47 protein-coding genes, 1 tRNA gene and 3 pseudogenes (1 of these 51 only partly in view) are annotated in these 57,671 nt (G+C 56.9%); 31 read left to right on the top strand and 20 right to left on the bottom strand.

All coding sequences use genetic code 11. The features are described from left to right. Nucleotides 1–177: 177 nt before the first annotated feature. Nucleotides 178–1,527 (top strand): LLM class flavin-dependent oxidoreductase, encoded by a 1,350-nt coding sequence (locus HWX89_RS04390; RefSeq protein ID WP_138793596.1) that lies wholly within the window; start codon nt 178–180, stop codon nt 1,525–1,527. 59 nt (nt 1,528–1,586) lie between these two features. On the opposite strand, the gene HWX89_RS04385 is transcribed toward HWX89_RS04390, so the two are convergent. Beyond that, nucleotides 1,587–2,639: a threonine aldolase family protein gene (locus HWX89_RS04385; RefSeq protein WP_138793597.1), complete on the bottom strand. Its 1,053-nt coding sequence runs from the start codon at nt 2,637–2,639 to the stop codon at nt 1,587–1,589. 370 nt (nt 2,640–3,009) lie between these two features. Here HWX89_RS04385 and gltB point away from each other — a divergent pair, with 370 nt between their 5' ends. The 3 genes from gltB to HWX89_RS04370 are packed head-to-tail and all read left to right on the top strand — an operon-like array spanning nt 3,010 to nt 9,392. Continuing rightward, on the top strand, nt 3,010–7,755 hold the full coding sequence (gene gltB, locus HWX89_RS04380; RefSeq protein ID WP_138793598.1) for a glutamate synthase large subunit: 4,746 nt from the start codon (nt 3,010–3,012) through the stop codon (nt 7,753–7,755). A gap of 8 nt (nt 7,756–7,763) precedes the next feature. Then, a complete protein-coding gene (locus tag HWX89_RS04375) occupies nt 7,764–7,922 on the top strand; it encodes a hypothetical protein (RefSeq protein ID WP_178340616.1) in 159 nt (52 codons plus the stop codon). Nucleotides 7,923–7,937: 15 nt separating this feature from the next. Then, entirely contained in the window at nt 7,938–9,392 is a 1,455-nt protein-coding gene (locus HWX89_RS04370; RefSeq protein ID WP_138793599.1) for a glutamate synthase subunit beta, read from the top strand. A gap of 61 nt (nt 9,393–9,453) precedes the next feature. Here the strand turns inward: HWX89_RS04370 and HWX89_RS04365 are convergent, their stop codons facing one another. The 3 genes from HWX89_RS04365 to HWX89_RS04355 all read right to left on the bottom strand — a co-directional run bounded on the left by HWX89_RS04365 (nt 9,454) and on the right by HWX89_RS04355 (nt 12,284). Then, on the bottom strand, nt 9,454–9,630 hold the full coding sequence (locus HWX89_RS04365) for a hypothetical protein (RefSeq protein WP_178340620.1): 177 nt from the start codon (nt 9,628–9,630) through the stop codon (nt 9,454–9,456). Between the two features lie 136 nt (nt 9,631–9,766). Further along, entirely contained in the window at nt 9,767–10,993 is a 1,227-nt protein-coding gene (locus HWX89_RS04360) for an SGNH/GDSL hydrolase family protein (protein WP_138793600.1), read from the bottom strand. 67 nt (nt 10,994–11,060) lie between these two features. Further along, complete coding sequence (locus HWX89_RS04355) at nt 11,061–12,284, bottom strand: lytic murein transglycosylase (RefSeq protein ID WP_138793601.1); 1,224 nt, start codon at nt 12,282–12,284, stop codon at nt 11,061–11,063. Between the two features lie 196 nt (nt 12,285–12,480). Between HWX89_RS04355 and galU the strand changes: the two genes are divergently transcribed. Next, entirely contained in the window at nt 12,481–13,368 is an 888-nt protein-coding gene (galU, locus tag HWX89_RS04350) for a UTP--glucose-1-phosphate uridylyltransferase GalU (RefSeq protein ID WP_138793602.1), read from the top strand. Between the two features lie 78 nt (nt 13,369–13,446). Here galU and HWX89_RS04345 read toward each other — a convergent pair whose 3' ends face one another. Beyond that, nucleotides 13,447–14,919 carry an outer membrane beta-barrel protein gene (locus HWX89_RS04345; RefSeq protein WP_138793688.1) on the bottom strand — a complete coding sequence of 491 codons (1,473 nt, stop codon included), beginning with the start codon at nt 14,917–14,919 and terminating at the stop codon, nt 13,447–13,449. A gap of 413 nt (nt 14,920–15,332) precedes the next feature. Between HWX89_RS04345 and HWX89_RS04340 the strand changes: the two genes are divergently transcribed. Both HWX89_RS04340 and HWX89_RS04335 read left to right on the top strand, forming a co-directional pair. Next, entirely contained in the window at nt 15,333–15,698 is a 366-nt protein-coding gene (locus tag HWX89_RS04340) for a PAS domain-containing protein (RefSeq protein WP_138793603.1), read from the top strand. Between the two features lie 79 nt (nt 15,699–15,777). After that, nucleotides 15,778–16,773, top strand: a complete 996-nt coding sequence (locus HWX89_RS04335) for a KpsF/GutQ family sugar-phosphate isomerase (RefSeq protein WP_138793604.1) — start codon at nt 15,778–15,780, stop codon at nt 16,771–16,773. Nucleotides 16,774–16,784: 11 nt separating this feature from the next. Here the strand turns inward: HWX89_RS04335 and HWX89_RS04330 are convergent, their stop codons facing one another. From HWX89_RS04330 to HWX89_RS04305, 6 genes are all read right to left on the bottom strand, one after another. Further along, nucleotides 16,785–17,249 carry an NfeD family protein gene (locus HWX89_RS04330; RefSeq protein ID WP_138793605.1) on the bottom strand — a complete coding sequence of 155 codons (465 nt, stop codon included), beginning with the start codon at nt 17,247–17,249 and terminating at the stop codon, nt 16,785–16,787. 1 nt (nt 17,250) lies between these two features. Further along, nucleotides 17,251–18,303 carry an SPFH domain-containing protein gene (locus HWX89_RS04325; protein ID WP_138793606.1) on the bottom strand — a complete coding sequence of 351 codons (1,053 nt, stop codon included), beginning with the start codon at nt 18,301–18,303 and terminating at the stop codon, nt 17,251–17,253. Between the two features lie 60 nt (nt 18,304–18,363). Then, nucleotides 18,364–19,398, bottom strand: coding sequence for a ferrochelatase (gene hemH, locus HWX89_RS04320; protein WP_138793607.1), 1,035 nt, complete (start codon nt 19,396–19,398; stop codon nt 18,364–18,366). A gap of 252 nt (nt 19,399–19,650) precedes the next feature. Beyond that, entirely contained in the window at nt 19,651–21,552 is a 1,902-nt protein-coding gene (locus HWX89_RS04315; RefSeq protein WP_138793608.1) for a 5'-nucleotidase C-terminal domain-containing protein, read from the bottom strand. A 213-nt stretch (nt 21,553–21,765) separates the two neighbouring features. Further along, nucleotides 21,766–22,140 carry an outer membrane lipoprotein Omp10 gene (gene omp10, locus HWX89_RS04310; RefSeq protein ID WP_138793609.1) on the bottom strand — a complete coding sequence of 125 codons (375 nt, stop codon included), beginning with the start codon at nt 22,138–22,140 and terminating at the stop codon, nt 21,766–21,768. Nucleotides 22,141–22,287: 147 nt separating this feature from the next. Further along, on the bottom strand, nt 22,288–23,733 hold the full coding sequence (locus HWX89_RS04305; protein ID WP_138793610.1) for a homospermidine synthase: 1,446 nt from the start codon (nt 23,731–23,733) through the stop codon (nt 22,288–22,290). 244 nt (nt 23,734–23,977) lie between these two features. Between HWX89_RS04305 and HWX89_RS04300 the strand changes: the two genes are divergently transcribed. Then, the gene (locus HWX89_RS04300; protein ID WP_138793611.1) at nt 23,978–24,886 is read left to right on the top strand and encodes a sensor domain-containing diguanylate cyclase; all 909 of its coding nucleotides are present in this window, start codon (nt 23,978–23,980) and stop codon (nt 24,884–24,886) included. 29 nt (nt 24,887–24,915) lie between these two features. Here HWX89_RS04300 and HWX89_RS04295 read toward each other — a convergent pair whose 3' ends face one another. Together HWX89_RS04295 and HWX89_RS04290 are read right to left on the bottom strand one after the other, a co-directional pair. Further along, the gene (locus HWX89_RS04295; protein WP_138793612.1) at nt 24,916–25,551 is read right to left on the bottom strand and encodes an aminotransferase class IV family protein; all 636 of its coding nucleotides are present in this window, start codon (nt 25,549–25,551) and stop codon (nt 24,916–24,918) included. Nucleotides 25,552–25,648: 97 nt separating this feature from the next. After that, a complete protein-coding gene (locus HWX89_RS04290) occupies nt 25,649–27,496 on the bottom strand; it encodes a M3 family oligoendopeptidase (RefSeq protein WP_138793613.1) in 1,848 nt (615 codons plus the stop codon). A gap of 170 nt (nt 27,497–27,666) precedes the next feature. Here HWX89_RS04290 and HWX89_RS04285 point away from each other — a divergent pair. From HWX89_RS04285 to HWX89_RS04235, 12 genes and pseudogenes are all read left to right on the top strand, one after another. After that, nucleotides 27,667–28,855 (top strand): annotated as a pseudogene (locus tag HWX89_RS04285) (sigma-54-dependent transcriptional regulator); the annotation flags it as partial. Nucleotides 28,856–29,046: 191 nt separating this feature from the next. After that, a pseudogene (locus tag HWX89_RS26630) lies at nt 29,047–29,223 on the top strand (helix-turn-helix domain-containing protein); the annotation flags it as partial. A 176-nt stretch (nt 29,224–29,399) separates the two neighbouring features. Then, nucleotides 29,400–31,292 (top strand): peptidoglycan L,D-endopeptidase MepK, encoded by a 1,893-nt coding sequence (locus HWX89_RS04280; RefSeq protein WP_178340619.1) that lies wholly within the window; start codon nt 29,400–29,402, stop codon nt 31,290–31,292. Between the two features lie 118 nt (nt 31,293–31,410). Further along, a pseudogene (locus HWX89_RS04275) lies at nt 31,411–31,860 on the top strand (glycerophosphodiester phosphodiesterase); the annotation flags it as partial. Continuing rightward, nucleotides 31,860–33,392, top strand: a complete 1,533-nt coding sequence (locus HWX89_RS04270) for a metallophosphoesterase family protein (protein ID WP_138793615.1) — start codon at nt 31,860–31,862, stop codon at nt 33,390–33,392. The pseudogene HWX89_RS04275 and the gene HWX89_RS04270, both read left to right, overlap by 1 nt. 297 nt (nt 33,393–33,689) lie before the next feature. Beyond that, nucleotides 33,690–35,336, top strand: a complete 1,647-nt coding sequence (locus tag HWX89_RS04265) for a putative bifunctional diguanylate cyclase/phosphodiesterase (RefSeq protein ID WP_138793616.1) — start codon at nt 33,690–33,692, stop codon at nt 35,334–35,336. A 72-nt stretch (nt 35,337–35,408) separates the two neighbouring features. Then, nucleotides 35,409–35,912, top strand: coding sequence for a hypothetical protein (locus tag HWX89_RS04260; protein WP_138793617.1), 504 nt, complete (start codon nt 35,409–35,411; stop codon nt 35,910–35,912). A 56-nt stretch (nt 35,913–35,968) separates the two neighbouring features. Next, nucleotides 35,969–37,069 (top strand): class I SAM-dependent methyltransferase, encoded by a 1,101-nt coding sequence (locus tag HWX89_RS04255; protein ID WP_138793690.1) that lies wholly within the window; start codon nt 35,969–35,971, stop codon nt 37,067–37,069. Beyond that, on the top strand, nt 37,069–39,423 hold the full coding sequence (locus HWX89_RS04250) for a SpoIIE family protein phosphatase (protein ID WP_502707576.1): 2,355 nt from the start codon (nt 37,069–37,071) through the stop codon (nt 39,421–39,423). The genes HWX89_RS04255 and HWX89_RS04250 overlap by 1 nt, the downstream gene beginning before the upstream one ends. A 3-nt stretch (nt 39,424–39,426) precedes the next feature. Further along, nucleotides 39,427–39,987 carry a slr1658 superfamily regulator gene (locus HWX89_RS04245; protein ID WP_138793619.1) on the top strand — a complete coding sequence of 187 codons (561 nt, stop codon included), beginning with the start codon at nt 39,427–39,429 and terminating at the stop codon, nt 39,985–39,987. An 8-nt stretch (nt 39,988–39,995) separates the two neighbouring features. Further along, nucleotides 39,996–40,334, top strand: coding sequence for a slr1659 superfamily regulator (locus tag HWX89_RS04240; RefSeq protein WP_138793620.1), 339 nt, complete (start codon nt 39,996–39,998; stop codon nt 40,332–40,334). 251 nt (nt 40,335–40,585) lie between these two features. Beyond that, the gene (locus HWX89_RS04235; RefSeq protein WP_178340618.1) at nt 40,586–40,942 is read left to right on the top strand and encodes a hypothetical protein; all 357 of its coding nucleotides are present in this window, start codon (nt 40,586–40,588) and stop codon (nt 40,940–40,942) included. 499 nt (nt 40,943–41,441) lie between these two features. Here the strand turns inward: HWX89_RS04235 and HWX89_RS26415 are convergent, their stop codons facing one another. Further along, nucleotides 41,442–41,573 carry a hypothetical protein gene (locus HWX89_RS26415; RefSeq protein ID WP_262527250.1) on the bottom strand — a complete coding sequence of 44 codons (132 nt, stop codon included), beginning with the start codon at nt 41,571–41,573 and terminating at the stop codon, nt 41,442–41,444. 36 nt (nt 41,574–41,609) lie between these two features. On the opposite strand from HWX89_RS26415, the gene HWX89_RS04230 reads away from it, so the two are divergent. Beyond that, entirely contained in the window at nt 41,610–41,900 is a 291-nt protein-coding gene (locus tag HWX89_RS04230) for a hypothetical protein (protein ID WP_138793621.1), read from the top strand. Nucleotides 41,901–42,101: 201 nt separating this feature from the next. Here the strand turns inward: HWX89_RS04230 and HWX89_RS04225 are convergent. Together HWX89_RS04225 and HWX89_RS04220 are read right to left on the bottom strand one after the other, a co-directional pair. After that, nucleotides 42,102–42,177 (bottom strand) — tRNA-Ala (locus HWX89_RS04225). 153 nt (nt 42,178–42,330) lie between these two features. Next, the gene (locus HWX89_RS04220) at nt 42,331–42,717 is read right to left on the bottom strand and encodes a TIGR02300 family protein (protein ID WP_138793622.1); all 387 of its coding nucleotides are present in this window, start codon (nt 42,715–42,717) and stop codon (nt 42,331–42,333) included. A 227-nt stretch (nt 42,718–42,944) separates the two neighbouring features. Here HWX89_RS04220 and cmk point away from each other — a divergent pair, with 227 nt between their 5' ends. Further along, on the top strand, nt 42,945–43,577 hold the full coding sequence (cmk, locus tag HWX89_RS04215) for a (d)CMP kinase (RefSeq protein ID WP_138793623.1): 633 nt from the start codon (nt 42,945–42,947) through the stop codon (nt 43,575–43,577). Nucleotides 43,578–43,744: 167 nt separating this feature from the next. Beyond that, the gene (rpsA, locus tag HWX89_RS04210; RefSeq protein ID WP_138793624.1) at nt 43,745–45,445 is read left to right on the top strand and encodes a 30S ribosomal protein S1; all 1,701 of its coding nucleotides are present in this window, start codon (nt 43,745–43,747) and stop codon (nt 45,443–45,445) included. An 83-nt stretch (nt 45,446–45,528) separates the two neighbouring features. Here rpsA and HWX89_RS04205 read toward each other — a convergent pair whose 3' ends face one another. The 4 genes from HWX89_RS04205 to HWX89_RS04190 form a co-directional block, all read right to left on the bottom strand. Beyond that, entirely contained in the window at nt 45,529–47,094 is a 1,566-nt protein-coding gene (locus HWX89_RS04205; RefSeq protein ID WP_138793625.1) for a hypothetical protein, read from the bottom strand. A 242-nt stretch (nt 47,095–47,336) separates the two neighbouring features. Then, nucleotides 47,337–47,645 (bottom strand): hypothetical protein, encoded by a 309-nt coding sequence (locus HWX89_RS04200; RefSeq protein ID WP_138793626.1) that lies wholly within the window; start codon nt 47,643–47,645, stop codon nt 47,337–47,339. 48 nt (nt 47,646–47,693) lie between these two features. Then, nucleotides 47,694–48,935 carry a hypothetical protein gene (locus HWX89_RS04195; protein WP_138793627.1) on the bottom strand — a complete coding sequence of 414 codons (1,242 nt, stop codon included), beginning with the start codon at nt 48,933–48,935 and terminating at the stop codon, nt 47,694–47,696. A gap of 81 nt (nt 48,936–49,016) precedes the next feature. Beyond that, nucleotides 49,017–49,643 (bottom strand): ribonuclease D, encoded by a 627-nt coding sequence (locus HWX89_RS04190; RefSeq protein WP_138793628.1) that lies wholly within the window; start codon nt 49,641–49,643, stop codon nt 49,017–49,019. A gap of 161 nt (nt 49,644–49,804) precedes the next feature. On the opposite strand from HWX89_RS04190, the gene HWX89_RS04185 reads away from it, so the two are divergent. From HWX89_RS04185 to HWX89_RS04150, 8 genes are all read left to right on the top strand, one after another. Next, on the top strand, nt 49,805–50,419 hold the full coding sequence (locus HWX89_RS04185; RefSeq protein ID WP_138793629.1) for a nucleoside 2-deoxyribosyltransferase: 615 nt from the start codon (nt 49,805–49,807) through the stop codon (nt 50,417–50,419). Beyond that, the gene (locus HWX89_RS04180; protein WP_138793630.1) at nt 50,416–51,165 is read left to right on the top strand and encodes an SDR family oxidoreductase; all 750 of its coding nucleotides are present in this window, start codon (nt 50,416–50,418) and stop codon (nt 51,163–51,165) included. The genes HWX89_RS04185 and HWX89_RS04180 overlap by 4 nt, the downstream gene beginning before the upstream one ends. A gap of 585 nt (nt 51,166–51,750) precedes the next feature. Further along, a complete protein-coding gene (locus HWX89_RS04175; RefSeq protein ID WP_138793631.1) occupies nt 51,751–52,938 on the top strand; it encodes a M24 family metallopeptidase in 1,188 nt (395 codons plus the stop codon). Nucleotides 52,939–53,056: 118 nt separating this feature from the next. After that, the gene (locus tag HWX89_RS04170; protein ID WP_138793632.1) at nt 53,057–54,661 is read left to right on the top strand and encodes an ABC transporter substrate-binding protein; all 1,605 of its coding nucleotides are present in this window, start codon (nt 53,057–53,059) and stop codon (nt 54,659–54,661) included. 63 nt (nt 54,662–54,724) lie between these two features. After that, complete coding sequence (locus HWX89_RS04165) at nt 54,725–55,732, top strand: ABC transporter permease subunit (protein ID WP_138793633.1); 1,008 nt, start codon at nt 54,725–54,727, stop codon at nt 55,730–55,732. Then, nucleotides 55,729–56,643: an ABC transporter permease subunit gene (locus tag HWX89_RS04160; RefSeq protein WP_138793634.1), complete on the top strand. Its 915-nt coding sequence runs from the start codon at nt 55,729–55,731 to the stop codon at nt 56,641–56,643. Before HWX89_RS04165 ends, HWX89_RS04160 begins: the two co-directional genes overlap by 4 nt. Nucleotides 56,644–56,646: 3 nt before the next feature. Beyond that, nucleotides 56,647–57,486, top strand: a complete 840-nt coding sequence (locus tag HWX89_RS04155) for an ABC transporter ATP-binding protein (RefSeq protein WP_138793635.1) — start codon at nt 56,647–56,649, stop codon at nt 57,484–57,486. Continuing rightward, nucleotides 57,483–57,671, top strand: partial view of an ATP-binding cassette domain-containing protein gene (locus HWX89_RS04150; protein WP_138793636.1) — the 5' end (the start) only. It continues 657 nt past the right edge of the window; the window shows 189 of its 846 coding nt (coding positions 1–189); its start codon is at nt 57,483–57,485; its stop codon lies off the right edge, out of view. The genes HWX89_RS04155 and HWX89_RS04150 overlap by 4 nt, the downstream gene beginning before the upstream one ends.

Here is a 57,671-nt window from a genome sequence, read left to right as displayed (position 1 = left end):
TGCTCTTGCGATCATCGAGGACTGGTATTTCCGCCCGGCCGTTCCATATAGCTAAAGGAGCCGGTTCTGACGCGAGATGCGTCACTGTTTTCAGGTCCGGTTCCACCGCTACGTCATGACCAAGGTCAGCAGCGGTCTGTTTTGCGATCATGTATTTCAGGACGAAAGGAATCCTTGATGGGAGTTGAACGCAAACTGCACCTCGGTGCATTCATGCGACCCGTAAGCCTTCACACCGGTGCCTGGCGTTATCCGGGCGCATGGCCGGATGCCAATTTCAATTTTGCCCATCTCACCCGTTTTGCCCAACAGCTTGAGGCTGCCAAGTTCGACGCCTTTTTCATGGCCGATCACCTTGCGGTCCTCAACATGCCGGTCGAGGCTTTGCGACGAAGCCATACGGTCACATCGTTCGAGCCATTCACCCTGCTATCGGCGCTTGCGGCTGTCACCAGCCGCATCGGACTGGTGGCAACAGCCTCGACAACATTCGACGAGCCCTATCACGTTGCACGGCGTTTCGCCTCGCTCGACCATTTGAGCGGTGGAAGGGCGGGATGGAATATCGTGACCACGGCCAACCCGGATGCAGCATTGAATTTCGGACGCGAAACGCAGCCCGACCATTCGCAGCGATATTCGCGGGCACGCGAGTTTTATGACGTCGTCACCGGTCTCTGGGACTCCTTTGCCGATGACGCTTTTATTCGTGATACCGAAAGCGGAATTTTCTTCGATCCTGACCGGATGCATGCGCTGCATCACAAGGGCCGTGAGTTCTCCGTGCAGGGTCCGCTCAATATCGCGCGTCCCGTTCAGGGATGGCCTGTCATTGTGCAGGCTGGCGCGTCCGAGCCTGGTCGCCAACTGGCGGCGGAAACGGCTGAAGTTGTGTTCGCAGCCCCTGCCCATCTTGCTGCCGGCAAGTCCTTCTATAAAGACGTCAAGGATCGCGCCGTTGCGGCGGGCCGCTCTTACGATGATATCGTCATTCTGCCGGGCGCATTCGTCGTCGTTGGCGACTCTCTCGAAGAGGCGCGCGCGAAGCGTGCGAGGCTGGACAGTCTCGTCCACTACGATAGCGCTATCGCCTCGCTCTCCATAGCACTCGGCCATGATGCCTCGACATTCGATCCAGATGGGCCGTTGCCGGACATCCCTGAGACAAACGCCAGCAAATCAAGTCGGGAAAGGGTGATTGAACTGGCCCGGACCGAGGGGCTTACGGTGCGCCAACTGGCCCAGCGTCTTGGCGGTTATGCGGGGCTGGCTTTCGTCGGCACGCCGGCGACGATCGCCGATGATATGGAGCGCTGGCTCCATGAGGAAGGCTCGGACGGGTTCAACGTCTCGTTTCCCTTCCTGCCGGCCGGACTGGATGATTTCACCAGACTGGTGGTACCGGAGTTGCAAAGACGTAACTTGTTCCGCACCGAATATGACGGCACGACACTGCGCGACCATCTCGGTCTTCGCCGTCCCGCCAATCGCTTCTTTCCGTCTTCCGATGAGGGCGAGGCAAATTAAAGCCTTCGGCCGTCATTCCGTGCAAAACGCGCGAATGACGGCTGAGAGGTTTGGTGATGTCAGGCTGCGCCGCAGATCGACAGGAACTCGTCGACGTCGGCCTCTGTCGTTGCAAAGCTCGTCACCATGCGGATCAGCATTTCGTCGTCTGCGACTTTTTCCGGCATGTCGCGCGGAACAAGCCAGTCGTAGAACTTTGCGCCTTTTTCAGTCGCGGCATCTGCCGATGCCTTGGGAAGAATGGCGAAGACCTCGTTGGCCGATGTCGGCCATGCCAGACGCGCGCTGTTGAGCGAGCCAAAGCCGGCGCGCAGCCGGTCGGCCATGGCGTTGGCGTGGCTGGCGAGACCGAGCCAGAGATCGTCCTGCAAATAGGCGTCGAACTGGGCGGCAATAAAGCGCGACTTGGAGAAAAGCTGGGCAGTCCGTTTGCGCAGAAACGCGAAGTCTTTTGCAAGCGTCGGATCAAAGAACACGATTGCCTCTGCGCACCAGCAGCCGTTTTTCGTGCCACCGAATGACAGTACGTCCACGCCGCGTTTCCAGGTCATTTCTGCGGGTGTTGTTCCCAACGAAACGAGAGCGTTTGCAAAGCGAGCCCCATCCATGTGCAATGGCAGGCCGTTGTCTTTGGCGATCTTGGAAATGGCGTCGATTTCATCCAGCGTGTAGACGGTCCCCACCTCGGTTGCCTGCGTCATGCTGACGGCAGCTGCGCGTCCGTGATGGATGGCGTCCTGTGGATAGCGCGCGATGCGCTCGACAAGATTCTCCGGCAGCATTTTACCGTTCGGGCCCTCGACGGCGACCATGCGCATGCCGCTGAAGAAATCCGGTGCGCCGCATTCGTCTTCAATGATGTGGGCTTCCGAGTGACAGAAGGTCAGACCGCCCGGGCGTGCAATGCTGGCGAGGGAAAGAGAATTTGCCGCAGTGCCTGTGGCAACAAAGAAGACGGCCACCTCACGTTCGAACAACTCGTTGAAGCGGCTTTCGATAGAGCGGTCCAATTCGCTCGTGCCGTAGGCTGCGGCAAAACGGGTGGACTCCTTCGAGAGCCGGTCGTTGATGGCGGGATGGGCACCAGCCCAATTGTCTGAAGCAAAAAACATTTTTGGGGCTTTCCGATGGATGGGCTCAGTTTGTACGGGCAGTCTGCGGGATGACTCGCAAAGTTTTATGACCTCACTTCGCAAATGGCAAATAGGGTAATGAAAGCAACAGTGAGGGGCTGTTTCTCAAAAGAAAATTTCGCGGGATAGACGTCTCTGGAAACTTCGCTGCAAAAGTCCGGTTTTATAAATTGAACATGCGCCTTGCTAAACGAGCCCGTTTCTGCCAAAATTCTTGAGAATTGAGACAGTCATGCTGTCCTAAATTTTAACGAGCCGGAATGACGGCGGGTTTCATGTTCAGTGAAAATCCGCGTCGAACCGGTTCTTTGTGCGAGACCGTGCAAGTGCTTTGCAGGAGGGACGAACAATGACGAACAAGACGCTGGCGGATAACGCTGCCGCCATCATGACCACTGACTGTCCCACCGCGGCCGGGGCCGCTTCCGTTGCAGTGACGAAGGTCACTCCGCGTGGTCTGCCGGAAAAGCAGGGTCTCTACGACCCGGCGAATGAGCACGATGCCTGTGGCGTCGGTTTTGTCGCGCATATGAAGGGGCAGAAATCCCATCAGATCGTCAAGGACGGCCTGTTTATCCTCGAAAACCTCACCCATCGCGGCGCTGTCGGCGCCGATCCGCTGATGGGCGATGGTGCCGGTATTTTGGTGCAGATCCCCGACCGCTTTTTCCGTGAAGAAATGGCCAAGCAGGGCGTCACCCTGCCAAAGGCGGGTGAATACGCCGTCGGTCATATCTTCATGCCGCGCGACCCATCGCGTATCGAACACTACAAGAAAGTCATCATCGACGTCATCGGTGAGGAAGGCCAGCAGTTCATCGGTTTCCGCGATGTCCCGGTCGACAATTCCTCGCTTTCCAAGGCGCCCGATATCGCTGCGACCGAACCGCATCACGTTCAGGTCTTCATCGGCGCTGGCCGCGACGCTGCGACGAACGCAGAGTTCGAACGCCAGCTCTTCCTGATCCGCAAGGTCATTTCCAACCGCATCTATGATGAGGGCGGTGGCAAGGAAGCGCAGGACTTCTACCCTGTATCGCTGTCGTCTTCGACGATCGTCTACAAGGGCATGTTCCTGGCCTATCAGGTTGGCGCCTATTACAAGGATCTTTCGGACCCGCGTTTCGAATCCGCGGTGGCGCTCGTCCATCAGCGTTTCTCGACCAACACCTTCCCGTCGTGGAAGCTGGCTCACCCGTATCGCATGGTCGCCCATAACGGCGAAATCAACACGCTGCGCGGTAACGTCAACTGGATGGCTGCGCGTCAGGCGTCGGTTTCCTCCGTTCTGTTCGGCGACGACATCTCCAAGCTCTGGCCGATCTCTTATGAAGGCCAGTCGGACACCGCCTGCTTCGACAACGCGCTCGAGTTCCTCGTGCGTGGCGGCTATTCCATGGCGCATGCCGTGATGATGCTGATACCGGAAGCATGGGCGGGCAACCAGTCCATGTCGGCTGAACGCAAGGCATTCTACGAATATCATGCCGCTCTGATGGAGCCATGGGATGGCCCGGCCGCCGTCGCCTTTACGGATGGCAAGCAGATCGGCGCGACGCTTGACCGTAACGGCCTGCGTCCAGCCCGTTATCTCGTGACCGATGACGACCGCATCATCATGGCTTCGGAAGCTGGCACCTTGCCGGTTCCGGAAGAGCGCATCGTCAAGAAATGGCGCCTGCAGCCCGGCAAGATGCTGCTGATCGATATGGAAAAGGGCTCTATCATTTCCGACGAGGAAGTGAAGCACGAGCTGGCTGCCAAGCATCCTTACCGCACCTGGCTGGATCGCACGCAGCTCATTCTGGAAGAGCTGAAGCCGGTAGAGCCGCGCGCGCTGCGCCGCGACGTATCGCTTCTCGACCGTCAGCAGGCCTTTGGTTACACCAGCGAAGACACCAAGCTCCTGATGTCGCCGATGGCAACAACCGGTCAGGAAGCGATCGGTTCGATGGGTACGGACACGCCGATTTCGGCAATGTCGGAAAAGTCGAAGCTGCTTTACACCTATTTCAAGCAGAACTTCGCACAGGTCACCAACCCGCCGATCGATCCGATCCGCGAGGAGCTGGTGATGAGCCTCGTGTCCTTCATCGGTCCGCGCCCGAACATCCTTGATCACGAAGGCGCAGCCCGCGCCAAGCGTCTCGAGGTTCGCCAGCCGATCCTGACCAATGGCGATCTGGAAAAGATCCGCTCCATCGGTCATACGGAAGACCGTTTCGATACCAAGACACTCGACTTCACCTATGACGTGGAGCGTGGCGCCGAAGGCATGCCTGACATGCTGGACCGCCTGTGCGAGCGTGCCGAATCTGCCGTGCGTGGCGGCTACAACATCATCGTGCTGTCGGATCGTCAGCTTGGACCGGATCGCATTGCTATCCCGGCTCTGCTTGCAACCGCTGCCGTGCACCATCACCTGATCCGCAAGGGCCTTCGTACCTCGGTCGGTCTCGTTGTCGAAACCGGCGAGCCACGCGAAATCCATCACTTCTGTCTGCTGGCAGGTTACGGTGCGGAAGCGATCAACCCGTATCTCGCCTTCGACACGCTGCTTGATATGCACAAGCACAACGCCTTCCCGAAGGAAGTGTCGGAAGACGAAGTTGTCTACCGTTACATCAAGGCCGTCGGTAAGGGCATCCTCAAGGTCATGTCCAAGATGGGCATTTCCACCTACCAGTCCTATTGCGGCGCGCAGATTTTTGACGCCATCGGCCTGTCGTCGGAATTCGTCGCACAGTATTTCTTCGGTACAGCGACCTCCATCGAAGGTGTCGGTTTGACGGAAATCGCCGAGGAAACCGTGACCCGTCACACGGCGGCTTTCGGCAAGGACCCGATCCTCGCCAACACGCTCGATATCGGCGGCGAGTACGCCTATCGTATGCGCGGCGAAAGCCACGCCTGGACGCCTGACGCCGTAGCCTCTCTGCAGCACGCGGTTCGTGGCAACAGCCAGGATCGCTACCGCGAGTTTGCCGGCATGGTGAACGACACCGCGCTGCGCATGAACACCATCCGTGGCCTGTTCAAGATCAAGGGTGCTGAAGCGCTCGGCCGCAAGCCTGTTTCTGTGGATGATGTCGAGCCCGCTGCTGAAATCGTCAAACGTTTCTCGACAGGTGCGATGTCGTTCGGCTCCATCAGCCGCGAAGCGCATACAACGCTGGCAATCGCCATGAACCGGATCGGCGGCAAGTCGAACACCGGTGAAGGCGGCGAAGAATCCGACCGTTACATGCCGCTTCTGAACGGCCAGCCGAACCCGGAAAGGTCTGCAATCAAGCAGATTGCCTCCGGCCGCTTTGGTGTGACGACGGAATATCTCGTTAATGCTGACATGCTGCAGATCAAGGTCGCGCAGGGCGCCAAGCCCGGTGAAGGTGGTCAGCTGCCCGGTCACAAGGTCGATGCGACGGTTGCCAAGACCCGCCATTCGACCCCGGGTGTCGGTCTCATCTCGCCGCCGCCGCATCACGACATCTATTCGATCGAAGATCTGGCGCAGCTCATCTACGACCTGAAGAACGTCAACCCGGAAGCCGATGTTTCCGTGAAGCTCGTTTCCGAAGTCGGCGTCGGCACGGTTGCTGCCGGTGTTGCCAAGGCACGCGCCGACCACATTACCGTTGCCGGTTTCGATGGCGGCACAGGTGCGTCGCCCTTGACCTCGCTCAAGCATGCCGGTTCTCCGTGGGAAATCGGCCTTGCCGAGACACAGCAGACGCTGGTGCTGAACGGCCTTCGCTCACGCGTTGCGCTGCAGGTCGATGGTGGTCTGAAGACTGGCCGCGACGTCATTATCGGCGCACTGCTCGGTGCGGACGAGTTCGGCTTTGCGACCGCGCCGCTGATCGCTGCCGGTTGCATCATGATGCGCAAGTGCCACCTGAACACCTGCCCGGTCGGCGTTGCCACGCAGGACCCTGTTCTGCGCAAGCGCTTCAAGGGCACGCCTGAACACGTCATCAACTACTTCTTCTTCGTTGCCGAGGAAGTCCGCGAAATTCTTGCTTCGCTTGGCGTGACAAAGCTGGACGAGATCATCGGTGCTTCCGAACTGCTCGAAAAGGAAGAAATGCTGGCGCACTGGAAGGCCAAGGGTCTCGATTTCAGCCGTATCTTCCACAAGGTCGATGCGCCGAAGGAAGCAACTTTCTGGACCCAGCGGCAGCACCATCCGATCGAAGACGTTCTCGACCGCAAGCTGATCGAAAAGTCGATGCCGTCGCTTGAAAACCGCGAACCGGTTGTCTTTGAAGTTCCGATCAAGAACGTCGACCGTTCGGCAGGCGCGATGCTGTCGGGTGCGCTCGCCAAGCGTTGGGGCCACAAGGGCCTGAAGGACGATACGATCCACGTGACGCTGCGCGGAACGGCCGGTCAGTCTTTCGGCGCGTTCCTAGCACGCGGTATCACCTTCGATCTGGTGGGTGACGGTAACGACTATGTCGGCAAGGGTCTTTCGGGTGGCCGCATCATCGTGCGTCCGCCGGAGAACACCCGCATCGTCGCGGAAAACTCGATCATCGTCGGCAACACGGTGCTTTACGGCGCCATTACCGGTGAGTGCTACTTCCGCGGCGTTGCAGGCGAACGTTTCGCCGTGCGCAACTCCGGTGCTGTTGCCGTCGTCGAAGGCGTGGGTGACCATGGCTGCGAATACATGACGGGAGGCATCGTCGTCGTTCTCGGTGAAACCGGCCGTAACTTCGCAGCCGGCATGTCCGGTGGTGTGGCCTACGTTCTCGATGAACAGGGTGACTTCGCCAAGCGCTGCAACATGGCCATGGTCGAGCTCGAGCCGGTCCCAGAAGAAGACGACATGCTCGAAAAGCTGCATCATCACGGCGGTGACCTCATGCACAAGGGACGCGTGGACGTTTCCGAAGACATGACGCGCCATGATGAAGAGCGCCTCTACCAGATGATTTCGAACCACTTCCACTACACCAACTCGTCCCGTGCCAAGGACATCCTTGATCGCTGGAGTGAGTTCCGTCCGAAATTCCGCAAGGTCATGCCGGTCGAATACCGTCGTGCGCTTGAGGAAATGGAACGGATGCGCATGGGTGTGGCGGCGGAGTAATCCGCCGCGTGGGGAAATTTCATCGACTGATCTCGCTGATCGTCGCAATCGCCGTTCCAACGGCGGTTTACTGCGCAAACGGCGAGATCGGGTTTGAGTTCATCGTGCTGGGGGCGGTTTTTGGTTTCGCCTACTGGTACTGGGGCCCGACCGGCGCTCCGCTTTGATATGAGGATATAAACGTGGGTAAGGTAACAGGTTTTCTGGAGATCGACCGGCAAGTTGGCAAGTACCAGCCCGCCTCCGACCGTATCCGTCACTTCCGGGAATTCACCATTCCCATGTCGGATGCCGAAGTGCAGAAGCAGGCGGCACGCTGCATGGACTGTGGCATTCCTTACTGTCATGGTCCGACGGGCTGTCCCGTCCATAACCAGATCCCCGACTGGAACGATCTGGTTTATAACGGCGGCTGGGAACAGGCGATCAGCAATCTTCACTCCACCAACAACTTCCCGGAATTTACCGGTCGCGTCTGTCCCGCGCCTTGCGAGGAGGCTTGCACGCTGAACCTTGAGGATACGCCGGTTGCGATCAAGACGGTCGAACAGGCAATTGCCGACAAGGCCTACGAACTGGGCTTCATCGTGCCAAAGCCGGCCACGGTTCACACAGGCAAGAAGGTCGCGATCATCGGGTCCGGTCCGTCCGGTCTCGCCGCTGCCCAGCAGCTCGGCCGCGCCGGTCACGAGGTTCACGTCTATGAGCGTGAATCCAAGGCAGGCGGCCTGTTGCGTTACGGCATTCCGGACTTCAAGATGGAGAAGAACTTCATTGATCGTCGTGTCGAGCAGATCAAGGGTGAAGGTGTCACTTTCCATTATGGCGTCAACGTCGGTGTCGACATTTCTGCTGAGAAGCTGATCGCCGACCACGATGCGGTTCTTTATTGCGGTGGCTCCGAAACGCCGCGTCCGGCAGGTATCGGCGGCGCGGATTTCCACGGCGTTTATGATGCCATGCCTTACCTCGTTCAGCAGAACCGCCGCGTCGGTCGTGAAAACATCGACAGCGTTGGCTGGCCTGCCGATCCGATCCTGGCCGGTGGCAAGCACGTTGTTGTCGTCGGCGGTGGTGACACGGCATCGGATTGCGTCGGCACTGCATTCCGTCAGGGTGCCGTGAAGGTCACGCAGCTCGACATTCGTCCGATGCCGCCGGAAAAGGAAGACAAGCTCGCAGTCTGGCCATTCTGGGCAACCAAGATGCGCACCTCCTCTTCGCAGGCCGAAGGCGCTGTGCGCGAGTTCCAGGTTGCGACGCTGGAATTTGTCGGAGAAGACGGCGTTCTGACCGGTGTGAAGTGCTGCCAGGTGGATGAGAAGCGCAAGCCGATCGCCGGCACGGAATTTATCATCAAGGCTGACCTTGCTTTCATCGCGATCGGTTTCTCCGGCCCGTTCACCGACAGCGTCCTGAAGGACCTGGAAGGTAAGCTGGAGCTCAACACCGACCGCCGTGGTTCGACCAACGTTGTTGCCAACGACCAGGACTACAAGACCTCGGTCGACAAGCTCTGGACTGCTGGCGACGTTCGTCGTGGTCAGTCTCTGGTTGTCTGGGCTATCCGCGAGGGTCGTCAGGCTGCACGCGCCATCGACGAAGCTTTGATGGGCAGTTCGGTGCTGCCACGCTAATCACTGAAAAGGCGGCCATCTGGTCGCCTTTTTTGTTCCGGACCTGAGGTAAAACAGCGCGTTAGTGTTTGTTTTTATGGCCCTGTTGGCCACCCTTCATCGACTTATCCCGCGTGGTGTCCTTCATGGGGGCCTTGTTTTCCATCGATGACGCGCTGCGGGTTTTGTCGTTGCCGCCCTTGCCGGATTTTTGACCGGGCTTCATATGCGGGTCGTGTGTACCACCTTGGTGGGGCATGATGTTTACTCCTCATATCATCGTTTTTAGCGGATGCGTTCCTGCTCCGCACTCGCGTTAACCACCAAGGTCGAAGCGCGTTCCGACTTTAACATATCGTGATGATGAGGGTGCTCGAACGAGCGTCATGAGAAGGCTACTTCGTTGCCGTTTCGTCCGGCGTGGACACGCGATAATCATCGACGCGTCCCCGTGGTGCGTCGCTCATTTCACCGCGTTTTGTCAGCCGTTCACGCGGTGTTTCGACGACAGATGTTCTGACAGGCTGGTCGCCCAGCAGTCTTTCGCCGCCATCGAGATCGGGATCTGTAAGGCTGATAGGCTGCGTTCGGACCTGGCCGGCGTCGATACCAAGTGCCGGCAGCGAGGTCAGTGAAGGCAGATTGCTACCGTCCAGATTCACCAGATCGGGGCCGGCGCTGTCGAGATGCCGGCGCACGAATTTTTCGACGTAAAATGCGAGTTTTCGCTTGCCGGCCTGCGTCATGCCGATGCCATCGGCTTCGCGAAGGCGGGCTTGCTGACCGTTCATGTCGTAACCGGTGATAACGAACTTGCCTGCTTCATCGACGAAGCCGTCCCAGACATCGACGAACTCACCACCGTGCTTTTCGACGTGGCTGCGGTAAAGGCGGTTGAAGCCAGCAAGATCGGCCGTCAGTGACGGAGATTGAAATGCGGGTACGCCGACCCACAATAGTGGAACCTTCTGGCGTTCCGCGATGGCCAAGAGTGCATCGATCCGACGCTCATACTCCTTGTACCAGACATCTGTACCGAACTTTTCCTTGATATCGCCGATCTGCATCTGCTGGCGGTCATTGGACCCCATCATGATGACGATTGTTGCGGGGCTCGTCTCCTTGATGAATTCGGGAAGTGTTGCAAACCAATCGTAGTAGTCTGTGCGCACCAGGCCCGACGAGCCATTTGCACGCACGTCGACGGTGATGGCCGGGGAACTGGCGAAAGCGTTGACAAGTTCTTCCCCCATGCCTCCGGCCAGAAAGTCGCCGACGACGAGAACGCGCCGCGCATTTTCGAGTTTTGCGGCCGGTTCCGGTTTTGTGGTACGCATCTGGACAACGGATGGTGTCTTGCGCGCCGGTTGCGGTCTGCTGACTGATCGGTTGCGCGACGAGGGCGCTGAGGGGAAATCGCGTCGGTTGCGCGGCTGATATTCACGGTCAGCCGGTGCTTCTCTACCAACAGGTCTGCCGAACAACATTTCGAACAGAGTCCGACGCTGCTCCTGCGCAATGGCGCCAGATGGGGCGAGTGGCACGCAGATCGCAACGGACAGAATGACGGCGCAGATGCGCCGTCCGATGATTCCGTTTTGCGATGCGGGCTTCTTACTCATGACATCGACCTTTCCGGGCGGTCCGCCGGCAGTCTTCGAGACTGCCTGAACCGACCGGCACATCTTATCAGTTACGCAAGGCTCTCAGCAGTCTCTGCGATGGTTCGCCATCGTTTTCCATTCCCATACGGGACTGGATTGCGCTGATTGCGGCTTTCGAGCCGGAGCCGAAGTTACCATCGATTTCGCCATCATAATAACCGAGCTCTTTCATCCGGGTCTGGAGCTCGAATTTTTCCTTGATGTCCAGCGTACCGTCAGGACGCGGCCACTTCTGCTGCATCCCACCGTAACCGGCGATCTCGTCTGCCAGCAGACCAACGGCCAGCGCATAGCTGTCTGATGCGTTGTATTTCTTGATGGTGAAGAAGTTTTTCATCATCAGGAAACCCGGACCATTGGCGCCACCCTGCAATTTCAGCATGGCGCGGTCAGAACCACGGGTGAAATTCTTGCCGTTCGGACGGGTGAAGCCGAGCTTTGCCCATTCCGCAATGGTCTTTGTTTGACCTTCATATCGGGCGCCGCCGCGCGGAACCGCGGTTTCGTAACCCCAGGTCCGGCCGGGTTCCCAGCCATTCTTTGCCAGCAGGTTGGCGGCCGTTGCCAGTGCGTCCGGCACAGAGTGCCAGATGTCGCGCTTGCCGTTGCCATCCGCGTCGACGGCGTAGAGCAGATAGCTGGTCGGAATGAATTGCGTGTGGCCCATGGCGCCCGCCCAGGACCCGGTGAGCTGTTTCGGCGTCACGTCACCCGACTGAAGGATCTTCAGGGCGGCAATCAATTGCGTACGGGCGAACTTTCCACGCTTTGGATCAGAATAGGCAAGGGTTGCCAGAGCCTGCGGGATATTATGCAGGCGCTCCGGTTTTTCGAGTACCGCACCATAGTTCGATTCCATCGACCAGATGGCGAGGATGATATGCTTGTCGACGTTGAAGTTGCGCTCGATCCAGTTCAGGGTCGTGGCGTGGCGTGCCTTCATTTCACGGCCGATCCTAACCGTGTACGGATTGACACGCGAGTCGATGTAGTCCCAGACCTGTGTCGTGAATTCCGGCTGATAGGTGGCCTTGCGCAGCGCGTCAGGATCGGGCTCGGTCACGCCGGCGAACGCTTTCTGGTAGGTCGCCTTGCTGATGCCTTCTTTGGCGGCTGTTGAGTAAAACTGGTTGATCCACTGTCTGAAGCCAGCATCGGCATGTGCCGAGAATGGCGTCAGGGTGATTGCCAAACCTGCAAACACCATGCAGCCGAATTTGCGGACATCTGAAAGGATCATCTTTGTCATCGTCGGTCTTTCGTTCTCTCGAATGTCATTTCGATAGCGAGATACGCATCGGGCTTCACGATGGATACCAAAAGAACGTCAACAAATTCTTTACCATTAATAGATGGTAGCGTCGACCTTTACAAAACGTTGTTGTTTTTGAAATAACAACTGCGTGAGGGAATGGGACCCAGTTGTTATCTCTCAGGAGGGATATGTGGTAGAACAGAAGAAAATTCGGAAAGCCGTATTTCCGGTTGCAGGCCTCGGCACACGTTTCCTGCCCGCTACTAAGGCGGTTCCGAAAGAAATGCTCACTGTCGTAGACAAGCCGGTCATTCAGTACGTCGTTGATGAAGCGGCGGAAGCGGGCATCGAGCACTTTGTATTTGTCACCGGCCGCGGCAAGGCGGTGATCGAAGACTATTTCGATATTCAATTTGAACTCGAACAGATGCTGCGCGAGCGCAACAAGAATGCCGAGCTGACATTGCTGGCCGGCCTTCTGCCAAAGGCGGGTACGGCAAGCTTTACCCGTCAGCAGGTTCCGCTTGGTCTTGGCCACGCGGTCTGGTGCGCACGCGATATCGTCGGCGACGAGCCTTTTGCGGTTCTGCTGCCCGACATGATCATGCACTCGCAGAAAAGCTGCCTCAAAGGCATGGTTGATCTTTACGACCAGACCGGTGGCAACGTGATTGCGGTGCAGGAATGCGAACCGGATCAGACCCACAAATACGGTATCGTCGGTGTTGGCGACGCTGTCGGCGAAGGATTCAAGATCACCCAGATGGTCGAAAAGCCTGCCAAGGGTACCGCACCGTCCAACTTCTACATCAACGGTCGTTACATTCTGCAGCCGGAGATTTTCGACATTCTCGAAAATCAGGAACGCGGTGCAGGCAACGAAATTCAGTTGACGGACGGCATGCTGACGCTGGCGGATTCGCAGGAATTTGCGGGTTATCACTTCCGTGGCCAGACGTTCGATTGCGGCGCAAAGGACGGCTTCATTCTTGCAAACGTTGCTTTTGCTCTGGAACGTGCCGACATCCGCTCTTCGATTGAGGACCCGATTAAGGCTTTGATCGGCGGTCTGAAGTAGTCTTATGAAACACGACATGAAAATCCCGGCCTAGTGCCGGGATTTTTGTTTGAGATTTTGGTGCCGGCAGCGTCCGATCTAGCGCTTGAGCACAAGCCCGGCGCCAACGCGCAACTCGTCGCTGTCGTAAACCGGTGTCCACTGGTAGCTGACGTCGGCCGTCAGATCGAGGTAGCGGTTGATGCCCCAGGTCAGTCCTGCCCCAGCGGTGTATTCCATGACGTCCTCCATGTCGGACGATGACGGGAACGTCCGGCGGACAATCTGGCCCGTCAGGCGGGCAACAAGATTGTTGCGCAACTCGTGGGTCAGGCCGGCATCGAGCTGGTAGGAAATCCAGCCGCCCTGTGGGCCGCCGGCAAAATCTTCGATCGTCGTTCTCAAACCCAAATTGACGTTGGTGCCGCGCTGCGGCGACCAGTTCAGATCCCCGTCCAGGGTCAATGCGCCAATGGAGGCCAGACGATCGTCGTCATATTGTTTGCGCAGATAGCCAATCGCCGCTTCGCCTCGGGTCTTTTCGCCTAGATCGATCTCCGCACCGACTTTCGCTCCGTAGGAATTGGAGGAGCGCGCATAGCCCGAGCTGTCCCGGTCTTCGTCATACCGGCTTGCTCCGGCATTCAGTTCGAGGAAGGGGATGAGGGCAGGTGACAGTTCGTAACCCACACGTCCACGCAGGTTGGCGGAATTTCGGTCCCGGTCACTCAGGCTGATCGCGGTCCCATCCAGGCCCTTGGCGTCAGTGTAGACGGTTCTGGAAAGATCGAGCGCCGCCAGACCGCGCAATTTCCCGAAATCTCGTTCGATGGATGCGCCAGTCGTAAACTGGTGCTCTCCGCCCTGGACGGATGCGCCGGTCAACGCGTTCGGGTCGGTTGTGTCTTCGCGACTGAATTCATATCCAGCCTTCAGATTGGCTGTGGTGTCACCGCCAAGGTCAAGGCGAAGATCCGCATCGATTTTTGCCCGGGGTTCTTCTCCGTCCTTGCTTCCGAAATTTTTCTCCCAAGCGCCGTCACCCGTTACCGTCAACGCATGCCTCGACCAATCGCTGGTCAGCGTGCCGCGAATGCCGGTCGTCAGATAGTTGCGGCGCGAAGGGCCGCCCGTATTGCTCTGTTTCTCCGTGTTGATCGTCTGACTGAGCGACGGACGCAGCAGAAATGTTCCAAGACGGATGCCTGGCGTTTGTCCAGGCTCACCGGTCGGGGGTGGATTCTCACCTCCGTCTACAGTGGGTTCATAGGGATTTTCTGTCTCGGAATAAGGACGCTCATTGTCGTCCTGTTGCTCGTATATCGGATCACCTGGATTATTGGAGGGGCGCCATAGTGGTGTCGGGGTCGTGGCAGTCGCCGTGTTCGCCGGCGTGTCGGTGTCCGTAGTGCCGGCAGATAGGGCGGTGCCTTGAGGAACCGTAACGGGTACGGGTGTCGCAGCGTCCTGCGCCAACGCTGCTTCCGCCGTGAAAAGAACGGTACAGGCAAGCAGCATTGCTGCTGCTTTCCGCGACGTCTGCGGACGTTTTGCGGTGCCTCTCAAGACCATGCTTCTTTCACCCGGCGAGTTCCGATCGCGGCGCGCTCCAAGGTCCGTCACTTCCGTTTCCCATGCCGGCTAGCCGAGCATTATGGGCACTTACTGGAATTGGCAGACTCACTCACGCGACGCATGTTTAACATTGGTTAAACGATAGGGTTTTTATGGTTAACACTTGATAAATATCGGGAAGGGAACTCTTTTTCTGGGCGAATGGCTGGAATAATAACGACATTCCAACTAAGGGCCGACATGACGTTTTTGCGACAGATGAGGGTCGCGATCGCCCAACGCGGTAACTCTATGCTTGCGTGTATAGATGGGAAGCTTTCAAGGGGTCGCCAATGTTTCGAAAACGCGAGACCGATTTTGTTTGAAGAATTTGAAAACCCGTTTGTTTTCCTCTGAGTGACCGTGCTTTTATGACTCCCATGTCGAATATGAACCGGATCGGCTTCTACTGTTGGGACATCACCAACGACAAATTCTACCTGGATGATGTCTGCGCAGATATATTCGGCATCCCGCTGGCTGAAGCCAAGCAAGGCGTCAGCATCTTCAAGATGCTTGAGAGAATAGACCTGGCGGATCGAAATCGTGTCATTGAAACAGCACTGACGACGCTGAAAACGGGGGCCTTCTATTCGCAGGAATATTCGGTTCGGCACGATGACGGCTCGCGCTCCCGCGTGCGGACAGTCGGGAGATATCTGCTCGACGAAGAGAAGGTTCCGTTCAAGCGTCTGGGTACGATCGAGGAACTGTCTCCACCTGTCCTGCGCCACTGACCTTTCGTGTCGACAACGCCACCCTGCGGTTATCGTCGAGGCAGTGGACTTATTTCGGGGGAAAGAGTAACAGTCGGCCATGATTACGAGAGCTGTGAAACTGGTCGAAGACAATGCGATCGAATCCGCGCTGCGGACGATTTCCATGGAGCGTGAAGGCCTTGCCGCCCTTGAGCGGGCTCTGACCAACGGATTGGCTGAACCCTTCTGCAAGGTCATCGAGATGATCGGTCAGTCAGAAGGACGCCTTATCATTACCGGCGTCGGCAAAAGCGGGCATATCGGCGCGAAGCTTGCAGCGACCTTTGCATCGACCGGAACACCTGCTTTTTTCGTGCATGCGGCTGAAGCCAATCACGGCGATCTTGGAATGATCGGCGGCAATGATGTCGTGCTGGCAATTTCCAAGGGTGGTGAGAGCGCGGAGCTGCGCAGCATCATTAATTATACCCGTCGTTTCTCGATCCCGCTTGTTGCCCTGACATGCTCGGAAACGTCATCTCTGGCGAAGGCATCGGATATCGTGCTGCTTGTTCCCAATGAGCAGGAAGCATGTCCGCTCGGACTTGCGCCGACGACGTCGACCCTGATGCAACTTGCGCTCGGGGATGCGCTTGCCGTGGCACTTCTGGAAGCACGCAGTTTTACCGCAGGCGATTTCAAGGTGTTCCATCCGGGTGGAAAGCTCGGTGCGAGCCTGACGCTTGTTAGCGACATCATGCACACCGGTGAACGTGTGCCGCTCGTCAATAAGGGCACGCCAATGCCCGATGCCGTCAGCGTCTTGTCGCGCAAACACTTCGGCTGTGTTGGCGTTCTGGATGAGGATGGACGGCTCTGCGGCATCGTGACGGAGGGCGATATGGCGCGCAATCTTTCGCGCAATCTCGCCGAACTGACCGTTGACGACATCATGACCCGTACGCCAAAAACGGTCAAAAAATCGGTGTTGGCGACGAGCGCTCTCGCGGTCCTCGAGAAATTTCATATCGGCGCGCTTATTGTCGTCGACGAAGAAAATCGCCCTGTTGGCCTAGTGCACTTCCACGATCTTTTGCGGATCGGCGTGGCTTAACGACAGCTGATCTAGGATTCGATGGCTTCCACCGTCAGCGTCCGTCCACGGGCGGAGGCGATCCGAACCCGTGTTCCTGCCGGCATGTCCTTGCCGTCGACCGGCCACCACGTGTCATCAAGACGAATACGGCCTCGACCTTCGACGATCGGCTCCTGCAATGTGGCCGTACGGCCGACAAGACTTGCTTCCCGCTGATTGAGAAATGGTTCGTCGCTGGTGTCACGGTTCTTGCCGAAATAGCGCCTGCCCAACAGGGCAAACGCGACCGAAAGACCTGCAAACAGCACAAACTGCAATTGCCATGCCCAGACAGGCGCGTCCCACAGAAACAGCGAGAGCGCGCCAATCACCAGTGCCGCAAGACCGATCCAGATCAGGAACACACCCGGCGCAATCAGTTCCGCCGCGAGCAGGATGAAGGCGACGATCCACCAGCTCCAGGGACCAAGCTCTGCGGCAAGCCGTTGCAGCATTTTACTTCTCCGATGACGAGCCGAACGGATTGCCCGGCACGCTCACATTGATGGTGTGGCCGGCCGGTCTTCCGCTTGGCGGAACGGAGCGCGATGGAGCCGGAGCCGAAGGTGCTGCAGCGGCGTCACCCTTGTCGCCGAACACTTCCTTCGCAACCGCGCCAATGCCACCAAGCGAGCCGATCAGGGAGGACGCCTCCATCGGCATCAAGACGATCTTGGCATTCTTTGCCGTGCCGATATCGGAAAGAGCTTCGGTGTATTTCTGTGCGATGAAGTAGTTGATGGCGTGAACATTGCCGGCAGCAATGGCTTCGGACACCACACGAGTTGCTTTTGCTTCAGCCTCAGCCAGACGTTCGCGGGCTTCTGCGTCACGGAACGCAGCTTCTCGCTGTCCTTCCGCCTCGAGGATGGCCGATTGTTTGGCGCCTTCAGCGCGCAGGATCTGCGCGTTGCGCGAGCCTTCCGCTTCCAGAACCTGCGCGCGCTTTTCACGCTCGGCTTTCATCTGTCGCGCCATGGCATCGACAAGATCCTTGGGTGGAGCAATATCCTTGATCTCAACACGCGTGACCTTGATACCCCAGGGTCCGACGGCCTCGTCAACAACGCGCAGCAGCCGTTCATTGATGGTATCGCGGTTCGACAGCAATTCGTCGAGATCCATCGAACCCATCACCGAGCGGATGTTGGTCATGGTGAGGTTCTGGATAGCGATCTGCAGGTTGGAAATCTGATAGGCTGCCTGAGCGGCATTCAGCACCTGGTAGAAAGCAATGGCATCGGCCGCGATGCTGGCATTGTCGCGGGTGATGACTTCCTGGGTCGGAATGTCCAGAACCTGCTCCATGACGTTCATGCGCGCACCGATGCGCTCGAAGAACGGTACGATCAGGTTGAGGCCCGGCTCCAGTGTACGCGTATAACGGCCAAACCGTTCGACGGTATAGCGATAGCCCTGCGGCACAGTCTTGATGCCGGCAAACAGCACAAGAATAACCAGCACCACCGCTGCCAGAACGACGATATCGAAACCGCCCAATTCAATCATCGCATTTCCTCCGCGATCCGTTTCGTTCGGAGTTCGCACCCTTGATTGCTTATGGCAGGATTATACCCAGCCTTGCAACTCCCGGCGCACAACCTTCTCGAGAACATTCATGCCTTCCACACTGTCGTTGAGGCAAGGGACATGCGTGAACTTTTCGCCGCCATTGTGCAGGAAAATCTCACCGGCCTCACCAGCGATTTCTTCGAGTGTCTCAAGACAATCGGAAACGAAGCCGGGGTTCATGACGGCGATGCGTTTGATGCCCTCCGAGGCCAGTTTCTCGACGGTTTTGTCGGTGTAAGGCTGCAGCCACTCTTCCGGTCCGAAGCGCGACTGGAAGGTAATCATGAAGTTCTTGTCCGTTAGTCCCAATGCCTCGCGCAGCAGGCGGGCAGTTTTCTGACAGTGGCAATAATAGGGATCGCCCTTCTGGAAATAGGACTGGGGAATGCCGTGGAACGAGGTGATCAACATCTCGGGCTCCCAGTCGAGCGTCGCCAGGTGTTTTTTCACGGAGGTTGCCAGGGCGTCGATATAGGCCGGGTCATCATGATACGGCGGCACGGTGCGGAGTGCCGGCTGCCAGCGCAGCTTCATGAGATGTTCGAATGCCTTGTCGTTGACGGTCGCCGTCGTCGATGCCGCATATTGCGGATATAGCGGGAAAAGCAGGATTTTTTCGCAGCCCTGTTCCTTCAGCGCATCGATCTTGGACGCGATGGACGGCTGGCCGTAGCGCATCGCCCAGTCGACGACCACATTCGGCAGATCCTTGAGGAGGTCGACCATCAGATCGGACTGATTGCGCGTATAGGTCCGAAGATAGCTTTCATTCAGATCGTGGTTCCAGATCTCTTCATAAGCCTTGCCGACCTTCTGCGGACGCTTGTTGAGGACGATGCCGTAGAGGATTGGATACCAATACAGTCGTGACCATTCGATAACCCGCTTATCGCTTAGAAACTCCGCCAGATAACGCCGCATCGATTTGTAGTCGGTGCCGTCAGGTGTTCCCAGATTGACGATGAGGACACCCACCTTGCCGAACGAAACAGCAGGATGGTTTGCGGGAAGTGCGGATATGTTTGCCACCATGAAGAATACCCTGAAACTCGAATTGCATGGCACTACGTTTTTGCCGTCGAATGGTTCATCGTGTTCTAGACTAAATTTTTCAGGATTGAACCATCTGCGGCTGCGATTTCCTCGGGTTGCACGGCGGGTGGGCTGATCCTCGCCGAGGTATGCGGCGTAAGGCAATGATTTTTATGATAAAATAAAAAAGCCAGCCTCGTTTGAGACTGGCTTTCGTGTCTGCGGCAAATTGCCCTGTGAGAAAGGTTCGGCTTAGTTCGCCGGAATCTCCAGCTCCTCGCCGATTTCGATGTGGTTTGGACGCTTCAGCGCGTTTGCACCGGCAATCTTCGTCCAGAGAGCGCCGTTGCCATATTTTTCGGTTGCGATCTTCCACAGCGAGTCGCCCTTTTCGACGACATACTTCGCTGCGGCCTGTGCTGCCGCTGGAGCGGAAGGAGCTGGTGCGGTTGCCGCTGGCGCCGTTGCTGCAGGTGCAGGCGCCGTTGCCGCAGGAGCGGCAGCGGGTGCTGCCGGTTTGGCGGGAGCGACGTAGCCGGCCGGTGTTACTTCAGCAATGCGGCCGTCCGTGTAAGGTTTGTAAGGGCTGTTCTTGCCGACGTAAGCCGCAACGGCCTCTTCGAGATTTGGTCCGAAGTCATAGGCATTGATCGCCTTATCGTTAAAGACCTTGAAGCCGTCGCCGCCGGTGCGGACGTAGTTGTTGGCCGCAACGGTGTAGGTTTTGGCCGGGTCGAGCGCTACAAAGCCTTCGCCGTCCTTGACCTGAATGTCGGTGACGCGTTCACCGACCGGCTTCGAGCGGTCAAAGGAATACTTCAGGCCGGAAACCTGCATGAAGCGTCCTGCGACGTCGTCGATCTGGCTGACGCCGTTTTCAAGTGCGGCCTTGATGTCTTCGCCTTTCAACTGAAAAGTTGCGACGGTGTTCTGGAAGGGCAGAACCGTCAGAACTTCGCCCATGGTCACGTCGCCCGCGTCAATGGACGAGCGCAACCCGCCTGCATTGGCAAAAGCAATCGTGACGCCCTGATCCTTGACGCGGTCCAGGGTCGCATCCGCAACGAGGTTGCCCATCGAGCATTCCTTGACGCGGCAAATCTTGCGGTCGCCTTCAATTGCGCCTTCGGAGGAGCCGACAACCTTGGCCTTCAGCTCTTCAATCGGTGCCTTGAGCTCATCGATCCGCTTGGTAATGGCTTCGTCAGGCGTGAAGGAGGCGTCAACCAGGATCGGGTCGCCCTTGGCTTCTTTCACGACGCCGTTGTCATCGAAGAGAACGCGGAGGTCACCAAGATATTTGCTGTACTGGCCAGCCTGGACGACTGGAACCTTGTAACCGCCGGGATTGTCGACCAGGGTCGGGTAGGGGCCTTCCGCCTTGCTATCGGTGTTTGACAGCAGCGTGTGGGAGTGGCCACCGACAACGACGTCAACGTCGGGGATTTTGGCGATATATTCCAGATCACGCGGATAGCCGACATGGGTCAGAGCGATGATCTTGTTGACGCCCTGTTCCTTGAGCTTCACCACTTCTTCGGTGATTTTCGCCACGTCATCGGCGATGGTGATGTTTGGGCCTGGTGTCGCAAGTTCCGGTGTGTCGTTTGCGACGGCGCCGACGATGCCGATCTTCTGACCACCAACATCGAGAACGATGAAGGGCTTGACCCGATCACCAATTTTCGAAGCGGCGCTGGCAACCACGTTGGCAGTTACGACGGGGAACTGAACCTTGTCGAGGAAGCCTGCGAGACCGTCTTCGCTATCGTCAAATTCATGGTTGCCGACGGTCATGGCGTCGAACTTCATGGCGTTCAGCATTTCTGCTTCCACCGTACCCTTATAGGTGGTGTAAAACAGCGATCCCTGGAAATTGTCACCGGCGTTCAGAAGCAGAACGTTCTTGCCGTCAGCCTTGAGCGCGTCGCGTGTCTTGTTGATCGCGGTCAGCAGGCGCGCGGCGCCGCCGAAGCACTCGTTCTTGCCTGCTTCTTCCGCCGAGCAGGTCGAGTCGAACTTGTTGATCGCTTCGATACGGGAGTGGAAATCGTTGATATGAAGAATATTGAGTTCGTAATCGGCAAAAGCAGCTCCGGCCGAAAGCGTCATCGCCGATACGCTCAGCATCCCCAGTCTCAAAAATCGCTTCATAGTCCCTCTCCTGTTTTTCACGCGGAACGAGGCGGCTCGATCACTGTCCGCGCATGTTCGTGCTCATTGTCTAACGCGAAAGTATGTCAGTCTTTCCGCGAGCGATGTTTTCATCTGCGGCGCGGGACGGCAAGAGAAAATGTGACAGGGATGAAATAAAGAAAATGCACGCGTTAAGCGTGCATTTTCGAATATTCAGAAATGGAAGTACGGTCAGCCCTGGCGGTTCAGGGTAAACTGACTGTTGGTGTCCGTCGTGCAGTTCAACTGCGACGGTGAGACCAGTGCGCAGTTGACGCGCGACTGTGTGTTGCGCACCAGCGATGTCATGTTGATCTCATAAAGCGTCGGCGAGATCGTGACATACGTACCAGATGCCAGAAGTGTATTCGTGTCGCTTGAACGCGTGGAGAACGAGCCGTTCTGGAATGTCGAAATAATGCCGTTACGGTCAATCCATCGGCCGTCCACCGCAGGTCCCCGCGAAACGGATGGCATGCTCGGTGATTGCGAGGAGGGTCCCGGCGCAACACACGATGACACCGCAATTGCGGCACAAAGCAAAGCAGCGCTCGTCTTGAAGTTCATGGGCCTGTTCTCCTGCGATTCGGTAAAGCCGGTGTTGTTCGACCATGCCGTGAAGTTTTTGTTATTTCAAGGCAACGCTGATGTATCGCACAGGTTCCACAGACGAATCCGAAAGCTCGACGGTCACGATCACGAGAAATACCTTTTTCAGCGGACAAGTATGTTCTTGAACTGCCAAGGATCGGACATGTCGATATTGTCGGGAAACAGACCAGGGCGGCCGTCGAGCGGTGTCCAGTTCGTATAGTGGCCTTCGACCGGGCCGAGATACGGGCGCTGAATTTCCAGGCAGCGGCGATAGTCCATTTCGTCCGCTTCAACGATGCCAACGGCCGGATTTTCAAGCGCCCAGACCATGCCGGCCAGCACCGCCGAGCTCACCTGCAAGCCGGTCGCATTCTGGTACGGCGCAAGAGTTCGCGCTTCTTCGAGCGTCAACCGGGAACCATACCAGTAGGCGTTCTTTTCATGGCCAAACAGCAGAACACCGAGCTCATCGGCACCATCGACCAGTTCATCTTCACCAAGCACATGCTGAACAGCCTGCGGCTTGCTGCCATTACCGAACATTTCATGCAGTGAAAGGACTGCATCGTTGCACGGATGGTAGGCGTAGTGACACGTCGGACGGTAAATGACATCGCCATCGCTGTTGCGGACAGTGAAGTAATCCGAAATCGAAATGGCTTCATTGTGGGTGACGAGAAAACCGTACTGGGCGCCAAGCGTCGGGCACCAGGTCCGCACCCGCGTGGCGGCTCCGGGCTGATCAAGGTAGATCGCTGCCTTGGTGCCCTTCTTATGTTTTCTGGCGTTTTTGGGTGTCCATCTTTCGTGCGTTCCCCAACCGAGTTCAGCCGGCTGCAGACCTTCGGAGATAAACCCTTCCACCGACCAGGTATTCCAGAAGGCGCCGAACGGTTTCGGCTCTCGGGAGCGTTGCGTGTCGCGTTCGGCAACGTGTACGCCTTTAACGCCGAGGCGTTTCATGAGCTTTGCCCAGCCTTCGCGGTCGGTCGCCTCAGGCTCGTCTAAATCGAGGCCGTTATTCGCGGCCAGATTGACGAGCGCCTGTTTGACGAACCAGGACACCATACCAGGGTTTGCGCCGCAGGTGGAAATGGCTGTCGTGCCGCCCGGTTTGGCCGCTTTTTCCTTCAGCATGGTTTCGCGCAGGGAATAGTTGGTGCGCGATGCGTTATCGGCGTTTTTGTCGAAGTAGAAGCCGGGCCACGGTTCCACGACCGTATCGACATAAAGCATTCCGTGTTTGCGGCAGAGCTTCATGAGATCGATGGACGAGGCATCGACGGAGAGGTTGACGCAAAACCCCTGTCCCTCCACGTCCTTGACGAGGGGAAGGAGAACTTCCTTATAGTTTTTCTTGGTCAAATGGGTGCGGATATGACGAATGCCTTTTTCGGCCAGAAAGCCGGCAATGTCCTCGCGGGGGTCAATAACGACAAGGCGTGATCGGTCAAAATTGAAATGGCGTTCGATCAAGGGAAGCGTGCCGCGGCCGATAGAGCCAAAGCCGATCATGATGATGGGGCCGCTAATATCGCCATAGATCGGGTAAGCTGGTTCCGCCATTCGTGATTTTTCCTTTTCAGCCAATGGGTAAGCTAGATCATACAATTCCGCCACAATAAAGGGGAGAGGGATGACGGCGATATGACGATGGATGTTTTTATGGTTTGGAAGTCATTCTGGCGCTTCGCATTTTAGACGCTACGTTTATAATCAAAAGCGGATACGGCCATGAGATGTCACCGAACTGGGGGTGGGGACAAATCAGGAGGTGTCTTCGAGTGCCTCTTCATGGGAGACTTGCCGATTGGATAGTCTTATTGAGCGTGTTGCCGCGCTTCAGGACACGACCCCTGTTCTCATTGCTTTGTACGATGCCGAAGATCGGTTGAGACACGCCAATCCTGCGTTTCGCGACACCTTCCAGCTTGAAGCAGAGGATTTTCCCACTTGGGCGGAGATCATGCGGATGAACCATCGCATGCGATCTGGTGTCGTTATCAAGAATGCCGATTTCGAAGGATGGTTGCTTTCCGCGCAATCGCGGCGCGGTAAGTTGTCTTACCGGGCATTCGAAATGGATCTCTATGATGGCCGTTGGTTCTGGATGACAGAGACGGTGCAGACGGACGGCTGGATGCTGTGCGTGGCCAGCGATGTTACCGAATTGCGGCAGGGATATCGTACCCTGCGGCAGGATCGCGATCTGGCGGTCCGAGCGTCACAGACCGATGAATTGACCGGCACGGCAAACCGGCGCTTTGTTTTCGCCAAACTGGATATGCAGATCGAGCGTTTCCGGGCAGGACTTGAAGGTTCGTTCTGTCTCTGCACGATGGACATCGATTTCTTCAAGCAGATCAATGACCGCTTCGGGCACCAGGCAGGGGACACGGTACTGCGCGATTTCGTTCGCTCAGCCCATTCGGTCATACGGCGGGTCGACTGCTTTGGCCGGATCGGCGGTGAAGAATTCATGCTTGTTATGCCGCGCTGTTCGATTGTCGAAGGTAATGCGATCGTCGAAAGACTGCTGGAGAGGGTGCGGGCTTCGCGCCCCTTTGCCGCTGTCCCTGAGTTTTCCTATAGTTGTTCGGCTGGCATGACAGTGTCCAGGCCTGGCGATACGGCTGACGATGTCTTCGTGCGTGCGGACAGGGCTCTTTACGAGGCGAAACAGAAAGGCCGCAACCGTCTCTTGTCCACTCCGGCTTAGCACTGGCAACGCCGTGCGATCATTGCGGCCTAGACAAGCTCAGCCGCAATGAGGCCGTTGAGAGAGTTGCCGACAAAGAGGCGTTTGCCGACGAGGTCGTCGGCCTTCAGGACCTGTCCACGCGCCTTGCGTTCGCGGATGAGATCGGCGCGCAGGACGCCCGGTAATATGCCGCTATCGAGGGGTGGTGTCAGCAATTGCCCATCCGGCATTTCCACGAAAACGCTTGTTGACGACCCTTCGCAAAGTTCTCCGCGTTCATTGAGAAGCAGAACCTCGTCCGCTTCCGTCGCCAAGAACTCGGCACGTGCCGCATCATAAGGCTCACGGCGGGATGATTTGTGCCGATAGAACGTGTCGGAGGAGTCGAGATGGATGCTTTGGGCAATACGCACCCGCCAGACTGTATCGGCAGGCAAAGGCTCGAATGGGGTGGTGACGATATCGAGTTCGCCCTTGTAGTTCATTACAATTCTGACGCAGAGCGGCATTTCCCCGCTCACCTCTTTTTCCAGCGCCTTGATCGCGTTGGCAGGCGGGCGAAAGCCGAGTGCATCGGCGGAACGTAGGAGGCGGCGCATATGCTGGTCGATACGCTGAAACCCACTTTGCGGTTCCCATCGTATCGTTTCTCTCAAAGTCAGATCAGCAGGTTTGCGCTTCATCCGTTGGCCCGGCGTCCATGTCAGGTGGTATTGCCGCTATTTGAACCGGCAAAGCTTGTCCGAAATAGGATAGCTTTGCCGGTTTGCAATTTGGCGCTCAGTCCTGCTTGTCCAGAGCCTCGAGTTCGTCGATCAGACCTTCGATCATGGAAAGCCCCTTGTCCCAGAAGGACGGGTCGGTGGCATCAAGGCCGAACGGCTTCAAAAGCTCGGAGTGATGTTTGGTGCCACCAGCCTTCAGCAGTTCGAAATACTTGGCCTGAAAACCGGTCTCAGCGTTCTGGTAGACCGCATAGAGCGAGTTCACGAGGCAGTCGCCAAAGGCGTAGGCATAGACGTAGAAGGGCGAGTGAATAAAGTGGGGAATATAGGTCCACCAGCTTTCGTAACCTTCGGAAATGCGGATGGCAGGCCCCAGGCTTTCGGCCTGGACTGAGAGCCATAGCTCTCCGATCTGTTCGGACGTCAGTTCACCCTGCTTGCGGGCAGTATGAACCTTGCGCTCGAATTCATAGAAGGCGATCTGACGGACAACGGTATTGATCATGTCCTCGACCTTGCGGGCGAGCATGGCCTTGCGTTCTTTCCGGTCCTTCGTGTCATCTAGCAGTTTTCGGAAGGTGAGCATCTCGCCGAATACCGAGGCGGTCTCGGCAAGTGTCAGCGGCGTCGCGCACATCAACGCGCCCTGGCTGCCGGCAAGCACCTGATGAACCCCATGGCCAAGTTCATGGGCGAGCGTCATGACATCCCGGGGTTTACCGAGATAATTGACGAGTACGTATGGGTGCGCCGATGGCACTGTCGGATGCGCAAAAGCGCCGGGTGCCTTGCCTGGTCGGGCCGGTGCATCGATCCATTGTTCGTCGAAGAAGCGACGGGCGATATCGGCCATTTCAGGTGCGAATGCGCCATAAGCGGAAAGAACCGTGTCTTTGGCTTCTTCCCATGGAATGACCGTGTTCGAGGTATCCGGGAGCGGCGCATTGCGATCCCAAAATTCCATCTGCTCCATACCCAGCCACTTCGCCTTCATCGCATAATAACGGTGGGAGAGGCGCGGATAGGCATTCTTCACTGCGGCGGCGAGGGCGTCGACGACCTCGCGCTCAACACGGTTTGCCAGATGGCGGCTGTCGGCAATGTCTTCGAACTTGCGCCAGCGGTCGGAAATATCCTTATCCTTGGCAAGCGTGTTGGTGATGAGGGTGAAAACCCGCAGATTGTCCTTGAATGTCGAGGTCAAAGCTTCAGCCGCTTTTTTACGGATGTCCGTCTCCGGGTCCTGCAACATGTTGAGCGTTGCTTCCAGCGGCAGGCTCGCACCATCGATGTCGAAACGAAGATCTGCCATCGTTTCATCGAACAGGCGATTGAAGGCGGCGGCGCTCGTCATCGATTTTTCGAGGAAGAGCTGCTCGAGTTGATCGTCGAGCTGGTGCGGCTTGTCTTTCCTGAGGTCGACGATCCACGGCCGGTAATGCCCCGCCAGCGGATCGTTTGTCATGCAGGTGTCCATCACCGTGTCGTCGATACGATTGAGTTCCAGTGCAAAAAACAGCAGATGGGCGGAAATGTCGGTCAGCTTTGCCTGTGCGTCACCATAAAGCTTGCCGTTCGCAGGATTGGATGTGTCGGAAAAATATGTGAGGCCGGCAAACGAGCCGATGCGACCAAGCAGATCGTCCAGCGCTTCATACTCTTTCAGGGCCGCGCCGATGCCGTCATTTCCGGATGTCTTGGCTGCAGCCTCGAGTTTGCCCTTCCATTTGCTTTCGAAGGTTCTTGCCAGAGCCTCGGCCTTCTCCAGATCGCCCTTGTATTCTGCCGACTCCGCAGACGGATAAAGGTCCGAGAGCTTCCAGCCGGGCAGGTCGCCAAGCGCCGGATTGGAGGTTTCCGCGATGGAAAAGAGCGGTTGGCGGATCGGATGTTCGAGGGTCATTGGCTTATGTCCTTCTTGTCATGCCTGCAAAGCATATGGGCCTCTTGTTTCCCGCAGCGATGACTAAAATGCAAGCAATTCTCAAAACTGGATGTTCAAGTCTCGTGTGCCAGTGTGCGGCACAAGGGACTGCATGAAGCAGGGCCATAAACCGGAAACCGGAGCCAAAAATGACCGCGCATGTTCTCGTTATAGACGATGATCCCGTTCAGCGCCGCCTGCTCAAGAATGCGGTGGAACGTTATGGACACGCTCCCATGCTGGCCGAAAACGGCAAGGTGGGGCTTGAGCTTCTCAAGCAGCACAGCGGTGAGATCAACGTCGTTGTTCTCGACCTGATGATGCCGGAAATGGATGGCCTCGGCTTTCTCAAAGCAATCGGTGAGCTTGGCTCCGATGTCCCGGTTATTGTCCAGACGGGCCAGGGTGGTATCGACACGGTTGTTCAGGCCATGCGCGCCGGAGCCTTCGATTTCGTCGTCAAACCAGTTTCTCCGGAGAGAATAGGCGCGGCCATCGCCAACGCGCTGAAGCTCGACCAGCGCGAGGCGAAAGCCCGCAGCGGTCGCCGCAGCCGGAGCCATGCCGTGAATTTTACCGATATCGTCTCCGCCAGCCCGGAAATGCTGCGGGTGATCGAGCTGGCGCACCGTGCGTCCCAATCGAATATTCCGGTCGTTCTCGAAGGCGAATCCGGCGTTGGCAAGGAAATGGTGGCACGGGCCATCCAGTCGGCTGGTGACCGTGCCAACAAGCCGTTCATTACGGTCAATTGCGGAGCGATCCCGCACAATCTGGTCGAGAGCATTCTGTTCGGCCACGAAAAAGGTGCCTTCACCGGCGCGACCGAAAAGCATGTCGGCAAATTCATGGAAGCCGATGGCGGTACATTGTTCCTCGATGAGATTGGCGATCTGCCTCTTGAGGTTCAGGTCAAGCTTTTGCGCGCCGTTCAGCAAGGTGAAATCGAAACGGTCGGATCGGCACGGGTCCAGAAGGTGAATGTTCGGCTGATTTCGGCGACGAACAAGAACCTCATTGACGAGGTGAAAGAAGGCAGGTTCCGCGAGGACCTCTATTATCGCCTGAACGTCTTCCCCATCACCATTCCTGCGCTGCGCCGTCGCAAGGAAGATATTCCGCACCTGGCGCGTGTTTTTGCAGAGCGTTTCTCGATCGAACAGAAGCTGTCACGTCCGATTGGTCTCAGCGCCAGTGCCTTGGCACTGCTGACCGCCTACGATTGGCCCGGCAACATCCGCCAGCTCGAAAATGCGGTTTTCCGAGCTGTCGTCCTTTCTCAGGGCGACGAGCTGACAGATGCAGATTTCCCGCAGATCGCTTTTCAGGTTCCCGAGTTCGCGTCCCAGAGCGAGTTCGACGAGCCTTTGCGTCTCGTACCCAGTTCATCGTTGAGAGATAGCCGTTCTGCCCAGACAACGGCCGTCGCTGAAAGTCACCACATGCCCCAGGACGACAACATCGATGAAGCAGAAGCATCCACCACGATCTATCGCGGCGGAACGCTCATCTCCAGTACAGATGATACGGGCAACGTCCGCAAGCTGGCGGAAATCGAGGAAGAGCTGATTCGCTTCGCGCTGCGCTTCTACCGAGGCCAGATGAGCCAGGTGGCAAGGAAATTGGGTATCGGGCGTTCGACTCTCTACCGAAAGTTGAAGGATTATGGCATTGACCCCGATGATCCGCTGCGAGATGTCGCTTGATCCCGCAAAACTTGCGTTTGCAGGCTGAACGGCAGATTCGTTAACTTCTGGTCAAGGATATCCGCTTACCGTCTATAAACCACTTGTTAGTGAGCGATTCACTATATAGAGGAAGGTTGTCTATGTGTGGCAATTTTGCCATCGTGTCACCGTATTTGACGTTCATTTGAGGCAATGTGACAGAAATTGTCTTCCAGGCGGGGATCGAATTGCCATATCTGCATCGGAATATCGCGCTTTCAGGCAAGATCGCGCGCGGCTTGATCAAGGATATATGCACGAAGCTGTCGGCACGCGCTGTCACCTTTGCCTGCCTGATGCTCGCCGCAATGCCTGTCGTAGGAGTTTCGGCGACGGAAGCCGCCGCCGAGACGCGTAGCCTCAAACTCTACTACATCCATACACGCGAGAAGGCGGTCATCACCTTCAAGCGCAATGGCAAATATGATCAAAAGGGCTTGCAGGAACTCAACCGATTCCTGCGTGACTGGCGTCGCAATCAGCCAACGCGCATGGACCCTCGCCTTTTTGACCTTGTTTGGGAAGTCTATCGCCGCAGTGGCGCGACGGACTATATCCATGTCGTTTCCGCCTTCCGTTCTCCTGAGACCAACGGTCTGCTGCGTTCGCGCACCAAGGGTGTTGCAGAAAAAAGCCAGCACATGCTCGGCAAGGCCATGGACTTCTATATTCCGGGCGTGAAGCTTTCTCGCCTGCGTGAAGTCGGCATGCAGATGCAGATTGGTGGCGTCGGCTTTTATCCGACCTCCGGTTCTCCTTTCGTGCACATGGATGTCGGTGGCGTTCGCGCCTGGCCGCGCATGAGCCGCCAGGAACTTGTTCGCATCTTCCCGAAAGGCAATACGCTGCACGTTCCCTCTGACGGCAAACCGTTGCCGGGCTACGAGCAGGCGCTTGCCGATTACAAGAAGCGCGTCAGCTCTTCTTCCGTTCAGGTCGCATCCAGTGCCGGTGCCGGCCCGGCTGAATCCTCCGGTGGCGGCAAACGCAAGAACCTGCTTCAGACATTGTTTGGTGGTGGCGACGAGGATGAAGATCCCGATAGCATCGCAACGCCTGCTCCGGCAGAACGTCCGGCCGTTGCCCGGCCGGCCGCTCCGGAACCCGCAGCACCAGCAGTTGAGGCACCCGTTGCCGTGGCGTCTGCCGAGCAGCTTCCAGGTGTGAGTGCACCGCTGCCGACCGCACGTCCTGCCTTTGGCAACGAACCGGCCAATAATGGTCTTGCAACAGCGCTCTATTCTCCGGCGCGTAATGCCGCGCAGGATGCTCTCCAGGCTGCGACCACGCCTACCCCGACCTCGGCTCCGGCCGATCGTCAGCAGTTTGCTGATCTTGCTGCGGTCTCTGTTCCCGTTCCGACCCTTCTTGGCCCACGTGCCATGAGGGGTGATGCGGAAGGTGTGATGACGGCGTCTGCCGATGGCGCGACGCCCGCGACGACCGGCGAGCTTGCGGCTGTGCCAGTTCCGGCCAATCGCCCTGCCGTCGCAGAAGCACTGCTTGCCGCCGCGAACGCCGATCCGGAAGGTCAGGACGATCTAGCTGAAACGACAGAGGATACGCTGTCGCCGACGGTTGTCGCCGCTCTCGAGCAGAGCAGCCAGACTGCCCGCACACAGCTCCAGTCTGCATCGGTTCCGACGGCTGCGGCATTCCCGACCGCAAACAGCCACAAGCCTTCTGCTGCTCCCGCACATGTGGCTAAGGCTGAACCGGCCAAGGGCTTTGGTGATGCTTTCGATCCGAAGCCAGCCAACGCGGGTGGTCTGAGTGCAGGTCTGCCTGCCAAGGGTGGTCGTCCGAACAAGGAAGACGCTGCGGTTTCCCAGCAGGCCATGGTTGGTGGCGGTCGCCTGACACAGGACCTGATTTCCGACTGGGCGCTTAACCAGAGCAAGGGTGCAACAGCACGTTCCGTCAAGGCACCGCGTGTCGTCGCCAACCGTATGCTGAGCCACACGGCTTCTGCGACCGCGGCGAGCTTCAAGCCCGGTGCCGTTGTCATCGACTCCAGCCGCTTCAGCACACCGGTGAAGATGCACTGATCGACTGGCAGGTCTGAAACTTTTTTGCCAGCGTCTCGTGTAAGCGGGGCGCTGGCAAATTTGTTTCCGGGGTTATCTCAGTCAATTCGTGAGTGTGTAGCGTTCGGTCAGCCGATGGCTCGATGCTTATCTCGACCATCTGCGCGGTCGCTGCGGTGTCTACATTGAACTGAAATATTGCGACCCGGCCAAAGTGGTTGCGCTTGTGCGTAGCCTCGGTATGGTCCGCGACACGTTTTATTTCTCGTTTTCCGAAGAGATGCGCCGTGACTTGCAACTCATCGCCCCGGAATTTCGCAAGATGATGACGCTCAACATCGCCAAGTCACCGTCGCTTGTTGGTGCCGTTCACCATGCTTCGCTCATCGAGATCACACCGGAGCAGATGCGCCGCCCCGGTCTGTTGGATGCATGCCGCAAGGCCGGGCTGGAGGTGATGGTTTATTATGGCGGCGACGACATGGCAGTTCACCGCGAGATCGCGCATGCCGGTGTCGACTACATCAATCTCGATCGCCCCGACCAGTTCAATGTAGCCCGTAACGCCTTGCGCGGGGTTGCTGCCTAATGCAAATCGCCGTCGTCGCCGATATCCATCTGCACGATCTTTATGGCGGCTACGGCTTGGTGGAGAAGGGCAGTGGTGAACTTGCCCTTCGCACGCTTGTGGACACTATGGCATCCACGCGTGTCTTCAACGAAAGCCATGCTGCGTTTCTGGCGGTGCTGGACGATATCGTCCAGCGCGGCATTCGCGATGTTGTGTTGTTGGGAGATTATTCCGACGACGGGCAGCCCGGTGCGGTGGACGCGGTCAAAGCCGTATTGTCACACTATGAGAACATGTATGGCCTTCGGTTTTTCACGACATTCGGCAATCACGATAGTTTTGGCCCTCAGCCGCTCCATCAGGGCAAGCATCTGACGGCAGCAGATGGGCTGAACCCGGTTTGGGTTTCAAGCGATGATGACATATCGCAGCACACCGTTGTCTGTGAGGATATGCGGGGAATGTCGACGCTCGAGGCGATGAATGCCATGGCGCCCTATGGTGTCGACCGTCCAGAGAATGTGCTGCATTGGGAAACGCCGTTTGGTGACTGCCCCAGGCTGGACGAGCGTCGACTGAGAGGCGATGCCATGGCGGGACTTGATGCATCCTATCTGGTCGAGCCACAGGACGGGCTGTGGTTGCTGCTGCTTGATGCCAATCACTTCGAACCTGCGGATGATCGCTGGCAATTGAAGGCGGATGCAGCCTGGGATCACATAATCGCAAACAGAGAATATCTGATTGACTGGATAGAGGATGTTGTCCGTCGGGCTACCGCAAGCAGAAAGACGTTGCTCGCCTTTTCCCATTACCCTGCATTGCCTTTGGCATTTACCAGAGCGGACGGAGAGATCAGTGCCGCCTGTACGCCCGACTGGCAAAGGCGCATGCCGTCTCCGGAAAGTAGCCGTTGCCTGGCGGCAGCCGGCCTGAAATGGCATTTCAGTGGGCACATGCATATTGCCGGGAAAGTTGAACATTCCGGTCTCGTCAATGTCGCGGTTCCGTCGCCGGTTGCCTATCCTGGCGGATACGTCGTGGTGTCGGGAGACAGCGATGAGATTGTTGTCGAGACTGTACGGTTAGGCATCGTTCAGGGTTTCGATGTCGCCTTTCATGCCTATCACGCGCAGAGCCTGGAATGCGAAGGCAATCGATTTTTGCCATCCCTGGCTGCAAAAACATATCCCGAATTCCTGCTGACACATCTGCAAAACCTGATCGTCACAAAACACCTGCCGAACGACTGGCCCACGGAATTCTTGGCAAATATCGGCGAGCCGATTGAAAAAGTTCTCGGCGGTGCTGCCTTGGCAATTGGCGTATTGGAGAAATGGCCGCAAGTTGCGTCACTGCCATTGCGGACGATGGTCGAGGACTATTACCTGTTTCGCGCGGCTGGGCAGCTTGCCGCAGATGACGTGCCTTCTGACCGTATCGGTTTCTATGACGATCTGCGAGACGCGATCGGGGCACCCACGATAGCTGTCACGGGCGTTGTCTTTGATAGCGGTTTTCTCCGCCTGTTTTTTGCCTGCTGGCAATGACTAGAGAACAACGATAGGTTTCAGGTTTGCAACTCTATTCGTTGTTTTGCGTTCACTCTACCAAGCGCTCAATAGACGCTTGTCATCATGCTCTCCGGCCGATTGCCGGGCGGCTGGTGTGAGCGCGGCAGAAACATTCGGAAATGCCAATTATCCATGAAAATCAACGATGATTTCTCAACGGATGCATTTGCGTATTTTCCGTTTTCACATTCTTAAAAAGCCGGTACTAATATTTGCTACGCGATTGTCTTGAGATTCTGATTCAAGCTTGAAGCCGACCAGAGGGCCTGAAGCATGAGAAGTCCCCAATCTACGTTGCACAGTTCAAAACGTGCCCCGCCAGCGCCTGAGGTTTCGACTGACAAGCTCTTTCTCTTCGACCGATATTTCAATCTGATCGAGCCCCGTTCCGTTGCGGGGGCGCATGTTTTGAATGAGGGTATCTCTCTCGGACAATTGCATCCTTATCTGGATCTGTCGATCGTGATGAGTCACGCCCGGTCTGGCGACCCGGACCCTTTGCGCCTCACCCATGATCTCGGCAACGGTCATTTTACGGTCCTGACCTTTTATTCGATCGGCGACATGCTGGGGATGGTGCAATCGTACCGGAGTCCTGACGATGATGAGCGTGCGACGCTGCTGCATCAGGCGACCCACGACCCGCTGACCGGCCTGCCCAACCGTCGCCAGTTCAGCAGCGATCTCTCGGATGCCTTATGGGATATCGAGACGGGAGATGATGTCGTTTCGTTGATGCAACTGGACCTTGATGATTTCAAACCGGTCAATGACACGCTTGGCCACCCGGCGGGAGACAAGCTTCTTCAACTCGCCGCCAGCCGTATAAAAAGCTGCATCACCGGTGAGGATCAGGCCTACCGTCTCGCGGGCGATGAGTTCGCTGTCATTTCACGCGGAGAAGGGCATCCTGCACGCAGCAGAGAGCTTGGAGACCGACTGGTCCACGCCTTCAAGGAACCGTTCACGCTGGATGGAATTGCCGTTTTCGTGGGTATCAGTGTGGGGATTTCGATTGCGCCGCGAGATGGTGCCGATCCTGAAAAACTGATGAAGGCGTCCGACATTGCGCTTTATGCTGCGAAGACCGAGGGCAGGGGGCGCGCCAGTACCTTCGATGCGAAGATGCTCTACATCATCGAGCAGCGCGAGCTTTTAAGACGCAGCTTGAGGATGGCGTTGGAAACCCGGCAATTCCTGATCGAGTATCAGCCCATTGTCGAACCCAGCGGTGTTGTCGGCTTCGAGGCGCTTTTAAGGTGGGAGCACCCGCTCCTCGGCACCATTCCACCATCAGTCTTCATCCCCATGGCAGAGGCCGACGGTCTGATGCCCGAGATCGGTTTGTGGGTTCTGGAGCACGCCTGCCGGGAAGCCTTGAACTGGCCGTCGGATTTCATCGTTGCGGTCAACGTGTCTCCTGCCGAGTTCCTGTCCAATGGTATCACGGACCGGATATCGCAGACCCTTGACGAAGTGGGCCTTCCAGCAGACCGCCTTGAACTGGAGATAACCGAGAGCGTTCTTCTCGAGCGGACTGTGAACAACCTGGACACACTCAACACGCTGAGCGTTCTGGGAATTCGCATCGCGCTCGACGACTTCGGAACGCAGTATTCCTCCTTGAGTTATCTGAAGAATTTCCCATTCGACACGTTGAAGATCGACAAATATTTCATCCTCGATCTTGAAGCCAATCCGAAAAGCCGGGCGATCATCCGGTCCGTCATCACACTCGCGCATGATCTCGGCATGCAGATCACCGCAGAAGGTGTCGAAACGGATGCTCAGGCGAAATGGCTTCGAAACCTTGGGTGTGATCGGCTCCAGGGATATCTTATCAGCGAGCCATTGACAGGAGATGCCATCAAGACCTTCCTGAAAGTTCCAAAAACGCAACAGGGACTTCTCTTTTTGTGATGATGAGGTGAATATGCGCGTCACGCGAAAGCGGTCGACGGGCTGAGTGGTCTTTTATGGTCGGAGTCATATATGGATGTTGCGGCGGTCAGTCCTCAGGACAATACATTCGAACCTATGGCGGCGCTGGAGATCAATGCCACCCTGCTGAAATCCGAATGGTCGCTGTGCGACAGGGTGGCTGAGTATCTGTCGAGTATTGCTGGTCAATCGCATTCTGATGCGGCGCGGTACGCAAACTTTGTATCCGTCACGGTGAACGAACTCATAGAGCTTGCCTATCGCACCTCTCCCGATTCAGGGGCGGTCAAGTTTGAGGTCCATCAGAATGATGAGCATGTCCGTGTCGACATGAGCTTTTCCTGTGTCGACGCGCTCCGCGATGCGATGATCCACACGATTCGCGAGGGCGTGAGGCAAAAAGAGCCGCACCTTGCTGTGGGCCGTGTCATGGACGATGTTTCCCGCGTCGTGGAACTTGCTGAAATATGCCGTGTGGGCTTGAGTGCACGAACGGAATTGTCTGATCGCATCGTTATCTCGGCAGCATTTCGCCGGGCCGAGGAGCTGCAGTGAGCCAGTTGTCCGCGCAATTCGACCCGACAAACCAGGAAATCGCCCTGGTTGGCAGAATGAGGCCGCGCCTCTCATCGGATTTGGGAAAAGTCCTGACCGTCGTGAAAGACAGCCTCATCGGCTGCAACGGTGTGGTCTATCTGAACGTCAAGCGATTAACCCATATCAACCGCACGGCATTCGATGCGTTGAGCGATGTTCTCCTTTCCGGCTGCCGTGAGCGGCCCGACCTCAAGGTTGTTATCGTAACATCGAGCGTCATTGCCTGGTCGGTCAAGCTGTTCGAAACCCTGACGACGCGTGCGCCGAACCTCGACGTGCAGGTCTATGATTCCGCGTTCTACCCCGGACAAACCTTCGTTGAAGATGAAAGCTTCATTCCGATCCTGCGAACGCAGACGAAGATGACCTGGCGGCATGAACAGGAAATTCTGCGTCGGCATGGGCTTAAAAGCGGCGTCGCGGTTGCAGATATTTGCTGCGGGATCGGGGATTTTGCCACCCTGATCCAGAAGGAGTTCAGCCCTACGCGGCTGGTAGCCCTCGATCATTCGAAGCGCAGCCTTGAATATGCGCGGCGCGTGGCCGACGATTTCGGGCTGAAATCCATCGAATATACCTATGGCGACGCCTCGCAGATGCTGCTGGAGGACAATCACTTCGATTTCGTCACCTGCCGGCACTCGCTGCAGATTTTCGACAGGCCGGATGTGTTGCTGTCCGAACTCAAACGTATCTGCAAGCCGGGAGGCAGGGTCTACATCACAAACGAGAAGAACTCCCATTGCCTTGGTGAGCCGCACTCGGAAACGATCAAATGGACCTATAATGAGGTGGCCAAACTCTTCGATCATTTTGATATGGATGTTGAACTGGGTCCGAAAAGTCGCCGTCTGATGACCGACGCGGGCTTTGAAGACATCAAGGTCGAGTGTTTCATGGTCACCAATCTGGATGGCGACCCGCGCGACTTCGCCGATGTGATCGAGGCGTGGGAAGATGTCTATGCGGGCGTGATGGCTGTGCGCAGAGGTGACACGCCAGAGTTTATCCGCAAATTTCGCCAAGGCTTCAAGGATCATGTGCTGGCGGCCCTGCATCCCAAGGGTTATGCGGGTTGGCCGATCTGGGCCGCATCGGGACGGAAGCCATATTGATGGAGAAAACCGTCGCAAATCGACCCATGGGTTGGCGCTCCTTTCGAGCCAAGTTTATTCTACTCGTCGGCGGAGCCGTGCTGTTTGATCTTCTTGTCAGCGGCGGCCTGGCGCTCTGGAACGTGCAGCGATTGTCGCGTGATGCTGCCACCGAGGTCGGTCACGGTCTGGAGACTGCCAGCCAGGACTATATTCAGACCTACGCGAATTCCACGGCAGCGCAGGTTTCCCTGCTTCTCGGGCAGGTCCATAGCGATGTGGGCACGCTGGCGGGTGTTCTGCAGTCGGAGATCGATGACCCTGTTCGCGGCGCGGATATTGGCGCATCCGTCGCGCGGCATTCGCCGAACAGCGTGAGTCTCGCTTACGACCCGACCGGCCGCTGGGCGCAAAATGCGCCCGGCAGTGCATCTGTCGTCAGCGCCTGGGGTTATCTGCTCGGGCCCGACAAACTGCCAAGACCCGATGTTCAGACCGATATCGAAGCCAGCGCCATTCTGGATGTCGTGGCGCCGAGCTTGCTCAAGAGCGGTTCTGCGAAGCTGCAGATGTATTATATCGGTCCCAAAGAGCGGCCGATTTTCAGAACGGCACCTTATACCGATCAGGCGCAGACATTCGACCGGCTTTATCCGGGCCACAACGACGCGAATTTCTGGGACTTCTTTTTTCCCGGCGTTTATGAATCCTGGCAAAGCTGGGCCGAAGACCCGACACGGCGCCCGGTCGCGGAAGATGTCACCCAGACTGCGCCCTATACCGATGCGATCACCGGCAAGCTGATCGTCAGCTTCTTTCATCCGCTCTGGACTGCGGACCGCAAGGGTGTGGCCGGCACAGTCGGCGCTGATATCACGCTCGACCAACTGGCCGAAATCGTTGAAAACGTAAAGGTTGCCCAGTCCGGCTTCGGTTTTCTCGCCATGTCCGATGGTAATGTCATCGCCATCAACAAGGCGGGTGAGAGTACAATCGGGCTGAATTCAGCAAGTGGTGGCACAGGCAGCGGTGTCACGGGTGTCGAGCGGTCGCTGAAGGCAAGCCGCCAGCCGGAAATCGCCAAGCTTGCCGATGGACAGGAAGGCATCAAGCACATCATGCTCGACATGGAAGGCAAGAAGGTCCCGTTCCTGGTCATCATGAAGAAGCTGCCGCCAAGCAATCTCTGGTCGATGGGGCCAGTGCGGGCAGATAATATGTCGCTCGGGATCGTCGTGCCGGAGCAGGAAATTTATGCGTCGCTTTTTGCGGCGCAGGGCAAAATCAGCGAGGCGACCAACCGCATCGTTGCCTACCAGATCCTTGCCATTCTCGCTTCATTGCTGATCGTGGCTGTGGCCGTATTCGCCGCGTCCAAGCGCATTACACGCGGGATCAGTGCACTTGCTAACGCCGCGCAGCGTATTCAGGACAAGGATTATTCCGTTCGTGTTGCGGTCACCAGCCGGGATGAAGTTGGTGAAGCGGGTGAAGCCTTTAACAAGATGGCCGAGGACATCAGTTATCATACCGAGAACCTCGAGAAACTGGTCAAGGAGCGTACTGCCGAGATCGAAGAGGCCAAGGAGGAGATTTCCGCGCTTAATGCCCAGCTTGAGCAAGAGAATCGGCGGCTGGGAACTGAACTGGCGGTTGCTGAGCGGATACAGATGATGGTTCTTCCGCTGGCTTCAGAACTGCAGTCTGCGCAGAGGCTGGAAGTGGCAGCCTATATGAGAGCTGCAGAAGAGGTCGGTGGCGATTACTACGATGTTCTGGAGAGTGGCAACCGGCTGAAAATCGGCATCGGTGACGTGACCGGGCATGGCCTTGAGAGTGGCGTGCTGATGTTGATGGTGCAGTCTGTCGCGCGCGCGCTGCAGGAAGCCGGAAACACAGATCCGCTGAAGTTTTTGACCGATCTGAATAGTGCCCTGTTCAAGAACATCGAGCGCACCAAGATCGACAAGCATATGACCCTGGCGTTCCTCGACTATGATGGGAAAGAGATGATCCTGTCCGGTCAGCATGAAGAGGTCATCGTGCTGCGATCAAACGGGAAGCTAGAGCGGATCGATACCATTGATCTCGGGCTGCCGATCGGCCTTGAGCCGGACATCGCCCCCTTCGTGCATTCCCGCAGGATTCCCTTTGAGAAAGGGGACTATATCCTCCTGCACACCGATGGTGTGACGGAAGCGGAAAACAGTGCCGGAGAGCTCTTTGGCATTGATCGACTGTGTGCTGAAGCGGCGCGTCTCAAGGGCAAGAATGCCGATGGTGTTGTTGCGGGCATCGTTGAAGCCCTGATGGCATATGTCGGTACGCAGAAAATTCACGACGACATTACCCTCCTTGTATTGCGGCATAGGTGAGTTATGGCCAGAGCTGTTTATGGTGCTGAAGACCTGGTAGACGCCAATCTCGAGCGTGGTGCTCAATTGGTCCTGAGCGACGGCCCCCTCCAGATCGGTTGGCGGCATTCCGGTCTTACATCGGATTTCATCGCAGAAGTCATGTCGATGCCTTACGCCGTCAAAAAAAGCGACTATGCCGTCGTGCATCATAGCATCGCTTATCTCACCAACGAGCTTATTGAAAACGCTGTGAAATTCCGACTTCCATCTGAGATCGTTATCGAGGCTTGCCTGGCCGCGACCACAGTGGTCGTGCGCGTCAAGAACGCCGTCGATGCCGAGACGTCAGCGGCATTCCAGCGGAAACTCCGCACCATACTCGACCGCGATCCAGGCGAGCTACTGATACAGCAGATCGAGGAAAATGCCATTTCCGACGGCAACGGGTCCGGTCTTGGGCTGTTGACGCTTCTCAGTGACTACGGTGCCCGGATGGCGTGGGAATTCAATGATATCGATGACAGCAGCGTCATCCTGACGACCACCGCGGCAATTTCAATTCCGATGGCCTCCAACACGTGAGTTTAAAAATGGAAATCAGCGACGAGAACTTCAGGGTCTGGGCGGAAGAAGGCGAGGTTTTCTTCGACGGCGTTTTGAGACTGGCCGGACCAGACGCTTATGCTCCGATCTATTCATTGGCTTCCGGCATTCTGGCTGGCCAACATAATCGTGTGATCTTCGACATCACCGGCCTCGAGTTCCTCAACTCTTCCGGCATCAACCTGCTTGCGAAGCTGACGATCGAGGCTCGCAAGCGACCCGAAGTGCAGTTGGTGATCAAGGGGACGAGCCAATATCCTTGGCAGACGAAGTCACTTCCGAACCTGAAGAAGCTCTATCCCCAGCTCGACCTGCAACTCGTGTAGGCAAAGCGCCGGGATGATGAGTCTCGGCCATTTGAAATAAGCAGGTGCCCGTTCATGGCAGCGCGCTCTCCGGCTTCTGCTGGGGATCGTTTGGCCATGCACCATTGCGGCTAGGGCATGCGCGGGCGCGTTATGAATTGTCGACTGCTTTCGTGGCGAGCATCCAGATTTCGTGCCGCACCGCCCATTGTGTGCTGGCGTGTGGAGCGTTATTTCTCCCGCCCACGCCTAAGGGCATCGAGGAGAATTTCGTGCGTCGCATTTCATTGCTGGTGATAACCTCTTTGGCGCTCAACGGATGCGCGCTGACGCGTGTTTCCGATGAAGGTCATGCCAGAGACGTAAGCGAACTGAATGTCATCGGTTCAGGCCTGACAGAAGCCCGATCAGTCGCCGAACAAAAAGGCTTCGAATGCAACGAGCACATCCAGCAGAACGTTTCGGTGCTATCCAACAACGTCGTCCGCAAGACCAATGTGCTCGAGTGTAGCAAAACATCGATGGAAGTTTTCTGCCCGCAGCGTCGGTACGTTGTTTTCAATGCGGATTCCAAAACCGGCAAGGTCTACACGGTCGGAAAGCACATTGATCAAAGATCGTGTTTCTAACGGGGGCGCAGTCCGTGAAAAGGCACGCTTTTAGCTGCGTGGTAGCAGCTGAAATGAATTTTAAATTGAAGGATCGTTCTTCGCCATTTCGTCCCGTGTGCTGGTGGCTGATCCCTTTCAACTCATAAACGAATGGATGTCACTACCGCGTCGTTTGAAGGTTTCGAGCTTTCTGAGCCGCAGGCGTTTTCTGGGAGCGAGGTGTCCGGAACGGGAATTTTTGACTGAGGCCAATTAGGCCGCATCTGCGTACGTGCCGAGGTTGCCTGTTAGCGTCGGGGCTCAGTTGAACGCAGCCCCCCGTTCCGGCTTTTTCCAGTCAGTCCAACCGGCAAAAGAAAGCTCTTTCTTGTTGCCGCCGAAATAGAAGCCCGGGCGAGGCTTCTAACGCTTTTTGGGTCAGTGTAGGGCCAGAAGTTTTCGCAGAAACTGGCGAAAATGGAAAAGCAGTTATAGCGGAAGCCTGGTTCCGTTACCGTGGTGGAAGGGCTGCTTATGGCTATTTTGGCTTCTTCTGCTTGATGGCCTCTACAACCTTTGCGCCTAGAGTAGGAGCGGCTGCGACCGGTGCAACCTTATCCTTCTTAGGTTTGCGGATTTCTTTGTTGCTTCTAACTTGTCCCTTGGCCATTCGAATCTCCTCTTTGAAGAAAGAGATAACCGCTCTTTGCGGTGGAATAGCAAGGGGAAATCGATTTCTGACTTTTCACCAGCCCCGCCCGCAACAGGGTGGGGAGGCGTCCCGATCTGGGCCGATCAGGCCGAGCTTGAGGCCCGTGGGAATTGGCGGGAGGCTAACACGAATACCGGAACGGCTGGTCGCCCCACCAAAGTCATCTACCTCAATGAGCAACAGGCGCTGCTGATCGCCATTTTCTCCTGCGTCGAGGAAGCCGCAGCCGTCTACAAGTTGATCATTGACGTGTTCATGGCTTGGCGATGGGGCGCCTGGAGTTGACCGAGGTTGCGAAACCGAAGCCTTGATGCCCGATGCGCTAAGGAAGCGAGGCTTATAGTTCGCCTTTGCCTATCATCAGACGACGCTCGCGAAGTACTGCAAATCCAGCGGAGATTGATGAGTACTTTTCTGAATACTCAAAATTCCTTGATTGCCCATAAGGCTCTGTTTGCAAAGAATGATCAGGCGTCATGAAGATATTGGTGGAGCTAAGCGGGATCGAACCGCTGACCTCTTGCATGCCATGCAAGCGCTCTCCCAGCTGAGCTATAGCCCCATAAGGGTTCCGGCATTTTCATCCGGTTCCGGGAACCGAAGCGGTTGTTGTTCCGTTCGGTGGCGGCTTAGTACTTCGGCTTTCCGAAGAGCGCAAGCCAAAAAAACAGCCCGACGTCATTTTTTTGTCGTCGGGCTGTTTTTATTAACAAAATCAAGCTTCTTCGTCGTCACCCGTTACGCCGATGATGCCGGACATGTCGTCATCGTCATCGTCTTCGTCGGTTTCGAGGAAGGTGTCGTCGTCGTCGTCCATTTCGACGTCGTCGTCATCGCCCATATCCGGGATCTCGTCGCCGCTGTTGTCGCCATCAGCGTCTTCGAGCGATACGAGTTCGACTTCCGTGTTTTCGGTGTCGACTTCTGCAACGTCCTCTTCTTCAGCCTGCTCGAGCTTTGCCTGTGCGGTGCTTTCCTCGAAGAAGGAGAGCGGCCAGGACTTGCCGGTGTAGGGAGAAACGACCGGGTTACGGTTCAGGTCGTAGAACTTCTTGCCGGTATCTGGGTCTGTACGCTTGGTACCAAGTTCCGCTTTTGCCACTGTCTAAGCCTCAAATTGTCGGATGAGTTTCGGTGTGTACGCCGTAAAACCGGCATAGACGGTAAAATTTATAGCCGGTCCCCTTAATCGTTGCGGTCTTTCGTGTCAAAGACAAACTTCCGATGCTTTCATCTTGCCGCATCCTTTGCCGCCAAGGCAATCGTGGATGTGACATGAAGGCATCTCGATACATTCTTTATATATCCATGATTGGGCAAGGCAGTTTCATGACTTTTACGATCGCCATCGATGGCCCTGCGGCAGCAGGCAAGGGAACGCTCTCGCGCCGGATTGCCGAGACCTATGGTTTCCACCATCTCGACACCGGTCTGACCTACCGTGCCACAGCGAAAGCCTTGATCGATGCGGGTTTGCCGCTGGATGACGAGGCTGTGGCGGAAAAGATTGCTTTGGAGCTGGATCTCGGCGGTCTCGATCGGTCGGTGCTGTCGAGGCATGATATTGGTGAGGCGGCGTCCAAGGTGGCCGTCATGACGGCGGTAAGGCGTGCGCTGGTCAAAGCGCAGCAGCGGTTTGCACAGACCGAGCCTGGCACGGTGCTCGATGGCCGTGATATCGGCACGGTTGTTTGTCCCGACGCTCCCGTCAAACTCTACGTGACCGCCTCTGCCGAAGTGCGCGCGAAGCGGCGTTACGACGAGATTATCGCCAATGGCGGCGCGGCTGATTACGACGGGGTTTTTGCCGACGTCAAAAAGCGCGATGAACGCGATATGGGTCGGGCCGACAGCCCAATGAAACCGGCTGAAGACGCGCACTTGCTAGATACGTCGGAAATGAGTATAGAAGCGGCGTTTCAAGCTGCGAAATCGATCATCGATGCAGCTTTGAAGAAATAGATTCCTCGCGAACCGCATCGTTCGTTTCGCGTTCATACCGGAATTGCCCGAAGACATGTCCTCGCGCCGGAAAGCCTTTTGATAAGGCGGGCATGGGTTCGGGTATTATCAACACTAGCCCACCGGCGCTTCTGTATCCGTTAAATCGGATGCACTCAGGAGATTTCATGTCAGTATCTACCCCCACGCGCGAAGATTTCGCAGCCCTCCTCGAAGAATCCTTTGCCTCTAACGATCTCGCCGAAGGCTATGTTGCCAAAGGTATCGTAACGGCAATCGAGAAGGACGTTGCTATCGTCGACGTCGGTCTCAAGGTCGAAGGCCGCGTTCCGTTGAAGGAATTCGGTGCGAAGTCCAAGGACGGCACGCTGAAGGTCGGCGACGAAGTCGAAGTTTACGTTGAGCGTATCGAAAACGCTCTCGGCGAAGCCGTTCTGTCGCGCGAGAAGGCTCGCCGCGAAGAGAGCTGGGTCAAGCTCGAAGCCAAGTTCGAAGCTGGCGAGCGCGTCGAAGGCGTTATCTTCAACCAGGTCAAGGGTGGTTTCACCGTCGATCTGGATGGCGCTGTTGCCTTCCTTCCGCGTTCGCAGGTCGACATTCGTCCGATCCGCGACGTAACGCCGCTGATGCACAACCCGCAGCCCTTCGAAATCCTCAAGATGGACAAGCGTCGCGGCAACATCGTTGTTTCGCGCCGTACGGTTCTCGAAGAGTCCCGTGCCGAGCAGCGTTCTGAAATCGTTCAGAACCTCGAAGAAGGCCAGGTTGTTGACGGCGTCGTCAAGAACATCACCGATTATGGTGCGTTCGTTGACCTCGGCGGCATCGACGGCCTGCTGCACGTTACCGACATGGCATGGCGCCGCGTCAACCATCCTTCGGAAATCCTCAACATTGGCCAGCAGGTCAAGGTTCAGATCATCCGCATCAACCAGGAAACCCACCGTATCTCGCTCGGCATGAAGCAGCTCGAGTCCGATCCGTGGGATGGCATCTCCGCCAAGTACCCGGTTGGCAAGAAGATCTCCGGTACCGTCACGAACATCACCGACTACGGTGCATTCGTTGAGCTGGAGCCGGGCATCGAAGGCCTCATCCACATTTCCGAAATGTCCTGGACCAAGAAGAACGTACATCCCGGCAAGATCCTGTCCACGAGCCAGGAAGTTGACGTTGTTGTTCTCGAAGTCGATCCGTCCAAGCGCCGTATCTCGCTCGGCCTGAAGCAGACGCTGGAAAACCCGTGGCAGGCATTTGCCTACAGCCATCCGGCCGGCACTGAAGTTGAAGGCGAAGTTAAGAACAAGACCGAATTCGGCCTGTTCATTGGCCTCGAAGGCGATGTCGACGGCATGGTTCACCTGTCCGATCTGGATTGGAACCGTCCGGGCGAACAGGTCATCGAAGAGTTCAACAAGGGTGACGTCGTCAAGGCTGTCGTTCTGGACGTTGACGTCGAGAAGGAGCGTATCTCGCTCGGCATCAAGCAGCTCGGCAAGGATGCTGTCGGCGAAGCCGCGGCTACCGGCGACCTGCGCAAGAACGCAGTTGTTTCCGCTGAAGTCATCGGCGTCAACGATGGCGGCATCGAAGTGAAGCTCGTAAACCACGAAGACCTCACCTCGTTCATCCGTCGCGCTGACCTTTCCCGTGACCGTGACGAGCAGCGCCCTGAGCGCTTCTCCGTTGGCCAGGTTGTCGACGCTCGCGTTGTCAACTTCTCGAAGAAGGACCGCAAGGTCATGCTTTCGATCAAGGCTCTGGAAATCGCGGAAGAGAAGGAAGCCGTTGCTCAGTTCGGTTCGTCCGACTCGGGCGCTTCGCTCGGCGACATCCTCGGCGCGGCTCTGAAGAACCGCGGCGAGTAATCGTCATACCGCTTGAAATGAAGAACCCGCCGGAGCAATCCGGCGGGTTTTTTGTTGGGTCGATTTAAAGGTTCAAGACCAGTTCAGACAATGCCACCCATGCGTAGATAGTAGGCCTCGGCAGTCTCGTCGCGCATTCCGTCGGAATCATCGTCTTCGGGAGCCGCTTGCATTTCGTCATTTGCCGCAGCACGCTCTTCGAGATCATCCCCGGCGCCCTGGTCCGGCGGTTCATCTTCCGCCTCGCCCTCCGAGAAAGGCCCGTGGCCGCGATGCGGGGTCTCCGATTCCGGTTCGTCTTTTGCCAATGGGTAGGAAACGAAGGGCAGGGTTGTTCCCTCTTTTGCCAGCAGAGAGGCAACAAGCGGTTGGGCAGCTGCCTGTTCGAGAAAGGCGGCTTTGCCGTCCAGCTCCGCCGCCGTTCTGGCTGCCACCTGAGCATGCGGATGCTGTGCCGGCGTTTCTGGCTCTGTTGTTGGCTGTTGCGCTGCGAGTGTCGTAGCCTTGGGTTTTTCGCCGGATTGCTCTACCGCCGGTTCCAAGACGGTTGAGGGAGGAGCCGGTAAGGGCTGTTCGTTGCCGGCCGATGCGATGAGCGTCTTGCCGGTCAGTGCCGCAAACAGCAAGCTTTCCGTTTCCTTGATCGGGAGTGCTATCTGGTTTTGAAGGGCGTTCAGCGCATTTCGAATTTCGACACGCTGCCGTGTTGCTGCCTCATGAGCCTGCGTGTGGGACGGGGTTGGCCGAGTTTCCGTTTTCGCGATGTCGTCGGGGCGCAGATGTGCGGCAGCCGCTTTGACACCGTCCGCTGGTGTCTGCTGCCGATCTGATCTTATTGCAGCTTCGGAGGCAGCAGCCGCTTTTCCAGATTGCGGCTGCTGTTCGAGACCGTCTGCTTCCTGAGCCTCAGCTACTAACGGCAAGTCCGGCATAGCGGCCATTCGCGCAACGATCGCTTCCTTCATCGGAGCGGCAAGTTGTGTGAATTGGTTGAGGACCTGTGCGACGAGACGGTTTGCCGGGCTGCTTACCGGGCTGCTTGCCGCGGGCTGACTGGTCACTGGACCATTGCCTGACTGCTCGCTTTGAGAGGGCCTTGCCGCATCTGGCATCCGTGGCGGTTGCGGCTGCGAAGCTGGTTGGTCGATCCTGTTATTTTGCTGATAAGAGGTGACGACCGCCTTTGCGGCGAGATCCAGGCCCTTGTAGCGCGACATTTCAATGAGCAGGGCCAGGCGGGCGGCATCCGGGCCGGCTGGATTTTTGAGAATCTCCGCCAGCATGGAGAGGGTAAGTCCCTGAAGCGCTTTACTGACCTGCTGTTCAAGCGCTGCGCGTTGGGCTGGGCGCAAGGCGCGCAGAGCTTCCGTCAGGCGTGCCACATAGGTTTCGATTGCCTCACCATCCTTGCGTGGAAGGTTCATCAGTTTGCCGAGCGTTTCCGACAGAATGAAGGTACTGCGAGAGAGCTGATATTCACTGGCAAGTGACGCGATCGTCGCCTTGGCAAAGAGGCTGCCACCGCTTTCATCGCCGACAGGGGTGGTCGAGACCGTGGAGCGTACGACCGGTTGCGTTTTTCCGGCCGACAAGGTCGTCGAATTATACGAGGCATCTGCTGCAGGCACTTTCGGTACAGGCGGTAACATGGTGCGCTCCGTTCGTATCGATAACCGCCGCTGATCATTCAGAGGAGTACGCGCTGGCGATATGGCCAGAGTTCACAAGTGTCGCGACGGTGATGCACAGGTGTCATCTCGCCCGCTCATGCGGGAGCGTTGTGTGCGCAACGTTGAAAAATGCCCGTTGCCTTGCAGCACACAGAATCATCAAACTCCAGACTGCGTCGTCGAGGTTAAGATTTAGCTAACCATGCAATCCCAGCAGGTGTTTACGGAGAAATGCCGATGAACATGCGGTAGAGGCCATTGTCATCCGAGTTGACCGACGAAATTCGATCTGGCTCAAAGGCATTGATCTCGGTCGCTTGTGAGGGTAGCGCATCCAGCCAGCTTGCTTTTGGAAAGCTTCTTTCGGGCCGCAAAGACGCCATTTCGGTTGGCCTGGTTTGGTCGTCCTCCCCGGTCAACATGTCGTCGTTCGGCGCCAAAGATGGCGCGGCCAGGGAGAGGAGGGCGCTTGCAGTATTCTCTTCGGCCTCATGGCCTTCGTCACCGGATACCCCGGGCGTATGGGACATTGTTGAACTCACATCATGTTTCGCTCAAATGTCACGGGCAAAGTGCCGTCAGGCGGCTTTCCTCCGCAACAGTTCATAGAGGCCATCTTCATCGATGGATATCGGCAGAATATTTTTTTGGCTTTCGGTAATAGCCGCCTGTGCGTCGAGCAACTGTTCCGCCTCGTCAGCTTGGCCGGCTGCTGTCGAGGCCGAGATTTCGGCTGGCGCATCATCCACCTCGCCATCTGCAGGCTTATTGGCATTGCCGTCGTTCGACACGGCTGACAGGATGGAAATCATCGCCAGTTCGCCGTCAGTACTGGCAGCACCGGTCTGCCGTGTCTCGACAGGATTTTCATCCTTCGCCGTTTCGTTCTGTTCTTTCACCGCATCCTGAAGTTTCTGCACCTCGTCCAGCTTCCCGCTGGCATCAAGGGTCTTGATGTCGGCTTCCCGCTCGGCGGCGACCTCCGCATCATTGACTTCGCCGATGCGATTACTGCCCCGTTCGGCTTGCAGCTCTTCCCTGGTTTTTGGGTCGGCAACCTCTTCGAGGCGCTGAATGACCTTCAGCGTTTCGCGGCTGGTAAGGCCATTGCTTTGGGCCTGTCTATCGAGCGCATCTTTCAAAGCGCGCGCTTCGTCGCCCCAGGGATTGGCGATAGCCGCAATCATTGCGTTCGCACTCATGCCAAGGGCTTTGAGGCCGGTTGATTCTTCGAGGTCATCGGTGCTCTTGGGCAAAGTTGCCCTGGCTGCCATGATGGCCTTTGTCATCTGGTCGCCAAAATCGTCTTCCTGGCCGGTAAGGCCTGCACCTTTGGCAATGCGTGCTGCGAGCGAAGCCATCGGGTCTGTTTCGCTGGTCACCGCGCCATTCATGACATCGATAACCTGAGCTTCGGAAACACCGAAAGATGTCAGAGAAATCTTGATGGCGTTCCCCTGTGAATCACGTTTCGCGAAACTGTCGGTCAGAACAAGGGCGTCGTTCAGCCTCTGTGCAAAGGCGCGGTTCGTTTCGTCGCTCTCCTGCGTCACTCCAAGAGCTGAGGAGAACCGGGCCATCAAAGAGGCGAAGGCATCCGGATCGGCTCGCATGGCGCCGAAAAGATAGGAGCTGATCTTTTCGTTGGCGACACGATGCGATTGGTCCGGCTGCGGTTGTGTAGCCCTGACCGCGTCGTCTTTCTTCGTGCCTTTTGCTTTTTCCTGCTCTTCCCGCTGGCGGTCCTCGATCGTCTCGATCATGGAGCGCATGAGATCGCTGACACCGATTCCGGCTGCCTGCTGAAGAGGGGTAATCATCGCGATGAATTCCGGCCGCTACGTAAAGTTGCGACCGAGACTAGGCCATTGCGGTAAACCGGGCGTTAAGGTGTGCCTTCATCAACTGTGGGCGAAAATGTCGGTGTCTTCCCAACCGAGAAGGTCGAGTTTGGCGCGGGTCGGCAAAAACGCGAAGCAGGCCGTTGCGTGCTCGATGCGGCCATCACGCACAAGGCGTTGTGTCAGCTTGTCACGCAACGCGTGCAGATAGAGCACGTCCGAAGCGGCGTATTCAAGCTGCGCGGGAGAAAGCCTTTCTGCTGCCCAGTCCGATGATTGTTGTGCCTTGGAGATGTCGACTTCGAGCATCTCTTTCAAATTGTCTTTCAGACCATGCCGATCGGTATAGGTACGAGCAAGGCGGGACGCGATCTTCGTGCAGAAGACCGACTCGGTGGTAACGCCAAAGCTATGGAAAAGCACGGCAATATCGAAGCGGCCATAATGGAAGATCTTCTGCCGAGATGGATCGGCAAGCATGGCGACGAGGTTGGGAGCTTTCGTCTGTCCAGCCGCGATACGGATGATATCCGCCGTGCCGTCTCCGGGCGAAAGCTGCACGACACAAAGACGATCGCGGCGCGGTACGAGCCCAAGTGTTTCCGTATCAACAGCGATTGCGCCGATGTAACGGGCGGCATCCGCTTCTGAAATATCGCCTTCGTGATAACGGATGGGCGCAGGCATTAGCTTCTCCAGAGATATCGTGTTTGCTGTACCGGCTATAACCGAAAGGGCTCAAAGGCGATACCGTTTTATCGTTCGCGCACGTGTGCCGGATGCTTGCCTTTGGCAACCTTCGCGGGTTAGGCTCCGCCACTTTCCTTTTCAAACCTATGAAATTTTCGATGACAAAAAAAATCTATCTTGCTGGGCCTGAAGTCTTTCTGCCGAATGCCCGTGAAATGCTCGACCTCAAAGCCGCGCTCGCGCGGGAAGCAGGTTTTATCCCACTTTCGCCGGGGGATCTGCAGATTCCGCCCGCCGATACGAAAATCCAGCATGGCTGCAACATCAACGATGTCGACGAGCAGATGATGCTTGAGGCCGATGCCGTTATCGCCAACCTGACCCCGTTTCGAGGCATCGCCGCCGATACCGGAACCAGCTACGAACTTGGCTTTATGTGTGCTCTCGGAAAGCCGGTCTTCGCCTACACGAATGTCGCAGACAGTCACTTCAGCCGCATCACGGCTTATTACGGCGGCGTTGCGAGCCAGGACGAAACCGGCCGTTTTCGTGGACCGGACGGGTTCTCGATCGAGAATTTCGATATGGCGGACAACCTCATGTTGCATGGCGGCATCTTGAGACGTGGCGGCGTGGTGATTTTGGGTCAGGCACCGGAAGATGAATTGTATACGGACGTGGAAGCCTTCAAGCGCTGTCTTGCAGTCGCGGCGGAAAAGCTTCTTCATTCCCCCGATACCGACAGAAAGAATGTAGCGGAGACACTTGCATGACCGGAACCATTTTCATCACGGGCGCGACATCCGGCTTCGGACAGGCCACAGCGCGGCGCTTCATCGCGGAAGGCTGGAAAGTTGTCGGTACCGGTCGTCGAGCAGAACGGCTCTCGGCACTGTCGGAAGAACTCGGCGCCAATTTTTACGGTGCAGTCTTCGACATTACTGATGAAGATTCCATGCAGAAAGCAGTTGCCAGCTTGCCGGCAGATTTCCGCGACATCGATGTCCTCGTCAACAATGCCGGCCTGGCACTCGGCACTTCACCGGCACCCCAGGTGCCGCTGAAAGACTGGCACACTATGGTGAACACCAACATCACCGGCCTTTTGAACATTACCCATCATCTGCTGCCGACGCTGATCGAGCGCCGGGGAATGGTGGTCAATCTTGCCTCCGTCGCCGCGACATATCCCTACCTTGGCGGCAACGTCTATGGCGGGACCAAAGCATTCCTGCGGCAGTTTTCCCTGGGGTTGCGTTCCGATCTGCACGGTAAGGGTGTCCGCGTGACATCAATCGAGCCGGGCATGTGTGAAACCGAGTTCACGCTTGTGCGTACCGGTGGCAATCAGGAAGCGTCGGATAATCTCTACAAGGGTGTCAATCCGATCACGGCGGACGATATCGCCAATACGATCCACTGGGTCGCCTCGCAGCCCAAGCACATCAATATCAACAGCCTCGAATTGATGCCGGTCAATCAATCTTTTGCCGGTTTTCAAGTCTATCGCGAGAGCTGAGCGACGCAGTTCGCTACGTAGTTGATGAAAAACCGTGCAGCGATTTTTCAGCCATGCAGAAATGCATTGCTGCATTGCGAGAGTTGCTCTGTTAAAATTCGCAAATGCGACTATATTTAAATCATCTAACGGCGCACTCCTCCTCCCAGCGCCGTTAGATGTGGATCGACGGTACTCCTCCTCCCAATCGTCGATCAAGTTTGAAGCCTGCCGCACCTCCTCCCGCGGCAGGCTTTTTCCTTTTTAGGGCTTTCCAAAATTCTCGTTTGGACACGGCTCGGATGGCGATCTCAAGTCATCCGGCTCTTTGCTGTCGTGGTTGCTCCAGCCACTCTGTCCCTGCCGGCTTCGGTAGTGCGCCGGCTGGCGATGAGATTTTTGTCGTGTCGTCAAGGCGAGCTTTCATTTGGATTGAAGTCTGGCGATCACGTTTTCGTTATGTCTAGATAAATATGCACAGTTTTGTGGCCGGCCGTGTTCCCGGCCCATTGCCTCGCCAATTGCGTGTGTTATGCATGTGCAAAAGAACGCTTGGGAGGTTACCGGCACGTTGGTGCTTGTGTGCCCAAAAGCGACGGGGAGAGAATGGCAGACTTTATAGAAGCGCTTAAGCGCTTTCAGCCGGTCGCGGTAGCGCCGATCGCTGAAGACGAATTGAGATTGCGCGTCCGCAATCTGCAAATGCAAATGATCCAGAACAACGTTAAGGCCGTTTGGCTCGATGCTTCGTCATCGTTGACCTATTACACTGGCCTGTCGCTCGGATTGTCTGAACGAATCCATGGCGCTCTGGTGCCGGCTGACGGTGAATTGATCTACGTCAGCCCGACTTTCGAAGAGCCCAAGCTGCAGACGCTGATCCGTATTCCGGGTAACGTTGCCGTATGGGAAGAAGACGAGAGCCCGTTCGACCTGATGGCAGACCGCTTTCAGGCTTTGGTTTGTCCCGGAAGCTTCCTCGCAATCGATCCGGCAACACCCTTCGTTTTTGCTTCTGCCTTGATGCAGCGCCTGGAAGGGCGTGTGATTTCAGCCCAGCCGATGATCGTCAGGCAGCGGCAGATCAAGTCTGCAGCGGAAATCGCCATCATCCAGACCGCGATGGACGCCAGCTACGGCGTGCAAAAGGCCGTTTTTGAGAACCTGCGCGCCGGTGTTTCAACCACCGAAGTCGCTGACTTCGTTAATGCTGCCCACATCGCGCTTGGCCTCAAGCCGCTTTTCGTTGCTGTTCAGTTTGGTGAGGCGACTGCCTATCCGCACGGTGTTCCTTATGCCCAGACGCTGAATGACGGCGATATGGTTCTGGTCGATCTCGGCGGAATACTGCACGGCTATCGCTCTGATATCACACGCACATATGTCTTCGGTCAGGCCACCGGCCGCCAGCGTTTCATCTGGAACGCCGAACGCGATGCGCAGGCTGCGGCTTTTGCTGCAGCAAAAAATGGTTTTGCCTGTTCGCAGGTGGATGCGGCTGCGCGTCAGTCGCTGACGGATGCGGGCTTTGGCCCCGGTTACACCGTTCCAGGACTGCCCCATCGCACCGGGCACGGACTTGGACTGGATATTCACGAAGAACCATATATCGTTGCAGGCAATGAGACGCCGCTTGAACCTGGCATGTGCTTCTCCATTGAGCCGATGCTGTGCGTTTATGGGGAGTGCGGTGTCCGCCTCGAAGATATCGCATATATGACGGAGGCCGGGCCACGGTGGTTCTGCACTCCGGAAACGAACCTCGATCGGCTCTTTCAGCCGGACGCAAGGTAATTGGTCGGGAGGCAATAAGTCCGATCGGCAACGCGCATCACGTGTTGTCGCTGACCAGGCAAAAAGGCCCGTCAACGGGCCGAAACAGGACTCAGATAAAGAGGGAAAGGACCACCAGATGAAAACGCTGACCCGCAGTTTGCTGATCGCTTCTGCGATTGCGATCACTTCCGCCATGCCCGCCATGGCGAAAACCTTCGTTTATTGCTCCGAGGCTTCGCCCGAGGGCTTCGATCCGGCGCCTTACACTGGCGGCGGCACCTTCGATGCGTCGGCGCACCCGGTCTTCAACCGTCTTGTTGAATTCAAGAAGGGCACGACCGAAATCGAGCCTGCACTTGCTGAAAAGTGGGAAGTTTCCGCTGACGGCCTGGAATACACCTTCCACCTGCGCAAGGGCGTGAAGTGGCATTCCAACGACAAGTTCACGCCGAGCCGCGACTTCAACGCTGATGACGTGATCTTCAGCTATGACCGCCAGGGCAACGACAAGAACCCGTGGCATCAGTACATCGCCGGCATCACCTACGAGTATTATTCCTCGATGGAAATGCCGTCGCTGATCAAGGAAGTGACCAAGGTCGACGACTACACCGTCAAGTTCGTCCTGAAGCACCCGGAAGCTCCGTTCCTTGCGAACATCGCCATGCCTTTCGCTTCGATCGTCTCGAAGGAATATGCCGATACGCTCGACAAGGCCGGCACGAAGGAAGACTTCAACAACTCGCCGATCGGCACGGGTCCGTTCAAGTTCGTCGCTTACCAGAAGGACGCGGTTATCCGCTACCAGAAGAACGCCGACTATTGGGGCACCGCACCGAAGATCGACGACCTGATCTTCGCAATCACGCCGGACGCTGCCGTTCGTCTTCAGAAGCTTAAGGCTGGCGAATGCCATCTGATGCCTTACCCGGCACCGGCTGACCTCGACGCCATCCGCGCCGATACCAACCTGAAGCTTGACGAGCAGTCCGGCCTTAACGTTGGTTACCTTGCCTACAACACCACGGTTAAGCCGTTCGATGATCCGAAGGTTCGTAAGGCCCTCAACATGGCCATGAACAAGCAGGCGATCATTGACGCCGTGTTCCAGGGCAATGGTCAGGTCGCAAAGAACCCGATCCCGCCGACAATGTGGTCGTACAACGACAGCATCAAGGACGACGCATACGATCCGGAAGCCTCCAAGAAGCTTCTCGAGGAAGCAGGCGTCAAGGATCTGTCGATGAAGATCTGGGCGATGCCGGTACAGCGTCCTTACATGCCGAACGCCCGTCGTACCGCCGAGCTTCTGCAGTCGGACTTCGCCAAGGTTGGCGTCAAGGTCGAGATCGTTTCCTACGAGTGGGGCGAATACCTGAAGAAGTCGATGGAACCGGGCCGTGACGGCGCCGTCATCCTCGGCTGGACGGGCGACAATGGTGACCCGGACAACTTCCTCAGCGTTCTGCTGTCTTGCGCTTCGGCTCAGCCGGGCGGTGCAAACCGCGCTTTCTGGTGCAACAAAGAGTTCTCCGATCTCCTGACCAAGGCAAAGCAGACGAGCGACGTTGCTGAACGTACGAAGCTCTATGAGCAGGCGCAGGTCGTCTTCAAGGACCAGGCTCCTTGGGCAACCCTCGACCACTCCACTCAGTACGTGCCGATGCGCAAGAACGTAACGGGCTTCCAGATGAGCCCGCTTGGCGACTTCGTTTTCGACACCGTTGACATCACGGAGTAATCCCAAACAACAGGACGCGCGGGAGAACCATGTTCTTCCGCGCGTCTTTTCAGGAAAAAGACCATGATCCGGTTCATTCTCGGCAAACTTCTCTATCTCGTTCCGACGTTCCTCGGGATTACCATTGTCGCTTTCGCCTTCGTGCGCGTGCTGCCGGGCGATCCCGTGCTGCTGATGGCAGGCGAGCGTGGTATTACGCCCGAACGGCATGCACAGCTTGCCGAACAGCTCGGCTTCAGCCAGCCTGTCTGGCAACAGTACCTTCAGTTTCTAGGGCGTCTCCTGCAGGGCGATCTTGGTAATTCGCTTGTCACGAAGAAACCCGTTCTGACCGAGTTCCTGTCGCTGTTTCCTGCGACGGTCGAGCTTGGCCTCGTCGCCATCATCATCGCAACCGCAATCGGCGTTCCTGTCGGCGTTCTCGCTGCAATCCGTCGCGGTTCCTGGTTCGACCAGATCTCCATGACGACGGCTTTGGTCGGCTTTTCGATGCCTATCTTCTGGTGGGGGCTTCTGCTCATCATCATGTTCTCCGGTATTCTTCAGTGGACGCCGGTGTCAGGACGCATCTCGCTGATGTATTTCTTCCCGTCTGTCACCGGCTTCATGCTGATCGACAGTCTGATTTCCGGGCAGAAAGGCGCCTTTATCTCGGCGTTGTCGCACCTGATCCTGCCATCGGTCGTGCTTGCCACGATCCCGCTTGCGGTCATTGCGCGCCAGACGCGTTCGGCAATGCTGGAAGTGATGGGTGAAGACTACGTCCGCACGGCTCGTGCCAAGGGCATGTCGCCTGCACGCGTCGTCGGCATTCACGCATTACGCAATGCCATGATCCCGGTCATCACCACCATCGGCCTGCAGATTGGCGTGCTGATGGCGGGTGCCATTCTGACCGAAACCATCTTCTCCTGGCCGGGTATCGGCAAGTGGATGATCGATTCCATCTCGCGCCGCGACTATCCGGTGGTGCAGAGCGGCCTGCTTCTGATTGCGGGTATGGTAATGGTCGTCAACCTGCTCGTCGATCTGACCTATGGCCTCATCAATCCAAGGATCCGTCACAAATGAGCAATGTGACCACGACCCAGGGCGTCAAGCTTTCTGACGCCGCCATTCGCCGCCGGATGATCGCCGATTTCTGGTTCTATTTCCGCCAGAACCGCGGCGCCGTCATCGGCCTTGCCGTGTTCATCCTTTTGGTGCTGGTTGCGGTTTTTGCACCGCTGCTTGCACCGCATGATCCGACCCAACAGTACCGCGATGCGCTTCTGATCCCGCCATTCTGGCAGGAAGGCGGTCGCGCCGGCTTCTTCTTCGGAACAGATGCAGTTGGCCGCGACATGCTTTCGCGCCTGATCTACGGCGCGCAATATTCGCTGTTCATTGGTATCGTCGTTGTTTCCATCGCGCTGGTGGGCGGTATTGTCATTGGTCTTATCGCCGGTTTCTTCGGTGGTTGGGTGGATGCCGTTATCATGCGCGTCATGGACGTCATCCTGGCGTTCCCGTCGCTGCTTCTGGCGCTGGTTCTGGTTGCGATCCTCGGGCCAGGCCTCACCAACGCAATGATTGCCATCGCCATCGTCTACCAGCCGCACTTTGCGCGTCTGACACGCGCGGCGGTGATGAGCGAGCTTCGTCGTGAATATGTCACAGCGGCACGTGTGGCTGGTGCCGGCAATATGCGTCTGATGTTCAAGACCATCTTGCCGAACTGCCTCGCGCCCTTGATCGTTCAGGCAACGCTGTCTTTCTCGTCGGCGGTTCTGGATGCGGCGGCGCTCGGCTTCCTTGGCATGGGTGCGCAGCCGCCTTCGTCCGAATGGGGCACGATGCTTGCCGAAGCGCGTGAATTCATTCTGCGCGCATGGTGGGTTGTAACCCTTCCCGGTCTCGCGATCCTGATTTCCGTGCTCGCGATCAACCTCATGGGCGACGGGCTGCGTGATGCGCTCGACCCGAAATTGAAGCGGAGCTAACGAATGAGCCTGCTGAAAATCAAAAACCTCACGGTCAAGTTCGCCACCGCGACCGGTTCTTTTACTGCCGTTGACGGCATTGACGTCTCGGTCGACAAGCACGAAGTGCTGGCGATCGTCGGTGAATCCGGTTCGGGCAAATCGGTGTCGATGCTGGCCGTCATGGGCCTGCTGCCCGATACGGCGATGATTACTGCCGACGAAATGACTTTCGACGGCAAGAACCTTCTGGCCCTGTCGCCGCAGGAGCGCCGCAAGCTGATCGGCCGGGAGATCACAATGATCTTCCAGGAGCCGATTGCCTCGCTCAATCCTTCTTTCACGGTCGGTTTCCAGATCGAGGAGGTGCTTCGCCTCAACCTCGGCATGAGCGGTTCTGCGGCACGCGCCCGTGCTCTGGAACTGTTTAAGGCGGTTGGTATTCCTGACCCGGAAACCAAGCTCAAGGCCTATCCGCACCAGATGTCTGGCGGTCAGTGCCAGCGCGTCATGATCGCCATCGCCATCGCCTCGAAACCACGCCTGCTCATCGCCGATGAGCCGACCACGGCACTCGACGTGACGATCCAGAAGCAGATCCTCGATCTCTTGATGAAGCTTCAGGAAGAATACGGCATGGCGCTGATCCTGATTACCCATGACATGGGCGTCGTTGCAGAAACGGCTGACCGTGTCGTGGTCCAATACAAGGGTCGCAAAATGGAAGAAGCGGATGTTCTGAGCCTGTTCGAAGCACCGCAGCATCCTTACACCAAGGCGCTGCTTGCCGCGCTGCCGGAAAATGCAACCGGTGACCGTTTGCCGACGGTATCAGACTTCTTCGGCAAGGAGGGCGTACAATGAGTGTTGTCGTCGAAGGTAAGGGGATTACCCGCGATTACCACGTTCCGGGTGGCATGTTCGGCGGTTCCAAGATGGTGCAAGCGCTGAAAGGCATCGATTTTGCCGTTGAACGTGGCAAAACGCTGGCCATCGTCGGTGAATCCGGTTCGGGAAAATCCACGCTTGCGCGCATCATTGCGCTCATT

This window comes from Rhizobium sp. RM (genome assembly GCF_013390595.1).
Taxonomy (GTDB): Bacteria; Pseudomonadota; Alphaproteobacteria; order Rhizobiales; family Rhizobiaceae; genus Agrobacterium.
The sequence above is the reverse complement of the archived record's forward strand: the minus strand, read 5'-3'. Positions and strand labels throughout refer to the sequence as shown.

Excerpts from the sequence above, each read along its gene's own strand:
- HWX89_RS04390 (WP_138793596.1), top strand. The coding sequence starts at position 178 with ATGGGAGTTGAACGCAAACTGCACCTCGGTGCATTCATGCGACCCGTA.
- HWX89_RS04385 (WP_138793597.1), bottom strand. The coding sequence starts at position 2,639 with ATGTTTTTTGCTTCAGACAATTGGGCTGGTGCCCATCCCGCCATCAAC.
- gltB (WP_138793598.1), top strand. The coding sequence starts at position 3,010 with ATGACGAACAAGACGCTGGCGGATAACGCTGCCGCCATCATGACCACT.
- HWX89_RS04365 (WP_178340620.1), bottom strand. The coding sequence starts at position 9,630 with ATGCCCCACCAAGGTGGTACACACGACCCGCATATGAAGCCCGGTCAA.
- HWX89_RS04360 (WP_138793600.1), bottom strand. The coding sequence starts at position 10,993 with ATGAGTAAGAAGCCCGCATCGCAAAACGGAATCATCGGACGGCGCATC.
- HWX89_RS04355 (WP_138793601.1), bottom strand. The coding sequence starts at position 12,284 with ATGACAAAGATGATCCTTTCAGATGTCCGCAAATTCGGCTGCATGGTG.
- HWX89_RS04345 (WP_138793688.1), bottom strand. The coding sequence starts at position 14,919 with ATGGTCTTGAGAGGCACCGCAAAACGTCCGCAGACGTCGCGGAAAGCA.
- HWX89_RS04340 (WP_138793603.1), top strand. The coding sequence starts at position 15,333 with ATGACTCCCATGTCGAATATGAACCGGATCGGCTTCTACTGTTGGGAC.
- HWX89_RS04335 (WP_138793604.1), top strand. The coding sequence starts at position 15,778 with ATGATTACGAGAGCTGTGAAACTGGTCGAAGACAATGCGATCGAATCC.
- HWX89_RS04330 (WP_138793605.1), bottom strand. The coding sequence starts at position 17,249 with ATGCTGCAACGGCTTGCCGCAGAGCTTGGTCCCTGGAGCTGGTGGATC.
- HWX89_RS04325 (WP_138793606.1), bottom strand. The coding sequence starts at position 18,303 with ATGATTGAATTGGGCGGTTTCGATATCGTCGTTCTGGCAGCGGTGGTG.
- hemH (WP_138793607.1), bottom strand. The coding sequence starts at position 19,398 with ATGGTGGCAAACATATCCGCACTTCCCGCAAACCATCCTGCTGTTTCG.
- HWX89_RS04315 (WP_138793608.1), bottom strand. The coding sequence starts at position 21,552 with ATGAAGCGATTTTTGAGACTGGGGATGCTGAGCGTATCGGCGATGACG.
- omp10 (WP_138793609.1), bottom strand. The coding sequence starts at position 22,140 with ATGAACTTCAAGACGAGCGCTGCTTTGCTTTGTGCCGCAATTGCGGTG.
- HWX89_RS04305 (WP_138793610.1), bottom strand. The coding sequence starts at position 23,733 with ATGGCGGAACCAGCTTACCCGATCTATGGCGATATTAGCGGCCCCATC.
- HWX89_RS04295 (WP_138793612.1), bottom strand. The coding sequence starts at position 25,551 with ATGAAGCGCAAACCTGCTGATCTGACTTTGAGAGAAACGATACGATGG.
- HWX89_RS04290 (WP_138793613.1), bottom strand. The coding sequence starts at position 27,496 with ATGACCCTCGAACATCCGATCCGCCAACCGCTCTTTTCCATCGCGGAA.
- HWX89_RS04270 (WP_138793615.1), top strand. The coding sequence starts at position 31,860 with ATGCAAATCGCCGTCGTCGCCGATATCCATCTGCACGATCTTTATGGC.
- HWX89_RS04265 (WP_138793616.1), top strand. The coding sequence starts at position 33,690 with ATGAGAAGTCCCCAATCTACGTTGCACAGTTCAAAACGTGCCCCGCCA.
- HWX89_RS04260 (WP_138793617.1), top strand. The coding sequence starts at position 35,409 with ATGGATGTTGCGGCGGTCAGTCCTCAGGACAATACATTCGAACCTATG.
- HWX89_RS04255 (WP_138793690.1), top strand. The coding sequence starts at position 35,969 with ATGAGGCCGCGCCTCTCATCGGATTTGGGAAAAGTCCTGACCGTCGTG.
- HWX89_RS04250 (WP_502707576.1), top strand. The coding sequence starts at position 37,069 with ATGGAGAAAACCGTCGCAAATCGACCCATGGGTTGGCGCTCCTTTCGA.
- HWX89_RS04245 (WP_138793619.1), top strand. The coding sequence starts at position 39,427 with ATGGCCAGAGCTGTTTATGGTGCTGAAGACCTGGTAGACGCCAATCTC.
- HWX89_RS04240 (WP_138793620.1), top strand. The coding sequence starts at position 39,996 with ATGGAAATCAGCGACGAGAACTTCAGGGTCTGGGCGGAAGAAGGCGAG.
- HWX89_RS26415 (WP_262527250.1), bottom strand. The coding sequence starts at position 41,573 with ATGGCCAAGGGACAAGTTAGAAGCAACAAAGAAATCCGCAAACCTAAG.
- cmk (WP_138793623.1), top strand. The coding sequence starts at position 42,945 with ATGACTTTTACGATCGCCATCGATGGCCCTGCGGCAGCAGGCAAGGGA.
- rpsA (WP_138793624.1), top strand. The coding sequence starts at position 43,745 with ATGTCAGTATCTACCCCCACGCGCGAAGATTTCGCAGCCCTCCTCGAA.
- HWX89_RS04205 (WP_138793625.1), bottom strand. The coding sequence starts at position 47,094 with ATGTTACCGCCTGTACCGAAAGTGCCTGCAGCAGATGCCTCGTATAAT.
- HWX89_RS04200 (WP_138793626.1), bottom strand. The coding sequence starts at position 47,645 with ATGTCCCATACGCCCGGGGTATCCGGTGACGAAGGCCATGAGGCCGAA.
- HWX89_RS04195 (WP_138793627.1), bottom strand. The coding sequence starts at position 48,935 with ATGATTACCCCTCTTCAGCAGGCAGCCGGAATCGGTGTCAGCGATCTC.
- HWX89_RS04190 (WP_138793628.1), bottom strand. The coding sequence starts at position 49,643 with ATGCCTGCGCCCATCCGTTATCACGAAGGCGATATTTCAGAAGCGGAT.
- HWX89_RS04185 (WP_138793629.1), top strand. The coding sequence starts at position 49,805 with ATGACAAAAAAAATCTATCTTGCTGGGCCTGAAGTCTTTCTGCCGAAT.
- HWX89_RS04180 (WP_138793630.1), top strand. The coding sequence starts at position 50,416 with ATGACCGGAACCATTTTCATCACGGGCGCGACATCCGGCTTCGGACAG.
- HWX89_RS04175 (WP_138793631.1), top strand. The coding sequence starts at position 51,751 with ATGGCAGACTTTATAGAAGCGCTTAAGCGCTTTCAGCCGGTCGCGGTA.
- HWX89_RS04170 (WP_138793632.1), top strand. The coding sequence starts at position 53,057 with ATGAAAACGCTGACCCGCAGTTTGCTGATCGCTTCTGCGATTGCGATC.
- HWX89_RS04165 (WP_138793633.1), top strand. The coding sequence starts at position 54,725 with ATGATCCGGTTCATTCTCGGCAAACTTCTCTATCTCGTTCCGACGTTC.
- HWX89_RS04160 (WP_138793634.1), top strand. The coding sequence starts at position 55,729 with ATGAGCAATGTGACCACGACCCAGGGCGTCAAGCTTTCTGACGCCGCC.
- HWX89_RS04155 (WP_138793635.1), top strand. The coding sequence starts at position 56,647 with ATGAGCCTGCTGAAAATCAAAAACCTCACGGTCAAGTTCGCCACCGCG.